Annotated in this window: 41 protein-coding genes and 4 pseudogenes; 21 read left to right on the top strand and 24 right to left on the bottom strand. The window is 71.4% G+C overall.

Going from position 1 to position 57,671, the window contains the following annotated elements; genetic code table 11:
* Positions 1-23 precede the first annotated feature (23 nt).
* Both ACIQZO_RS32205 and ACIQZO_RS32200 read left to right on the top strand, forming a co-directional pair.
* Positions 24-959 (top strand): ABC transporter ATP-binding protein, encoded by a 936-nt coding sequence (locus tag ACIQZO_RS32205; RefSeq protein WP_403633174.1) that lies wholly within the window; start codon positions 24-26, stop codon positions 957-959.
* A gap of 118 nt (positions 960-1,077) precedes the next feature.
* Positions 1,078-1,767 (top strand): HAD family hydrolase, encoded by a 690-nt coding sequence (locus tag ACIQZO_RS32200; RefSeq protein WP_403633014.1) that lies wholly within the window; start codon positions 1,078-1,080, stop codon positions 1,765-1,767.
* Positions 1,768-1,833: 66 nt separating this feature from the next.
* On the opposite strand, the gene ACIQZO_RS32195 is transcribed toward ACIQZO_RS32200, so the two are convergent.
* The gene (locus ACIQZO_RS32195) at positions 1,834-3,906 is read right to left on the bottom strand and encodes a prolyl oligopeptidase family serine peptidase (RefSeq protein ID WP_403633011.1); all 2,073 of its coding nucleotides are present in this window, start codon (positions 3,904-3,906) and stop codon (positions 1,834-1,836) included.
* A gap of 182 nt (positions 3,907-4,088) precedes the next feature.
* On the opposite strand from ACIQZO_RS32195, the gene ACIQZO_RS32190 reads away from it, so the two are divergent.
* Positions 4,089-5,543 carry an MFS transporter gene (locus ACIQZO_RS32190; RefSeq protein ID WP_403633171.1) on the top strand — a complete coding sequence of 485 codons (1,455 nt, stop codon included), beginning with the start codon at positions 4,089-4,091 and terminating at the stop codon, positions 5,541-5,543.
* 58 nt (positions 5,544-5,601) lie between these two features.
* On the opposite strand, the gene ACIQZO_RS32185 is transcribed toward ACIQZO_RS32190, so the two are convergent.
* Positions 5,602-6,105, bottom strand: coding sequence for an FBP domain-containing protein (locus tag ACIQZO_RS32185; RefSeq protein ID WP_403633008.1), 504 nt, complete (start codon positions 6,103-6,105; stop codon positions 5,602-5,604).
* A 14-nt stretch (positions 6,106-6,119) separates the two neighbouring features.
* Positions 6,120-7,604: a cytochrome P450 gene (locus ACIQZO_RS32180; RefSeq protein ID WP_403633005.1), complete on the bottom strand. Its 1,485-nt coding sequence runs from the start codon at positions 7,602-7,604 to the stop codon at positions 6,120-6,122.
* A 180-nt stretch (positions 7,605-7,784) separates the two neighbouring features.
* On the opposite strand from ACIQZO_RS32180, the pseudogene ACIQZO_RS32175 reads away from it, so the two are divergent.
* Positions 7,785-8,252: pseudogene (locus ACIQZO_RS32175) on the top strand (class II glutamine amidotransferase); the annotation flags it as partial.
* Between the two features lie 37 nt (positions 8,253-8,289).
* On the opposite strand, the gene ACIQZO_RS32170 reads toward ACIQZO_RS32175, so the two are convergent.
* Positions 8,290-9,819 carry a UDP-N-acetylglucosamine 1-carboxyvinyltransferase gene (locus ACIQZO_RS32170; RefSeq protein ID WP_030386102.1) on the bottom strand — a complete coding sequence of 510 codons (1,530 nt, stop codon included), beginning with the start codon at positions 9,817-9,819 and terminating at the stop codon, positions 8,290-8,292.
* 70 nt (positions 9,820-9,889) lie between these two features.
* Entirely contained in the window at positions 9,890-10,375 is a 486-nt protein-coding gene (locus ACIQZO_RS32165; RefSeq protein ID WP_403633002.1) for a MarR family winged helix-turn-helix transcriptional regulator, read from the bottom strand.
* A gap of 96 nt (positions 10,376-10,471) precedes the next feature.
* Between ACIQZO_RS32165 and ACIQZO_RS32160 the strand changes: the two genes are divergently transcribed.
* On the top strand, positions 10,472-11,350 hold the full coding sequence (locus tag ACIQZO_RS32160; RefSeq protein WP_403632999.1) for a haloalkane dehalogenase: 879 nt from the start codon (positions 10,472-10,474) through the stop codon (positions 11,348-11,350).
* 20 nt (positions 11,351-11,370) lie between these two features.
* Here the strand turns inward: ACIQZO_RS32160 and ACIQZO_RS32155 are convergent, their stop codons facing one another.
* Positions 11,371-13,302 carry an amidohydrolase gene (locus tag ACIQZO_RS32155; RefSeq protein ID WP_403632996.1) on the bottom strand — a complete coding sequence of 644 codons (1,932 nt, stop codon included), beginning with the start codon at positions 13,300-13,302 and terminating at the stop codon, positions 11,371-11,373.
* 92 nt (positions 13,303-13,394) lie between these two features.
* Between ACIQZO_RS32155 and ACIQZO_RS32150 the strand changes: the two genes are divergently transcribed.
* From ACIQZO_RS32150 to ACIQZO_RS32130, 5 genes are all read left to right on the top strand, one after another.
* On the top strand, positions 13,395-14,528 hold the full coding sequence (locus ACIQZO_RS32150; protein WP_403632994.1) for a LacI family DNA-binding transcriptional regulator: 1,134 nt from the start codon (positions 13,395-13,397) through the stop codon (positions 14,526-14,528).
* A 155-nt stretch (positions 14,529-14,683) separates the two neighbouring features.
* On the top strand, positions 14,684-17,398 hold the full coding sequence (gene acnA / locus ACIQZO_RS32145) for an aconitate hydratase AcnA (RefSeq protein WP_403632991.1): 2,715 nt from the start codon (positions 14,684-14,686) through the stop codon (positions 17,396-17,398).
* A gap of 305 nt (positions 17,399-17,703) precedes the next feature.
* The gene (ngcE, locus tag ACIQZO_RS32140; RefSeq protein ID WP_403632989.1) at positions 17,704-19,134 is read left to right on the top strand and encodes an N-acetylglucosamine/diacetylchitobiose ABC transporter substrate-binding protein; all 1,431 of its coding nucleotides are present in this window, start codon (positions 17,704-17,706) and stop codon (positions 19,132-19,134) included.
* A 49-nt stretch (positions 19,135-19,183) separates the two neighbouring features.
* Positions 19,184-20,128, top strand: coding sequence for a carbohydrate ABC transporter permease (locus tag ACIQZO_RS32135; protein WP_403632987.1), 945 nt, complete (start codon positions 19,184-19,186; stop codon positions 20,126-20,128).
* A gap of 13 nt (positions 20,129-20,141) precedes the next feature.
* Positions 20,142-21,068, top strand: coding sequence for a carbohydrate ABC transporter permease (locus ACIQZO_RS32130; RefSeq protein ID WP_403632985.1), 927 nt, complete (start codon positions 20,142-20,144; stop codon positions 21,066-21,068).
* A gap of 18 nt (positions 21,069-21,086) precedes the next feature.
* Here the strand turns inward: ACIQZO_RS32130 and ACIQZO_RS32125 are convergent, their stop codons facing one another.
* Together ACIQZO_RS32125 and mgtA are read right to left on the bottom strand one after the other, a co-directional pair.
* Positions 21,087-21,515, bottom strand: coding sequence for a hypothetical protein (locus ACIQZO_RS32125; RefSeq protein WP_403632982.1), 429 nt, complete (start codon positions 21,513-21,515; stop codon positions 21,087-21,089).
* Between the two features lie 36 nt (positions 21,516-21,551).
* Complete coding sequence (gene mgtA / locus ACIQZO_RS32120; protein WP_403632980.1) at positions 21,552-24,272, bottom strand: magnesium-translocating P-type ATPase; 2,721 nt, start codon at positions 24,270-24,272, stop codon at positions 21,552-21,554.
* A 594-nt stretch (positions 24,273-24,866) separates the two neighbouring features.
* On the opposite strand from mgtA, the gene ACIQZO_RS32115 reads away from it, so the two are divergent.
* The 6 genes from ACIQZO_RS32115 (at position 24,867) to ACIQZO_RS32090 (ending at position 33,415) form a co-directional block, all read left to right on the top strand.
* Entirely contained in the window at positions 24,867-26,081 is a 1,215-nt protein-coding gene (locus ACIQZO_RS32115) for an ROK family transcriptional regulator (protein WP_189967455.1), read from the top strand.
* A 117-nt stretch (positions 26,082-26,198) separates the two neighbouring features.
* Positions 26,199-27,311 carry a substrate-binding domain-containing protein gene (locus ACIQZO_RS32110; RefSeq protein WP_403632977.1) on the top strand — a complete coding sequence of 371 codons (1,113 nt, stop codon included), beginning with the start codon at positions 26,199-26,201 and terminating at the stop codon, positions 27,309-27,311.
* 162 nt (positions 27,312-27,473) lie between these two features.
* Positions 27,474-28,262, top strand: a complete 789-nt coding sequence (locus tag ACIQZO_RS32105) for an ATP-binding cassette domain-containing protein (RefSeq protein WP_403632975.1) — start codon at positions 27,474-27,476, stop codon at positions 28,260-28,262.
* Between the two features lie 26 nt (positions 28,263-28,288).
* Positions 28,289-29,578, top strand: coding sequence for a sugar ABC transporter permease (locus ACIQZO_RS32100; protein WP_403633168.1), 1,290 nt, complete (start codon positions 28,289-28,291; stop codon positions 29,576-29,578).
* A gap of 263 nt (positions 29,579-29,841) precedes the next feature.
* Positions 29,842-31,791 (top strand): 1-deoxy-D-xylulose-5-phosphate synthase, encoded by a 1,950-nt coding sequence (dxs, locus tag ACIQZO_RS32095; RefSeq protein WP_403632972.1) that lies wholly within the window; start codon positions 29,842-29,844, stop codon positions 31,789-31,791.
* 124 nt (positions 31,792-31,915) lie between these two features.
* A complete protein-coding gene (locus tag ACIQZO_RS32090) occupies positions 31,916-33,415 on the top strand; it encodes an amino acid permease (RefSeq protein WP_403632969.1) in 1,500 nt (499 codons plus the stop codon).
* Positions 33,416-33,502: 87 nt separating this feature from the next.
* On the opposite strand, the gene ACIQZO_RS32085 is transcribed toward ACIQZO_RS32090, so the two are convergent.
* The 7 genes and pseudogenes from ACIQZO_RS32085 to ACIQZO_RS32055 all read right to left on the bottom strand — a co-directional run bounded on the left by ACIQZO_RS32085 (position 33,503) and on the right by ACIQZO_RS32055 (position 42,092).
* Positions 33,503-34,540, bottom strand: a complete 1,038-nt coding sequence (locus ACIQZO_RS32085) for an LCP family protein (RefSeq protein ID WP_403632966.1) — start codon at positions 34,538-34,540, stop codon at positions 33,503-33,505.
* Between the two features lie 91 nt (positions 34,541-34,631).
* A complete protein-coding gene (locus ACIQZO_RS32080; protein ID WP_403632963.1) occupies positions 34,632-36,770 on the bottom strand; it encodes a 3-hydroxyacyl-CoA dehydrogenase NAD-binding domain-containing protein in 2,139 nt (712 codons plus the stop codon).
* Positions 36,767-37,993 (bottom strand): thiolase family protein, encoded by a 1,227-nt coding sequence (locus tag ACIQZO_RS32075; protein WP_403632960.1) that lies wholly within the window; start codon positions 37,991-37,993, stop codon positions 36,767-36,769. The genes ACIQZO_RS32080 and ACIQZO_RS32075 overlap by 4 nt, the downstream gene beginning before the upstream one ends.
* A gap of 199 nt (positions 37,994-38,192) precedes the next feature.
* A pseudogene (locus tag ACIQZO_RS32070) lies at positions 38,193-38,900 on the bottom strand (ferritin-like domain-containing protein); the annotation flags it as partial.
* 138 nt (positions 38,901-39,038) lie between these two features.
* A complete protein-coding gene (locus tag ACIQZO_RS32065; RefSeq protein WP_403632957.1) occupies positions 39,039-40,322 on the bottom strand; it encodes an HRDC domain-containing protein in 1,284 nt (427 codons plus the stop codon).
* 161 nt (positions 40,323-40,483) lie between these two features.
* A complete protein-coding gene (locus tag ACIQZO_RS32060) occupies positions 40,484-41,146 on the bottom strand; it encodes a response regulator transcription factor (RefSeq protein ID WP_365616641.1) in 663 nt (220 codons plus the stop codon).
* A 289-nt stretch (positions 41,147-41,435) separates the two neighbouring features.
* On the bottom strand, positions 41,436-42,092 hold the full coding sequence (locus tag ACIQZO_RS32055; protein ID WP_403632954.1) for a DUF3000 domain-containing protein: 657 nt from the start codon (positions 42,090-42,092) through the stop codon (positions 41,436-41,438).
* 91 nt (positions 42,093-42,183) lie between these two features.
* On the opposite strand from ACIQZO_RS32055, the gene hemE reads away from it, so the two are divergent.
* Complete coding sequence (gene hemE, locus ACIQZO_RS32050; protein WP_403632951.1) at positions 42,184-43,248, top strand: uroporphyrinogen decarboxylase; 1,065 nt, start codon at positions 42,184-42,186, stop codon at positions 43,246-43,248.
* A gap of 87 nt (positions 43,249-43,335) precedes the next feature.
* Positions 43,336-43,701, top strand: a pseudogene (locus ACIQZO_RS32045) (lipase); the annotation flags it as partial.
* A gap of 98 nt (positions 43,702-43,799) precedes the next feature.
* Here ACIQZO_RS32045 and ACIQZO_RS32040 read toward each other — a convergent pair.
* Positions 43,800-45,179, bottom strand: coding sequence for an FAD-dependent oxidoreductase (locus ACIQZO_RS32040; protein ID WP_403632949.1), 1,380 nt, complete (start codon positions 45,177-45,179; stop codon positions 43,800-43,802).
* Between the two features lie 59 nt (positions 45,180-45,238).
* Complete coding sequence (locus tag ACIQZO_RS32035) at positions 45,239-46,234, bottom strand: DUF4349 domain-containing protein (protein WP_403632946.1); 996 nt, start codon at positions 46,232-46,234, stop codon at positions 45,239-45,241.
* A gap of 154 nt (positions 46,235-46,388) precedes the next feature.
* On the opposite strand from ACIQZO_RS32035, the gene hemG reads away from it, so the two are divergent.
* Together hemG and hemQ are read left to right on the top strand one after the other, a co-directional pair.
* The gene (hemG, locus tag ACIQZO_RS32030; RefSeq protein ID WP_403633165.1) at positions 46,389-47,873 is read left to right on the top strand and encodes a protoporphyrinogen oxidase; all 1,485 of its coding nucleotides are present in this window, start codon (positions 46,389-46,391) and stop codon (positions 47,871-47,873) included.
* Positions 47,874-47,877: 4 nt separating this feature from the next.
* A complete protein-coding gene (hemQ, locus tag ACIQZO_RS32025; RefSeq protein ID WP_403632944.1) occupies positions 47,878-48,600 on the top strand; it encodes a hydrogen peroxide-dependent heme synthase in 723 nt (240 codons plus the stop codon).
* Positions 48,601-48,729: 129 nt separating this feature from the next.
* On the opposite strand, the pseudogene ACIQZO_RS32020 reads toward hemQ, so the two are convergent.
* The 4 genes and pseudogenes from ACIQZO_RS32020 to ACIQZO_RS32005 form a co-directional block, all read right to left on the bottom strand.
* Positions 48,730-49,773 (bottom strand): annotated as a pseudogene (locus ACIQZO_RS32020) (alpha/beta hydrolase); the annotation flags it as partial.
* A 52-nt stretch (positions 49,774-49,825) separates the two neighbouring features.
* Positions 49,826-50,869 (bottom strand): TIGR04222 domain-containing membrane protein, encoded by a 1,044-nt coding sequence (locus tag ACIQZO_RS32015; protein ID WP_403632941.1) that lies wholly within the window; start codon positions 50,867-50,869, stop codon positions 49,826-49,828.
* Entirely contained in the window at positions 50,866-52,182 is a 1,317-nt protein-coding gene (locus tag ACIQZO_RS32010; RefSeq protein ID WP_403632939.1) for a DUF692 domain-containing protein, read from the bottom strand. Before ACIQZO_RS32010 ends, ACIQZO_RS32015 begins: the two co-directional genes overlap by 4 nt.
* Before the next feature lie 118 nt (positions 52,183-52,300).
* The gene (locus tag ACIQZO_RS32005; protein ID WP_403632936.1) at positions 52,301-53,053 is read right to left on the bottom strand and encodes an aminoacyl-tRNA hydrolase; all 753 of its coding nucleotides are present in this window, start codon (positions 53,051-53,053) and stop codon (positions 52,301-52,303) included.
* Positions 53,054-53,124: 71 nt separating this feature from the next.
* On the opposite strand from ACIQZO_RS32005, the gene ACIQZO_RS32000 reads away from it, so the two are divergent.
* Positions 53,125-53,799 (top strand): AIM24 family protein, encoded by a 675-nt coding sequence (locus ACIQZO_RS32000; protein WP_403632933.1) that lies wholly within the window; start codon positions 53,125-53,127, stop codon positions 53,797-53,799.
* A 99-nt stretch (positions 53,800-53,898) separates the two neighbouring features.
* On the opposite strand, the gene ACIQZO_RS31995 is transcribed toward ACIQZO_RS32000, so the two are convergent.
* Genes ACIQZO_RS31995 through ACIQZO_RS31985 form a run of 3 tightly spaced genes read right to left on the bottom strand, consistent with a single transcriptional unit; the run spans position 53,899 to position 57,493 of the window.
* On the bottom strand, positions 53,899-54,885 hold the full coding sequence (locus ACIQZO_RS31995) for a TolB family protein (RefSeq protein ID WP_403632930.1): 987 nt from the start codon (positions 54,883-54,885) through the stop codon (positions 53,899-53,901).
* Positions 54,882-56,144, bottom strand: coding sequence for an MFS transporter (locus tag ACIQZO_RS31990; protein ID WP_403632927.1), 1,263 nt, complete (start codon positions 56,142-56,144; stop codon positions 54,882-54,884). The genes ACIQZO_RS31995 and ACIQZO_RS31990 overlap by 4 nt, the downstream gene beginning before the upstream one ends.
* Positions 56,144-57,493: a discoidin domain-containing protein gene (locus ACIQZO_RS31985; RefSeq protein ID WP_403632924.1), complete on the bottom strand. Its 1,350-nt coding sequence runs from the start codon at positions 57,491-57,493 to the stop codon at positions 56,144-56,146. Before ACIQZO_RS31985 ends, ACIQZO_RS31990 begins: the two co-directional genes overlap by 1 nt.
* Positions 57,494-57,671 lie beyond the last annotated feature (178 nt).

Genomic DNA, 57,671 nt, shown 5'->3' with positions numbered 1-57,671 from the left:
TGCTGTCCGTACAGGACCTCACCATGACCTTCCCCGGCCGACGATCCGTGACCGGGCGCCGGGGGGCGCCCGTGCGCGCCGTCGACGGGGTCTCCTTCGACCTGGCGGCCGGTCAGACCCTCGGCCTCGTCGGGGAGTCGGGCTGCGGGAAGTCCACCACCGGCCGGATGCTGGTACGGCTGCTGGAACCCACCTCGGGCCGGGTCGCCTTCCAGGGCAAGGACATCAGCCGGCTCTCCCCGTCCGCCATGCGCCCCATGCGCAAGCACATCCAGATGGTCTTCCAGGACCCGCACTCCTCCCTCAACCCGCGCCAGACCGTGGCCCGGATCATCTCCGACCCGCTGCTGGTGCAGGGCTGGAGCGCGGGGGACGCCCGCCGCCGGGCCGCCGAGCTGATGGAGCTCGTCGGCCTGATCCCCGAGCACATCGACCGCTACCCGCACGAGTTCTCCGGCGGCCAGGCCCAGCGCATCGGCATCGCCCGCTCGCTGTCCACGAGCCCCCGGCTGATCGTCGCCGACGAGCCGGTCTCGGCGCTGGACGTCTCCGTACAGGCCCAGATCGTCAACCTGATGGAACGGCTGCGGGCGGAGCTCGGCCTCGCCTACGTGTTCATCGCGCACGACCTGTCGGTGGTCAAGCGGGTCAGCGACCGGGTCGCCGTCATGTACCTCGGCAGGATCGTCGAGATCGGGGACAAGAAGTCCCTCTACGAGAACCCGCAGCACCCGTACACCAGGGCGCTGCTGTCCGCCGTACCGCTGCCCGACCCGGTGGCCGAACGGCGGCGGGAGCGGATCGTGCTGCTCGGCGACCCGCCGAGCCCGGCCGCTCCACCCCCGGGCTGCGCCTTCCACCCGCGCTGCCCCAAGGCCCAGCAGCTCTGCCGCACGGACCGCCCCGTGCTGCGCCCTGCCGCCTCCCGCGAGGTGGCCTGCCACTTCCCGGGGGACTGACGGGACCCACGGGAGGAAGAGGAGGGACCCGGAGCGACACGATCGACCCGGGTCCTTCCGCGTCCGCCGTCCGCCGTCCGCCGTCCGCGGGGCGACGGACCGATGGCATGATCACACCGTGACCGACACACCGGCCCGGCCGGGCTCCGCGCGATACGTCCTCTTCGATGTGGACGGGACGTTGATCGACGCGCTGGCCAACCAGCGTCGCGTCTGGGAGACGTGGGCGACGCGGTACGGACTCGACCCCGTGGCGGTCTACGAGGTGGCGCTGCGGACGCGCCCCCTGGAGACGTTCGCGGCGGTGGCCCCGGAACGGGACCCGCAGGTGTGCCTGGCGGCCTTGCACGCGCTGGAGGACGAGGATGTCCGGACCGGCGACTACACCGCATTCGCCGGTGCGCCGGAGCTCCTGCGCGGCCTGTCCCCGGGGTGCTGGGCACTGGTGACCTCGAACTACGAGCACCGGGTGCGCGCCCGGTTCGCCCGGACCGGACTCCCCCTTCCCGGTCTGGTCGTGGACGCCGCCGCCGTCGACGAGGGCAAGCCCTCGCCCGTTCCCTACCTGCTGGCGGCGGAACGTCTGGGCGCCGCCCCACGGGACTGCCTGGTCATCGAGGACGCGCCGTCCGGCGTCGCGTCCGGGCTGCGGGCCGGCATGACGGTGTGGGGGGTCAACACCGCGTCCCCGGTGGACGGGGTGCACCGCCATTTCGCGAGCCTGCGCGAGGCGGCGTCCGACATCCTCGCCTTCGCGCACGGTGCGCCCGGGGGCGAGACAGCGCGGGCCCGGCACTTCGGTCACTGACCCGCCCGCCCGTGCCGGGCGGCCGGCGCCCACGCAGGGCGCTGCGCCGGCCGCCTCCGTGGTCCGTCAGGCCAGTTCCTTGCGGAAGAACTCCAGTTCCAGCGTCATCAGCTTCTCCCGGGTGCCGCCCGGGGTCATGTGGGTGACGCCGGGCAGTGCCAGGAGCTGGTGCGGGCGGCCCGCGTCCGTCAGCGCTTGCGAGAGGCGCAGGGTGTGCGACGGGTGGACGTTGTCGTCGGCCAGGCCCGTGATCAGCAGCAGGGGGCGGGAGAGCTTCGGGGCGTCGGGGATGAGGGAGTCCCGCTCGTAGACCTCCGGGTGGTCCTGCGGAAGGCCCAGGTACCGCTCGGTGTACGCCGTGTCGTAGTGCCGGAAGTCGGTCGGCGCGGCCCCGGCCGCCGCCGCGTGGAAGACGTCCGGGCGGCGCAGTACGGCCATCGCCGCGAGATAGCCGCCGTACGACCAGCCGCGCACCCCGACCCGGCCGGGGTCGAGGTCGGTGTGGCGGGCGGCGAGCGCGTGCAGCGCCGCGACCTGGTCCTCGAGGGTGACCTCGGAGAAGCCGCGGTACATGGCGTGGGTGAAGGCCGGGGAGACGTGGGAGGTTCCGCGGTTGTCCACGGTCACCACCGCGAAGCCCTGGTCGGCCCACCACTGGCGGGCCTGCCAGCGGCGCGGCTCGGCGACGACGTCCTGCGCGCAGGGGCCGCCGTAGCTGTCCATCAGGATGGGCAGCCGACGGCCGGGGACGTGGTCGCGGGGGAGTACCAGGGCGGTGGGGATGCCGTGCTCGGTGACCCGCTCCAGGAGCGGGACCACGTGGTGGGGCAGCGGCTCCGACAGGTCGGCGGGGGTGAACTCCCGCCCGTCGGGCGTGTGTACGGTGCGCCGTACGCCGTCGGCGTCGGCGCGGGTCAGCAGCAGGGTCCCGGCCGACGCGGACACGCTGTGCACGCCGGGTCCGTCGGCGAGCGGGGTCAGCTTCCCGGTGGCCGGGTCCAGCAGCAGCACCTGCTGCTCGGACGGGTCGCGCAGACCCGCCTCGATCAGCAGCCGGCCCTCGTGGACCCCGGCCACGGCGCGGACCTGGATTCCGTCCCCGGTCAGCGGCTCGCCGTCCAGGGCGAGGGCGCGCGCGGCGCCGCCCGCGGTGTCGGTGGCGGTCAGCATCCGCCCGTCGGCGAGGCGGGCCGGGGTGCCGGGGACCAGCGGGTCCACCCACTGGGGGTGGGTGGTGCGGGACAGCTCCCGGGTGCGGCCGGTGGCCGGGTCGGCGGAGAGCAGCAGGACGTTCTGCTGGAGCCGGTCCTGGACGGTGAGCAGGATCTCGGTCCCGGACTCCCAGCCCGCGTCGGAGACGTACGGATAGGCCCCGGCGTCCCAGTCGACCCGAATCCGCGCCCCGCCCTCGCCGAGCACCCACAGCTGGACGTCGGCGTTGGGCCCGCCCGCCTCGGGGTAGGCGAAGTCCTCGGCCGGCCGTTCGGGGTGCGCCGGGTCGGCGAACCAGCGCCGCTGGAGGGCGGATTCGTCGACGCGGGCGGCCAGCAGGGTGGCTCCGTCCGGGGACCACCAGTGACCCCGGGTACGGCCGAGCTCCTCGGCGGCGGCGAACTCGGCGAGGCCCCACCGGGCCCCGTCGTCGGGGCTGACCCGGCCGCCGGGGGCTACGTACAGCACGTCGTCGGTGACGTACGCGGTGCGCGAGCCGTCGGCGTTCGGCCTCGGGTCCAGCGCGGGTCCGGCGGCCGGGATCTCCTCGGCCGCACCGGCCTTGCCCGCACCGGCCTTGCCCGCGCCGACCTCGAAGAGGCGCCCGTACAGCGCGAAGACGGCGTGCAGGCCATCGCCGGAGAGGGCGTAGGAGCCGATCCCGGCGGCGACGAGCCGGGTCCGCTCGCGCAGCCGGCGCTCGGCCACCGGGAGCGGGCCCGGCTCGGGGCACAGCTCGCGGGGATCGGCGAGCCGGGTCTCGGCGCCGGTGGTGGTGTCGAGCACCCAGAGGCTGTCGAGGGCGTCGGTGGGGCCGGTCGACCGGAGGAACCAGAGCAGGCGGCCTTCGTCCCCGAAGGAGAAGGCGCGCGGGGCGCCGTAGCTGAAGCGGGCCGTGCTCGCGGAGAGCCTGAGGAAGTCATCCATGATCGTAGTGTGACATGTGAAATGTCACCACTACTAGGCTGTTCGAGTGGTGGCCCCGGAGGTGCGGGCTTAGCGTCGAAAGGGTGCACCCGAACCCATCGCCGAGCAGCAACGGGGTCGACGGCAAGGCCCAGGAACGCGGCAACGGACTCGCTCTGTTCGTCATCGCGTCCTGTCAGCTCATGGTGGTTCTCGACATCACGATCGTGAACATCGCGCTGCCGCACATCCAGGCGGCGCTCAACTTCTCGACCGAGAGCCTTTCCTGGGTCGTCAACGCCTACACCCTCGCCTTCGGCGGACTCCTGCTCCTCGGCGGCCGCACCGGTGACATCCTCGGCCGCAAACGCGTCTTCATCTTCGGCGTCCTGCTGTTCGGGATGGCCTCCCTCCTGGGCGGACTGTCCCAGAACGAGGGTCAGTTGATGGCCGCACGCGCCCTCCAGGGCGTCGGCGGCGCCATCGCCTCGCCGACCTCCCTCGCGCTGATCACCACCACCTTCCGCGAAGGCCCCGCCCGCAACCGGGCGTTCGGCGTGTTCGCCGGAGTCTCGGCCGCCGGCGGCGCCATCGGACTCCTCGCGGGCGGCATCCTCGTCGAATGGCTCGACTGGCGCTGGGTGCTCTTCGTCAACGTCCCCATCGCCATCGTGATCGCGCTGCTGGCCTGGAAGGTCCTGCACGAGTCCCAACGCCACCCCGGACACTTCGACTTCGCGGGCGCGCTGCTGTCCACCGTGGGCATGGTCTCGCTCGTCTACGGCTTCATCCGGGCCTCCCAGGAGGGCTGGCGCGACCCGGTGACCCTCGGCTCCTTCGGCGCCGCCGTGGTCCTGCTGACCCTGTTCATCCTCAATGAGCGCCGCTCGCCCCAGCCGATCACCCCGCTGCACATGTTCGCCGACCGCAACCGGGCCGGGACCTACGGGATCATGCTCATGCTCGCCTGCGCGATCTTCGGCATGTTCTTCTTCCTCACCCTCTTCGTGCAGATCGTGCTGGGTTTCAGCCCGATCCAGGCCGGCCTCGCCTTCCTGCCGGTCAGTGCCGTGATCGCCGTGGGCGCCGCGATCACCGCGAAACTGCTGCCGAAGTTCGGCCCCAAGCCCTTCATGGTCACGGGCGCGCTGTCCTCGGCGGCCGGACTCGCCTGGCTGACTCAGATCGACGTCGACTCGACGTACCTCGGCAGCATCCTGGGCCCGATGCTGCTCTTCGCCCTCGGCATGGGCCTGCAGTTCGTCTCGCTGACGCTGATGGCCCTGTCCAACGTCACCGACCGGGAGTCGGGTGCCGCGTCCGGTCTGCTGAACACGATGCAGCAGGTGGGCGGCTCGCTCGGCCTGTCGATCCTGGTGACCGTCTACGGCACGGCGAGCCGCAACGAGGCCAAGGAGCAGGTGCCCGCCTTCCTCAGCACCGCGAGCCCCGTGCAGAAGGCGTTCTTCCAGCGCACCGGGCAGCTCCCGAAGCCGTGGGGCGACCAGGTCCTCACCTCGGGCATCAGCTCGGCCTTCGTCGTGGCCTCCCTGTTCACCCTGGTCGGCGCGCTGATCGCGCTGTTCGTCATCCAGGTCCGGCCCTCGGACCTCGCACGCCTCCAGGGCAACCACAAGCCGGCGGCCGACCGTACGTAGCGGCGGCCGCGGGCCTTGCGTGGGGCGCGGCCGTCGGCCGTATGCGGGCCGTGGTCGGTCAGGCCGTGGTGACGCGGGCCACGAAGGCGTCCAGGTTGTCGGACATGCGGGCGAGCCGCTCGTCCAGCGTCAGGGACTCCTCGTAGCGCCCGGCACGCAGCTTCGGCTGCCGCTTGCCGCGTACGTACAGCGGGCAGGCGAGGTCCGCGCAGATGTAGGTGCCGACCGTATTGCCCTCACGGCCGCGCGCACCCGCCAGCGGGGCGGCGAGCAGGGTGACCCCGGAGGAGGCGTGCCCCGTCAGGCAGATCTGGCACAGGCTGGACTTCACCGCGCTGGTGCGGCCGACGGACGGTACGCGCAGCGAGATCCCCAGCGGGCCGTCCTCCCGGGGCAGCACGAGGTGCGCGCGCAGGGGCGCTCCCGGGTCCACCCACCCCAGGAAGTCCAGGTCCTCCCAGGGCAGTTCGGTGAAGTCGAGTGGCAGGCGCAGCCGCGCCGCCTCGCCCTTGGTGCAGTTCACGAAGGATGAGCGGATCTGTTTCTCGGTGAGTGGTTCCACGGGCATCGACCCTATTACCTGCTCTGACCTGCCCGCATCCCCATATCCGGGCAGCGCGGGCCCGGAGGTGCGGTGGCCTGGCCCGCCAGGCGCCGGATCCGGCAGCGCGCCGGGCCGTTCGTGCGCAGGGTGATCCCGGCGCCGACCGGGATCTCGGTGTCCACGGCCTCGAACGTGTAGGCGCGCAGGATCATCGCCAGCGCGATCACCGACTCCAGCATCGAGAAGTGCTGCCCGATGCAGGCGCGCGGACCCCCGCCGAACGGGAACCACGCGTAGCGCGGCCGCCCCGCCTCCGCCTCGGGCGTGAAGCGCTCGGGGTCGAAGCGGTCCGGGTCCGGCCAGTACGCGGGGTGGCGGTGGGTCACCCACGGCGCCACGATCACGTCCGCGCCCGCGGGGACGGTGTACTCCCCGATCCGGGTGGCGGCGACGGCCTTGCGGCCGATGACCGGAGCGGCCGGGTAGAGCCGCATGGCCTCCTTGAGTACCTGGGTGAGGTACGGGAGCCGGTCCAGGTCGGCGGCTCCGGGCGTACGGTCGCCCAGCACGCGGGAGATCTCCTCGCGGGCCCGGTCCTGCTCGTCGGGGTGGCGGGACAGCAGGTGCAGGGCGAAGCAGAGAGATGTGGCCGTCGTCTCGTGCCCGGCGAGCAGGAAGATCAGCACCTGGTCGCGCAACTCGGTGGCGTCGAACTCCCCGTCGTCCGAGCTCCTGGCGGCGGCGAGCAGCGACAGCAGGTCCTGACCCGCCGCCGCCGCCGCGGCCGCGGGCGCTGACCCGGTGCCCGTCCCCGGGGTCCGCCGCCGCTGCGCGATGATCGTGTCGCAGACCCCGTACAGCTCGTCCATCGCGGCGGCCGCCCGCCGGTTGCCGGGCGTGGGCCAGTTGCGCGGGACGTTGGCGGGGGAGTAGCCGCGGCGCAGCACGTAGTCGGTGATCACCGGAAAGCACTCGGCCACGACATCGGCGGTGGCCTCGACATCGGTGCCGAAGAGGATGCGGGCGACGGCCCGCAGGGCGAGGTGCGTCATTTCGTCGGAGACGTCGACGACGCCGCCCGGGGCCTCGTCCCAGGCGGTGATGACCGATCGGGTCTCGGCGGCGATCGCCTCGGCGTAGCCGTCCACGCGGCGCCGGGTGAACAGCGGCTGCACGAGCCGCCGCTGACGCAGGTAGTCCTCGTCCTGACTGGTCAGCAGCCCGTTGCCGAAGGACTCCCGGACCTCCTGGTAGAAGTGGTTGTCCTTGCGGAAGCGGGCGGCGTCGGTGGCGAGCACCTGCTGGGCGCCGGCGGGGGAGAAGACGCAGTACAACTCGGCGCGCATCCCGGGCGGACCGGCCGTGATCCGTACCAGGTCGCCGTGCCGGTGCTGCGCCCGCAGATAGGTGCCGAGGGAGTCGGACTTCAGGTCGAACAGCGACCCGAGCAACGGCGCACCGGCCAGCCCGGGCACTTCCGTCCCGGTATCCGCGCCGGAGTTCGTTCCCAAGCCCATGGCCGCCCCTTCGTCCTACGGAATCCCGATTCTGCCGCGCCCGCGCCGCATCTGGCGAGGGCAAGCGCCCCATCGGGCCGAACAGTGGCCTGATCGCGGTCCGGCCTGGCGTGGCGATCACCAGAGGGTGACCCCACAACGGACAGGGCTACCGTGCGTTGCACCCCGAGGTGATGACTCATGTGTCGATGGCTCGCGTATTCGGGAACTCCCCTCCTGCTCGAAACCATCCTCTACAAACCCGCCCACTCACTGATCGACCAGAGCCTGCACTCCAGGATGGGCGTGGAGACGACGAACGGCGACGGCTTCGGCGTCGGCTGGTACACCGAGGAGCCGACGGGAAGCCCGGCGATGCTCCGCGAGATCGGCCCCGCCTGGAACAACCGCAACCTGCGCGAGATCGCCGACCACGTCCGCTCCCCGCTGTTCTTCGCCCACATCCGGGCCTCGACGGGCACGGCGGTGCAGCAGACGAACTGTCACCCCTTCCGGCACGGCCGCTGGATGTTCATGCACAACGGGTCCATCGCCGAGTTCCACCGCATGCGGCGGGATCTCACCCTGCTGATCGACCCCGCGCTGTACCCGAACGTGGAGGGGACCACCGACTCCGAGGTGATGTTCCACCTGGCGCTCACCTACGGCCCTGGCGGGTCAGCCGGATTTCCCCTCGGCCCGTTGCCTAGATGTCGCGGAAGATCTCGATCTGGGCGCCCACCGAGTTGAGGCGTTCGGCCAGTTCCTCGTAGCCGCGGTTGATCACGTAGACGTTGCGCAGGACCGAGGTGCCCTCCGCCGCCATCATCGCCAGGAGGACGACCACCGCCGGGCGCAGGGCCGGCGGGCACATCATCTCCGCCGCGCGCCAGCGGGTGGGGCCCTCCACCAGGACACGGTGGGGGTCCAGGAGTTGGAGGCGGCCGCCGAGGCGGTTCAGGTCCGTCAGGTAGATGGCCCGGTTGTCGTACACCCAGTCGTGGATCAGGGTCTGGCCCTGGGCCACGGCGGCGATGGCCGCGAAGAAGGGGACGTTGTCGATGTTCAGTCCGGGGAACGGCATCGGGTGGATCTTGTCGATCGGGGCTTCGAGCTTCGACGGGCGGACCGTGAGGTCGACCAGGCGGGTCCGGCCGTTGTCCGCGTTGTACTCCGCCGAGCGGTCGTGGTCCAGGCCCATCTCCTCCAGGACCGCGAGCTCGATCTCCATGAACTCGATCGGCACCCGGCGGATGGTGAGCTCCGACTCCGTGACCACCGCGGCCGCGAGCAGGCTCATCGCCTCGACCGGGTCCTCGGAGGGGGAGTAGTCCACGTCCACGTCGATGCTCGGGACGCCGTGCACGGTGAGCGTGGTGGTGCCGACGCCCTCGACCCGTACGCCCAGGGCCTCCAGGAAGAAGCACAGGTCCTGGACCATGTAGTTGGAGGAGGCGTTGCGGATGACGGTGACGCCGTCGTGCCGGGCGGCGGCCAGCAGGGCGTTCTCCGTGACGGTGTCCCCGCGCTCGGTCAGCACGATCGGGCGGTCCGGGGAGATGCCGGGGACGACCTTCGCGTGGTAGATGCCCTCGGTCGCGGTGATGTCCAGGCCGAAGCGGCGCAGGGCGATCATGTGCGGCTCGATGGTGCGGGTGCCGAGGTCGCAGCCGCCCGCGTAGGGCAGTCGGAAGGTCTCCATCCGGTGCAGCAGCGGGCCCAGGAACATGATGATGCTCCGGGTCCGGCGGGCCGCGTCCGCGTCCATGGCCTCCATGTCGAGGCGGGCCGGCGGGATCAGCTCCAGGTCCACGCCGTCGTTGATCCAGCGGGTGCGGACGCCGATGGAGTTGAGGACCTCCAGGAGGCGGTAGACCTCCTCGATGCGGGCCACCCGCCTCAGCACCGTACGGCCCTTGTTGAGCAGGGAGGCGCACAGCAGGGCGACGCACGCGTTCTTGCTCGTCTTGACGTCGATGGCGCCGGACAGGCGGCGGCCGCCGACCACGCGCAGGTGCATCGGGCCGGCGTAGCCCAGGGAGACGATCTCGCTGTCGAGTGCCTCACCGATGCGGGCGATCATCTCAAGGCTGATGTTCTGGTTGCCGCGCTCGATCCGGTTCACGGCGCTCTGGCTGGTGCCCAGGGCGTCCGCGAGTTGACTCTGCGTCCAGCCCCGGTGTTGCCGGGCGTCACGGATGAGCTTGCCGATGCGTACGAGGTAGTCGTCTGCCATGGGGGCACGCTATCTCAGATATGAGATGACCTTCGCGTTGGGTGTGGTAAATGGGTGTATTGCCCGGGTCTTACCGGCCGTCAGGTCCCATGACAGGGTCTCCGTACGTGTGATGCTCGACGATCCGGCCCAGTAGGCGGGTGAGCTGCTCCCTTTCCTGGGCGGTCAGCGGCGCCAGGAGTTCCGCCTGGGCCGCATCGAGGATTTGTTCCAGTTTGCGAAGTCGCCGCCGGCCGTGCGCCGTGAGGGTGACGACATTGCGCCTGCGGTCCCCGGGGTCGGGGGTCCGCTCGACGAGTTCGCGTTCCGCGAGTTCGTTGATGACGGCGACCAGGTCGCTGCGATGGATGCCGGTACGGGTGCTGAGCGCGGCCTGGCTCGCCGGGCCGGAGTCCTCGAGGGCGACCAGGGCCGCGTAGTGCCATGTGCGGGCGTCCGCCTCGCTCAGTGCCTCGGTCACGAGCCGCTGCGCGCGCGTGGAGGCCTGTCCGAGCAGTCGGCTGGGCAGCTCGCGCAGCCGTGCGGGGACGGGGGTCCCGTTCTCTTCCGTGGTCATGGGGTGATCGTACCCATTGTGTTAGTGGCACTAACGATATAACTTCGTTCGTGTCACCAACGTTAGCCACCCGAACGATTAAGGAAGGGGCTTCCCGTGCCCACGATCGACGTACTCGACTCGACGATGTACTACGAGGACCTCGGCGACGGCGCCGCCCACGGCGTTCCGTTCGTCTTCCTGCACGGCAACCCGACCTCCTCCCACCTCTGGCGCGGCGTCCTGCCCCGCATCGCCGGCGGGGTCCGCGTCCTCGCCCCGGACCTCATCGGCATGGGCCGCTCCGGAAAGCCGGGCGGGGAGTACCGCTTCGCCGACCACGCCCGCTACCTGGACGCCTGGTTCGACGCCCTCGGGCTCGACGAGGTGGTCCTGGTCGGCCAGGACTGGGGCGGCGCGCTCGCCTTCGACCGGGCCGCCCGCCGTCCCGGGCGGGTCCGCGGCATCGCCTTCATGGAGACGATCGTGCGACCGCTGAGCTGGGCGCAGTACCCGCCCGCCGTGCGTGCCCGGTTCGAGGCGATACGTACCCCGGGCGTGGGGGAGGAGATGGTCCTGGAGCAGAACATCTTCATCGAGGACAGCATCGGGCAGACCGTGCTCAACCCCATGAGCGAGGCCGACCGCGCCGTCTACGCCGCCCCCTACCCGACCCGCGAGAGCCGGCTGCCCATGCTGCGGTGGGCCCGCTCGCTGCCGGTCGACGGCGATCCGGCCGACGTGCTCGCCGCCGTGCAGATGTACGACGCCTGGCTGTCGGACAGCCCGCGGGTGCCCAAGCTCCTGCTCACCTTCGACGGCTCGCCCGCCCTGATGATCGGCCCCGACACGGTCGCCTGGTGCGAGGAGAACGTCTCCGCGCTGGAGACCCAGTACTGCGGCCCGGCCGCCCACCTCTGCCCCGAGGACCGGCCCGAGGAGATCGCCGCCGCCGTCAACGCCTGGGCCGCCCGCCACGCTCTCGCGGCGGGCTGACCCCGGCAGCGGCGGCCCGGTCAGTGCTTGCAGGCGTGGTGGCGCCCACCTGCGTGCACCGCCGCGTACGAGGCCGGCCGCGGGCCCGCGGCGGCCGCGCCGGCCACCCGCGCCGAGGCCGCCCTCCCCGACGCGGAGTCCGCGTCGTGCACCACACGGCCGCCGACCAGGGTCATCCGTACCCCCGTTCCGCTGATGTCGGCTACCGGGCAGCGCCGCACATCGCGGTCGAGCACGACCAGGTCCGCCGCCCTGCCCGGCTCCACCGTCCCCGTCAGCCCGTCCTGGCGCAGCTGCCACGCCGTCCCCGAGGTGTGCATCCGCAGCACCGTGTCCCGGCTCAGCCCCTCCAGTTCGCGGTACAGGGGGCCCGCCCCGAAGGCCCCCTGGCGGTCGATCGCCGTCCGCAGCTGGTTCCACACCTGAAGGGCGTCCACCGGCCAGTCGGACCCGCCCGCGAGCCGCGCCCCCGCCTTCTCCAGACTCCGCGCCGGGTACATCCACCGGTGCCGTTCGGGTCCGATGTACGGAAGCAGCGCCTCCATCGTCCAGGTGTCCTCGGCCGCCCACTGGAGCTGCATGCACGCCGCGACCCCCAACTGCGCGAAGCGCCGCAGGTCCGCCGGGTCCACGAGTTGCAGGTGCGCCACGGCGTTGCGGGTGTCCCGCCGGCCCGTCACCCGGCCGGCGTACGCGTACCCGTCCAGGGCGGTGCGCACCGCGCGGTCGCCGAGTCCGTGCGCGTGCATCTGCCAGCCCGCCTGGTTGAAGGCGGCGGTGAGCCGGCCGTAGTCCGCCGCCGAGGTGTAGAGCTCACCCCGGTTGCCGGTCGGCGCGCCCTTCCCGTCGAGGTACGGCTTCAGCAGCGCGGCGGTCTGCGCCGGGTACTCGATGACCCCGTCCAGGAAGACCTTGATCATCCCGAACCGGAGCCCCCGCACCCCCTCGAACTCCCTCCGCAGCCCCCGCGCGTAGGCCAGCGAGCCCGCCGGGTCCTTGGTCTGCTCCGCCTCCAGGCGGATGGCCGGCACGATCCGCTGCGGCAGCTTCCCCGCCGCCGAGAGGGCCTGGTACAGCTCCAGCTCGTGCCGCCCCACCAGCGCGTCCATCATCGTGGTGACCCCGGAGGCGGCCGCCAGCTCCAGCACCTTCGCGCACGCCGCGACCAGGTCGGCCCGGCCGGGCTCCGGTATGTGCCGCCGTACCAGGCCCTGGGCGTCGTCCTTGAGGACGCCCGTCGGCCGCCCGTCCGCGCCCTTCACCACCTTGCCGCCGACCGGGTCGGGCGTGGCCGGCGTGATCCCGGCGATGTCCAGGGCCCGCTGATTGGCCCACAGGTTGTGCCCGTCGCCGCCGACGAGGGCGATCGGCCGCCGGGTCGGGAGCGCGTCCAGCATCGAGTGGTGGGGGTTGGTGCCCACGGGCAGCAGCCCGACCGGGTTCCAGTCCTCGACCACCAGCCAGCGGTCGGGCTCCGCACCCGCGCCGCCCGTTTCGGCGAGGAAGCCGGTCAGGATCTCCAGGAGCTCGGCCGGGGTGGTCTCCGCGCCCTCCAGGGAGGGGGACAGCGAGCGTTCGCCCGCGCCGAGCGGGTGGACGTGGCCGTCGTGGATGCCGCTCATGACCGTGTTGCCGCGGGCGTCGACGACCTCGGTGTCCCGGCCCACGTGCCGGCGCACCGCCGCGTTCGTTCCGGTGGCCAGGATCCGGCCGTCGCGGCCGACCGCGACGGCCTCGACGGGCGCCCGGCCGCCGGTCCCGGTGAACACGGAGGCGTTGCGGATCACCAGGGCCGCCGAACCGCGCCCGGTGGAGGAGGCGGACGCGGGCACCGGGGCGGCTGCGGCCGGGGCGGCTCCCAGCAGGCCGGCCGCGCCGGTCACCCCGGCGACGCCGGCGGCCGCGAGGAGTCCCCGGCGGGAGAGGTGGCGGGAAGGTTGAGGAGACGTCATGCCCACTCCGATCGTTGGTGTGGCCAGGACACTGTTTGATTAACCGCTTAACCAGAAGCCGCCCCCACCGACGAAATCCGTACGATGGCCGCGTGTCAGAGCCCCCGCCCGTGCCCACAGCCACCCCGGTTCCCCCGCCCGCGGCCGCCCCGGTCCCCGCGTCCGGGCCGACGCTCGCCGACATCGCGCGCGCCGCCGAGGTCTCCACCGCGACCGTCTCGCACGCGCTCAACGGCACCGGCCGCCTCGGCGGGTCCACCCGGCGACGGGTCCGCGAGGTGGCGGGCGCGCTCGGCTACGGAGCGCGCCGCGGCCCGCGCACCCGCACCCTCGGCGTGGCCGTGACCACGTACGCGGGGGACGCCTGGGACTTCGTCGGGATCGCCTACTTCTCCCGCCTGCTCACCGCGGCGACCTCGGCCGCGCACGCGCACGGCTACGCCCTGACCACCCTGCCCGCCGACCGGGGCGCCGAGCCGCTGTGGCACACCCTCGCCGTCGACGGGATGCTGCTGCTCGACAGCCCGGCCGACGACCCGGTGCTGCGGGCCCTGCGGGCGCGGGGGCTGCCGGTGGTCTTCGACGGGCGCCCGCCCGACCCCTGGCCGGGGGACGTGTGGGTGGACAACGACCACACCGCCACCACCCGGGAGGTGCTCGACCACCTCGCGGCGTCCGGGGCGCGGCGGATCGCCCTGCACGCCGGTTACGGCCGGGAGTTCTACACCGGGGCCGTCACCTCGGCCTACGAGCAGTGGTGCACGGAACGCGGCCTGGCCCCCCTCCTGGTCCCCTTCGACCCCGAGGACGCGACGGGGCGGGCCTTCGACTCCGCCTTCGCGGGCCCGGACCGGGCGGACGCCGTGTACTGCGTGTACGACCCGGGGGGCCGGCAGGTGCTGGCCGCCGCCGCGCGCCACGGCCTCCGTATCCCCGGCACGTCCGCCGGGAAGGGCGTGGCCGGCATATCCGGCCCCATCGGTCCAGAGATCGTTATATCGGGACAGGGCGGGCTGCTGCTGGTCTGCGCCAGCGAGGATCCGGCGTACGCCGGATGCGAACCCGCCGTGACCACCGTCACCCTGAATCCGGAGCGGATCGCCGCTTCCGCGGTGTCTGTCCTGGTCAACCTGATCGAATCCGGGCATGCGGAATCGCCTGGTCAGCTGACGGTCCCGGCGGGGCTACGGGTGCGCGCCTCGTCCCTCCCCCCGGACATGTACTAGAGTTATCTCGACATCGAGATATCTGCCGAAGGCGTACCGCAGCCGCCCCCGCTGGTAAGGGTTACCTAACTTAGCCCTACCTTAGCGGATTGGCCAAGGGGCGTGGCGGCAGGATTGCGGTAATACGCGCGAATTCATGCATGAAGGAGACTGTCGTGTCGGCGAACAGCTTCGACGCCCGCAGCACGCTGCAGGTGGGCGACGAGTCGTACGAGATCTTCAAGCTGGACAAGGTCGAGGGCTCCGCCCGCCTTCCCTACAGCCTGAAGGTCCTGCTGGAGAACCTGCTTCGCACCGAGGACGGCGCGAACATCACCGCCGACCACATTCGGTCGCTCGGTAACTGGGACTCGCAGGCCCAGCCCAGCGAGGAGATCCAGTTCACGCCGGCCCGCGTGATCATGCAGGACTTCACCGGCGTCCCCTGCGTCGTGGACCTCGCCACGATGCGCGAGGCCGTCAAGGCCCTCGGCGGCGACCCGGCGAAGATCAACCCGCTCTCGCCCGCCGAGATGGTCATCGACCACTCGGTCATCGCCGACAAGTTCGGCACGAAGGACGCCTTCGCGCAGAACGTCGAGCTGGAGTACGGCCGCAACAAGGAGCGCTACCAGTTCCTGCGCTGGGGCCAGACCGCCTTCGACGACTTCAAGGTCGTCCCCCCGGGCACCGGCATCGTCCACCAGGTCAACATCGAGCACCTGGCCCGCACGGTCATGGTCCGGGGTGGTCAGGCGTACCCCGACACCCTCGTCGGCACCGACTCGCACACCACCATGGTCAACGGCCTCGGCGTGCTCGGCTGGGGCGTCGGCGGCATCGAGGCCGAGGCCGCGATGCTCGGCCAGCCGGTCTCCATGCTCATCCCGCGCGTCGTCGGCTTCAAGCTGACCGGCGAGCTGCCGGCCGGCACCACCGCCACCGACCTCGTGCTGACCATCACCGAGATGCTGCGCAAGCACGGTGTCGTCGGCAAGTTCGTCGAGTTCTACGGTCAGGGCGTCGCCGCCACCTCCCTCGCGAACCGCGCCACCATCGGCAACATGTCGCCGGAGTTCGGCTCCACCGCCGCGGTCTTCCCGATCGACGACGAGACCCTGAAGTACCTGCGCCTGACCGGCCGCGACGCCCAGCAGGTCGCCCTCGTCGAGGCGTACGCCAAGGCCCAGGGCCTGTGGCTGGACCCGGCCGCCGAGCCGGACTTCTCCGAGAAGCTGGAGCTCGACCTCTCCACGGTCGTCCCCTCCATCGCCGGCCCGAAGCGCCCGCAGGACCGCATCGTCCTCGCCAATGCCGCCGAGCAGTTCGCCGTCGACGTACGCAACTACGTCAGCGACGACGAGGAGGCCGGCAAGGAGTCCTTCCCGGCGTCCGACGCCCCGGCGTCCTCCAACGGTGTGCCCACCAAGCCCACCCCGGTGACCCTGGCCGACGGCACCTCCTTCGAGATCGACCACGGCGCCGTCACCGTCGCCGCGATCACCTCGTGCACCAACACCTCGAACCCCTACGTCATGGTCGCGGCCGCCCTCGTGGCGAAGAAGGCCGTGGAGAAGGGCCTCGCCCGCAAGCCGTGGGTCAAGACCACCCTGGCCCCGGGCTCGAAGGTCGTCACCGACTACTTCGACAAGGCCGGCCTGACCCCGTACCTCGACAAGATGGGCTTCAACCTCGTCGGGTACGGCTGCACCACCTGCATCGGCAACTCGGGTCCGCTGGAGGAGGAGATCTCCAAGGCGATCAACGACGCCGACCTGGCGGTCACCTCGGTCCTCTCGGGCAACCGCAACTTCGAGGGCCGCATCAACCCCGACGTCAAGATGAACTACCTGGCCTCCCCGCCGCTGGTCGTCGCGTACGCCATCGCGGGCTCCATGAAGGTGGACATCACCAAGGACGCCATCGGGATCGACACCGAGGGCAACCCGGTCTTCCTGAAGGACATCTGGCCCTCCGAGGCCGAGGTCAACGACGTCGTGGCGAACGCCATCGGCGAGGACATGTTCAACAAGTCCTACCAGGACGTCTTCGCGGGCGACGCCCAGTGGCAGGCGCTGTCGATCCCGACCGGCAACACCTTCGAGTGGGACCCGCAGTCCACCTACGTGCGCAAGCCCCCTTACTTCGAGGGCATGACCATGGAGACCACCCCGGTCTCCGACATCGCCGGCGCCCGCGTGCTGGCGAAGCTGGGCGACTCGGTCACCACCGACCACATTTCCCCGGCCGGTGCGATCAAGGCCGACACCCCGGCCGGCAAGTACCTCACCGAGCACGGCGTCGAGCGCCGCGACTTCAACTCGTACGGTTCCCGCCGCGGCAACCACGAGGTCATGATCCGCGGTACCTTCGCCAACATCCGCCTGCGCAACCAGATCGCGGCCGGCACCGAAGGCGGTTTCACCCGCGACTTCACCGTCGACGGCGCGCCGGTCGCCTTCATCTACGACGCCTCGCAGAACTACCAGGCCGCCGGCATCCCGCTGGTCATCCTGGCGGGCAAGGAGTACGGTTCCGGCTCGTCCCGCGACTGGGCGGCCAAGGGCACCGCGCTGCTCGGCGTCAAGGCCGTCATCGCCGAGTCCTACGAGCGCATCCACCGCTCCAACCTGATCGGCATGGGCGTCCTGCCGCTGCAGTTCCCGGAGGGTGCCACCGCGGCCTCCCTGGGCCTGACCGGCGAGGAGACCTTCGCCTTCACCGGTGTGGAGGAACTGAACAACGGCACCACCCCGCGCACGGTCAAGGTCACCACCGACACCGGTGTGGAGTTCGACGCGGTCGTCCGCATCGACACGCCGGGCGAGGCGGACTACTACCGCAACGGCGGCATCATGCAGTACGTCCTGCGCAACCTCATCCGGGGTTAAGGGCGCGCCAAGCGGAGCCAGCCTCTGCTGAATCGGCACCATAGGGCCGTATCCCCGTCACGGGGGTACGGCCCTTCCGCATTTTCGTCACGCGGTGCCAGATGACGGACAGGTCTCAACTCGGAAAAGCTGGCGGTCATCCTTGTGCACGATCTTGCTCAGGCGAGCGGAAGTGGACTATACCTGTGCGCGTCCAGGTCGCTCCGTCGGAACGGCCCCGGACCCGGGGAACTGCGGCGTCGTCCGCACGCACGGCAACTGCCGTGATTTCCCGCGTCCTTCACACTCCTGACGAAGGCGAGGACATGAGCATGGCATCCACCGGTGAGGGCCTCGGCCGCCGTGATCTGATCAAGCGCTCTGCGGCACTCGGCCTGATCACCGTGCCGACGATGGGTTTCCTGTCCGCCTGCGCGTCCGGCGGCGGCGAGTCCACCAACGGACCGTCCAAGGCCGCGACGAGCGCGCAGAACCCCTTCGGCGTCTCGAAGGGCAGCAAACTGGACGTCGTCGTCTTCAAGGGCGGGTTCGGTGACGACTACGCGAAGGCCTGGGAGGCCGCCTTCGACAAGAAGTGGGGCACCACCAGCTCCCACCTGGGCACCCAGGAGATCACCGGGAAGCTCCAGACGCGCTTCAACGGCGGAAACCCGCCGGATGTCGTCGACAACTCCGGCGCCCAGAAGATCAAGCTGGACGTGCTCTTCAAGAGCAACCAGCTCGCCGACCTCACCCCGGTGCTCGACGCGCCGTCGCTCGACGACCCGAGCAAGAAGGTCCGCGACCTGCTGATCGAGGGCACCATCGAACAGGGCACCCAGGGCGGCAAGTTCGTCTCGCTGAACTACGTCTACACCGTCTGGGGCTTCTGGTACTCCGGCAAGCTCTTCAAGGAGAAGGGCTGGACGGCGCCCAAGACCTGGGACGAGTTCCTCGCCGTCTGCGCGAAGGCCAAGGAAGCCGGCATCGGCGGCCTCGCGCATCAGGGCAAGTTCCCGTACTACATCAATGTCGTCATCATGGACCTGATCGCCAAGAAGGGCGGTCTGGACGCCATGAAGGCGATCGACAACCTGGATCCCAACGCCTTCGAGGGCAGTGCGGCGGCCCTCGCCGCCGTCGAGGCGGTCTACGAGGTGGTCGAGAAGGACCTACTGCTCCCGGGCACCAACGGCCTGACCCACACCGAGTCCCAGACCGCCTGGAATCAGTACAAGGCGGCCTTCATCCCCTCCGGCTCCTGGCTGGAGAACGAGCAGCTCAAGCAGACGCCCGAAGACTTCGACATGCAGTTCCTGCCGGTCCCGCTGCTGGCCGACAGCAGGCTGCCCTTCGAGGCCATCCGGGCCGGCGCCGGCGAGCCCTTCATCGTTCCGGAGAAGGCGGCCAACAAGGCCGGCGGCCTGGAGTTCATCCGTTCGATGCTGTCCCGCGAATGGTCGACCATGTTCGCCCAGCAGGCGAACTCGCTCACCGTGGTCAAGGACGGCGTGGACCCGGGAGTGAAGCTGCGGCCCGGCACCCAGTCGGCGGTGACGGCCCTCAAGACGGCGGGGACCAACACCTTCAACTACCTTTACCCCGACTGGTACAGCGAGATGGACACGGCGATCCAGGACGCGTCCAATGAGCTGATGGCCAAGCGGATTCAGCCGAAGGAGTGGATCAAGCGGGCCCAGGCTGCGGTAAACAAGGCGGCGCAGGACCCGAACGCCAAGAACAACCGCCGCAGCTGACCACGCGCACCACCGGCACCGGTCACCGGGCACTCCAGGGACGGACACCATGAGCCAAGTAGCCCAGGGCAGGGGACGGGGCGGCTTCATCGCCGGCTTCCTCCTCGCACCCCTCGCGCTGTACCTGACCTTCGTCATCTGGCCGTACGTACAGACGTTCGGCTATTCCTTCACCAACTGGACCGGCCAGTCGCCGACCTTCGATTTCGTCGGGGTGGACAACTACACGGCCCTGATGAAGGACGAGGTCTTCCGCGGCGCCCTGTGGAACAACCTGCTGCTCCTGGTGTTCGTCCCGACGATCACCATCCTGCTCGCCCTCTTCTTCGCCTTCATGGTGAACGCGGGCGGGCGGGGCGGGGCCGGCGGGGTGCAGGGCGTACGGGGCTCGGGCTTCTACAAGATCGTCTACTTCTTCCCGCAGGTCCTCTCCCTCGCCATCCTCGCGGTGCTCTTCGGCGCCGTGTACCGCACCGACGAGGGCGGCCTCCTCAACGGTGTGCTCATCCGCCTCGGCCTGGTCGACCGGCTGCACCCGGTCGAATGGCTGAACGAGCCACGACTCGTGCTCTGGTGCCTGCTCCTCGTGGTCGTCTGGCACGGCGTCGGCTTCTACCTCGTGCTGTTCTCGGCGGCCATGCAGTCCGTCCCCAAGGACATCTACGAGGCCGCCCTGCTCGACGGGGCCGGGCGCGCCCAGACCTTCTTCAAGGTCACCCTGCCCCTGCTGTGGGACTCTGTGCAGACCTCCGCGGTCTACCTGGGCATCGCCGCGATGGACATGTTCGTCCTGGTGTCGACCATGACCTCGGGCCAGTTCGGTGGCGGCCCCGACCACCACAGCGAGGTCATGGCGACGGTGCTGATGAGGAACTTCCTCTACTTCGGCAAGAGCGGCTACGCCTGTGCCATGGGCGTGGTCATGCTCGTCCTCACCATGATCCTTTCCGTCATCACGCTGCGCGCCACCCGCCGCGAGCGCATCGAGTTCTGAGCGGGAGACCCTCATGACCACAGTGATCAAGGCTCCGGGCGAAGCGGCCGCGGAGCGGTCCGGGGGAGCCGGACCGAGCGGGGAACGGGGCGCGAAGAGCTCCGAGGGCATGGTCCTCAACGTCTTCTCCCACGGCTTCCTCGCCGTCTGGGCCATACTGATCGTCCTGCCCCTGATCTGGCTGGCGCTCGGCTCCTTCAAGACCGACGCGCAGATCGGCGGATCGGCCCTCAGCCGGCCCTCGAACTGGAACCTCGACGCGTTCGGCCGGGCCTGGGACAAGGGCATCGGCGACTACTTCGCCAACACCCTCATCGTGATGGTGTTCTCGGTGCCGCTGACGATGCTGCTCGGCTCCATGGCCGCGTACGTACTGGCCCGCTACCCCTTCCCGGGGAACCGGTTCGTCTACTACTTCTTCGTCAGCGGGGCGATGTTCCCCGTCTTCCTGGCGCTCGTCCCGCTCTTCTTCATGGTCAAGCGGTTCGACATGCTGAACACGTACCAGGGCCTGATCCTGGTGTACGTCGCCTACTCGATGCCGTTCACCGTCTTCTTCATGCACTCCTTCTTCCGGACGCTGCCGACGGCGGTGCACGAGGCGGCGGTGATCGACGGGGCCTCGGACACCCGGATCTTCTTCCAGGTGATGGTGCCCATGGCCAAGCCAGGCCTGATCAGCGTCGGGATATTCAACATCCTGGGCCAGTGGAACCAGTACATCCTGCCCTCGGTGCTCATGCAGCCACAGACGGGATCGGACCCCGAGCGCTACCTGCTCACCCAGGGGCTGATCCAGCTCCAGCAGCAACAGGGATACGAGACCGACCTGCCCGTCCTCTTCGCCGGTGTCACCATCGCCATGATCCCGATGCTGGTGGTCTACCTGTCCTTCCAGCGCCAGATCCAGGCGGGGCTCACCTCGGCGACGCTGAAGTAGCGGCTGCGGTCTCCGGCGTCAGGGGCCGCCGGAGGCCTTCCGCAGCTTGTAGAGCGTCCCGGAACCCGGGTCGCCGACCTCCTGCTGGATCCGGGGCTGCCCAGCGGTGCCGCCGACGCTCCACGCGGGCCAGGTGCACCCCGGGACGTCCACGCGGATCTTCTGCGTCCAGACGTTGCGGCCGGGCTCGTAGACCCAGGTCCCGGAGCCCGGACAGCTCGGCGACGGGCCGCCGGGGTCGCTGTGGTGGCGCCCGCCGACGCCGGCGGCGGTGACCCGGCCGTCCGGGGCGAAGACCAGGGTTCCGCCCGTGTGGTCGACCCAGCTGCCGGGCATGGTCCGCGGACCGATCGCCGGCGGCTCGTACGCGGGCAGCAGGCCGGCGGTGAGTCCGAGGACGCCGAGCAGGCCGGTGCCCGCCACCGCCGCCGTGCCCCACAGCGCCACCCGCCGCAGCAGTCCCTCGCGCCTTCGCCGGGGTTCCTACAGCCAGGTGTTGAACCGGCGGATGTACCAGGTCTTCACCAGCTGGGTGAGCGTGCAGTAAGCGAGCAGTACGCCGATCAGCCACAGGAAGTAGCTCGCCGGCAGGGCCACGAAGCCCAGCGAGGGAGCCAGCGGTGAGAAGGGCAGCCAGAGCCCGGTCAGCACCGCGAGCACGGTCATCACCATCACCGGCCAGGAGGCGCGGGACTGGATGAAGGGGATCTTCCGGGTGCGGATCATGTGCACGATCAGGGTCTGCGAGAGCAGGCCCTCGATGAACCAGCCGGACTGGAAGAGGGACTGGCTCGCCTCGCTGTTCGCCGCGAACACATGCCACATGATCAGGAACATCGAGATGTCGAAGAGGGAGCTGACCGGTCCGATGGTGACCATGAAGCGGCCGATGCCCTTGGCGTCCCAGTTGCGGGGCCGGCGCAGGTACTCCTCGTCCATCCGGTCCCACGGGGTCGCCAGCTGCGCGATGTCGTAGACCAGGTTCTGGACCAGCAGCATGATGGCGAGCATCGGCTGGAAGGGGATGAAGGCGCTCGCCACCAGGACCGAGAAGACGTTGCCGAAGTTCGACGACGCGGTCATCTTGATGTATTTGATCGTGTTGCCGAAGGTGGTCCGGCCCTGGATCACGCCCTGCTCCAGGACGGTCAGGTCCTTCTCCAGCAGGATGATGTCGGCCGACTCCTTGGCGATGTCCACGGCCGTGTCCACCGAGATGCCGACATCGGCGTCCCGCAGCGCGGCCGCGTCGTTGATGCCGTCGCCGAGGAACCCGACGGTGTGCCCGTCGGCCTGCAGGGCCCGTACGATCCGGGCCTTCTGGACCGGGTTGACCTTGGCGAAGACCGTCGTACGGGCGGCCAGCGCGCGCAGCGCCGCGTCGTCCAGGCCGTCGGTCTCGGGGCCGAGCACCACCGGTCCGACGTCGATGCCGACGTCGGCGCAGACCCGGGCGGCGACCAGGTCGTTGTCGCCGGTGACGACCTTCACCGTGATGCCCTTGTCGGCCAGGCCCGTCAGGGCCCGGGCGGCTTCGGCCTTCGGCGGGTCGAGGAAGGCGAGGAAGCCGACCAGCGTCAGCCCGTCCTCGTCCGCGACGCTGTAGGCCTCCCGCGGAGTGTCCATCGTGCGGGTGGCGACGGCGAGGACCCGCAGGCCCTGCCGGTTGTTGTCCTCGGCGATCCGGGTGACGTGCCACCGCAGCTGATCGGTCAGCCCGACCCTCTCACCGCGGTCCCTCATGTGGGTGCAGAGGTCCAGGACCTCCTCCACGGCACCCTTGGTGATCATGATGTGTTCGCGGTGGCCGAAGTCGCCGACCACGCAGTTGCGGTCCAGGACCACGGACATCCGGCGCCTGGCGAAGTCGAAGGGGATCTCGTCGACCATCGAGAACCGTGCGTCGACGACAACCTCCTCGGCCTCGTCCACGCGGTCGATGACGGCCTGGTCCATCAGGTTCTTCAGGCCGGTCTGGAAGTGCGAGTTGAGGTAGCCGTACTCCAGCACCTCGCCGTCCTCGTCGCCGTGCACGTCGAGGTGGCGGTCCAGGACGATCCGGTCCTCGGTGAGGGTGCCGGTCTTGTCCGTGCAGAGCACGTCCATGGCGCCCAGGTTCTGGATGGCACCCAGCCGCTTGACGACCACCTTGCGCCTGGACATGGCCACCGCGCCGCGCGCCAGGTTGGCGGAGACGACCAACGGCAGCATCTCGGGGGTCAGCCCGACGGCCACGGCGATACCGAAGAGGAAGGCCTCGTCCCAGTCGCCCTTGGTGAAGCCGTTGATCATGAAGACGACCGGGACCATCACGAGCATGAAGCGGATCAGCAGGAAGCTGACCTTGCGCACGCCGGTGTCGAAGCTGGTCTGCGGCCGCTCGCCGACCAGCGAGCCGGCCATCGAGCCGAAGTAGGTGTCGGCGCCGGTGGCGACGACCACGCCGGTGGCGGTGCCGGAGGTGACCGAGGTCCCCATCAGGACCAGGTTGCCGGCCTCCACCGGGTCGGTGGTGTCAGGCCGGCCGAGGTCCTGCAACCGGGTATCGGCCTTGGCCACCGGCAGGGACTCGCCGGACAGCGCGGCCTGGCCGACATTGAGGTCCTTGGCGGTGATGAGCCGCAGGTCCGCGGGGATCAGGTCGCCGGCCGCCAGCTTGACCACGTCGCCCGGGACCACCTGGTCCATGGGCACCTCGAACGTGGTGGGCGCGGAGCCGCTGCCGGCCCGGCGCTGCACCGCGCAGGTGGTGGTGACCAGCTTCTTCAGCGCGTCGGCGGCGCGGCCCGAGCGGTACTCCTGCCAGAAGCGCAGCAACCCGCTGATCCCCACCATCACGGAGAGGATGACGACGCCGGGATCCGCCGGGTCCTGCCAGTACATGACGGCCGCGAGGAAGACCAGGACGGCGATGAAGGGGTTCCAGAAGGCCTTCGCCAGCTGGAGGTACCAGCGGGGGGCGCGCTCGTGGGCGACGATGTTGGCGCCGTGGCGCTCCAGGCGCAGTGCGGCCTCTGCGTGGGTGAGGCCGGCGGGCGAGGTGTCGACCTCCTGCAGGACCTGGACGCCCGAGCGGGCGCTGATCCCGGCGAGGCGCTCGCCGACGAGCCGGGTACGGGCCTCCAGCTCGGCGGCCCTGCGCTCGCGGCGGGAGCGGCCCGGCGGTGCGAGCTTGGCCGGGGTACGGGGGGTGAGCATGGTCATGACGAATACCTCCCTCCACGGTGTCCGGGCAGCGCGAAGCCGAGCGGTCACGTGGAGTGATCATGGGTCGGCGCACGGTGGCCCCGAGGGGCCGCGGGCACGCCGATGGGCATGGATGACGCACACCCGGCACGGTTGGCGGGGCATGCGGAAGGAAGGGAATCTGGAAGGTAGGAACGCGTAGCAACGCGAGCGCGCACAGGGCGGCGGTCCACCGCTGCCGTGCGTACGCAAAGAAAGGTCAGCCGGTCACGAGGTCAGCCGACGAGAGCGCTGCAAGGACTTCGATCGGGACTCATCCCGAACACCTCCTTGCGTAGCGCGGTCATTGCGAAACGCCCGATCCGGCCGGAAAGGCCACAGATGATCGGCGTCTCAGCGACCGTAGCACGATCCAGGGGGCCGCTTCTCTGCCCCTTTAGGTCAGTAGTGGCCGTTTCATGCCGCGTCAGCCTCTTGACGTCTGGATGCGCAAAGGCTCGACTTAAGGTTCACAAGTTGGAGAGATGCCGGGGTCTCGGAGCGTGCAGCCGTGACATGCCCCGGCCGGGGGGCGACGGCTTGCCGTCGCTAATGGGCAGGAGTGGATGAGTCGTGCAGACTCCCGGATCGCAGTCGTCGCTGCATCGCGCGAATCTCGAACGGGTCGTGCGGGCGGTGCGGCTCGCGGGATCGCTGACCCAGGCGGAGATCGCCCGCGCCACCGGACTGTCGGCGGCCACGGTCTCCAACATCGTCCGGGAGCTGAAGGACGGCGGGACCGTCGAGGTCACCGACACCTCGGCCGGCGGCCGCCGGGCGCGCAGCGTCTCGCTCAGCGGTGACGCGGGAATCGTCATCGGTGTCGACTTCGGCCACACCCACCTGCGGGTGGCGGTGGGGAACCTCGCCCACCAGGTGCTGGCCGAGGAGTCAGAGCCGCTGGACGTGGACGCCTCCTGGGCGGACGGCTTCGACCGGGCGGAAGCCCTGGTCGGCCGGCTGATCGCGGGCATCGGCGTGGGGCTGGAGAAGGTCATCGGCGTGGGGCTCGGCGTACCGGGCCCGATCGACGTGGAGTCCGGCACGCTGGGCTCGACCGCGATCCTGCCGGGCTGGGCGGGCATCAACCCCCGCCAGGAGCTCTCGCAGCGCCTCGGAGTACCCGTGTACGTGGACAACGACGCGAACCTCGGAGCCCTCGGTGAACTCGTTTGGGGGAGCGGGCGGGGAGTGAAAGACCTGGCCTACATCAAGGTGGCCAGCGGCGTGGGCGCGGGCCTTGTGATCAACGGCCAGATCTACCGCGGACCCGGCGGCACGGCGGGCGAGATCGGGCACATCACGCTGGACGAATCGGGCCCGGTCTGCCGCTGTGGCAACCGCGGCTGCCTGGAGACCTTCGCGGCCGCCCGGTACGTCCTGCCGCTGCTCCAGGGCACGCACGGGCCGGAATTGACGATGGAGCGCGTGGTCGAGCTGGCCCGCGAGGGGGACCCGGGCTGCCGCCGCGTGATCACGGACGTGGGCCGCCACATCGGCAGCGGCGTGGCCAGTCTGTGCAACCTCCTGAACCCGAGCCGGGTGGTGCTGGGCGGCTCGCTGGCGGAGGCTGGTGAACTCGTGCTCGCCCCCATCCGTGAATCGGTGGGGAGGTACGCGATTCCCAGCGCGGCCCGGCAGTTGTCGGTGCTGACGGGGAACCTGGGCGGGCGGGCCGAGGTGCTGGGCGCCCTGGCGCTCGTACTCAGCGAGATGGGCGATTCGACACTTTTGTCAGATCATGGAAGTGGAGTGCGAGCTCCCGCCGTCTTGTCTTCAGGTAGATAACGAATGGCACCGTTGTCATCTCGTTAAGAATTCACTCCTTGACGGCAAAACGCGGCCGGGGTTGACTCACATCCACCTCGGCCGCGGCGTAGCGGCCTCGTCAGGGAGGTTCAAGTAATGAACACGCGTATGCGCAGAGCCGCTGTAGCCGTTGCCGCCGGCGCCATGGCCGTTTCCCTTGCCGCTTGTGGCAGCGCCAAGGAGTCCGGCGACAAGACGAAGGAATCCGGCGCTGCGAAGGGCGACGCGATCAAGGTCGGTCTGCTCCTGCCGGAGAACCAGACCGCGCGTTACGAGAAGTTCGACAAGCCGCTCATCGAGAAGAAGGTCGCCGAGCTGACCGGTGGCAAGGGCGAGGTCGTCTACGCCAACGCCAAGCAGGACGCGACCACGCAGAACTCGCAGGTCGACACGATGATCACCAACAAGGTGGACGTCCTCATCGTCGACGCGGTGGACTCCAAGGCCATCGCCGGGTCGGTCAAGAAGGCGAAGGAGGCCGGCATCCCGGTCGTCGCCTACGACCGCCTGGCCGAGGGCCCGATCGACGCCTACACCTCCTTCGACAACGAAGAGGTCGGCAAGGTCCAGGGCAAGGCGCTGCTGGAGGCGCTGGGCGACAAGGCCAAGGACGGCCAGATCGTCATGATGAACGGTTCGGTCACCGACCCGAACGCCAAGCTCTTCAAGTCCGGTGCGCACTCCGTCCTCGACGGCAAGGTGAACGTCGGCAAGGAGTACGACACCGTCGAGTGGAAGCCGGAGAACGCCAACACCAACATGGCGGCCGCCCTCTCGGCGCTCGGCAAGGACAAGGTCGTCGGCGTCTACTCCGCCAACGACGGCATGGCCGGCGGCATCATCACCGCCCTCAAGGCGGCCGGCGTCTCCCCGCTCCCGCCGGTCACCGGTCAGGACGCCGAACTCGCCGGTGTGCAGCGCATCGTCGCGGGCGAGCAGTTCATGAGCGTCTACAAGCCGTACGCCCCCGAGGCCGAGGCCGCGGCGAAGATGGCCGTCGCCCTCGCCAAGGGCGAGAAGCTCGACGGAGTCAGCACCTCCACGGTCGACAGCCCGACCACCAAGGGTGTCGCGTCCGTCCTGATCCCGGTCGTCTCGCTCACCAAGGCCAACATCAAGGACACCGTCGTCAAGGACGGCGTCTACTCGGTCGACGAGATCTGCAGCGACAAGTACGCGGCGGCCTGCGCCGCCGCCGGCCTGAAGTAGCGGCCCCCGCCGTCTCCCCACGAGACGGCCCCCGTGCCTGACCGGCGCCCCGCCCATTCATCCCCGCCACAGGGCGGGGCGCCGGGCAGAAACGTTCCTCCCCCATACGCCCCGCTCCTGCTCTTTTTGCACGACATCCCCGCCGGTCAGGCGGCGAAGGAGATGGTTCATGTGTCCGCTGCGCCCGTGCTGGCGTTGCGAGGGGTCTCGAAGCGGTTCGGCGCCGTTCAGGCCCTGACCGACGTAGAACTCGAGATCCACTCCGGTGAAGTGGTCGCCCTCGTCGGCGACAACGGTGCCGGAAAGTCCACGCTGGTCAAGACCATCGCCGGCGTGCACCCCATCGATGAAGGTGTCATCGAGTGGGAAGGCCGCTCGGTCTCCATCGGCAAGCCCCACGATGCCCAGAACCTGGGCATCGCCACGGTCTACCAGGACCTGGCGCTGTGCGACAACATCGATGTCGTCGGCAACCTCTTCCTCGGCCGGGAGCTCAAGAGCTTCGGCATCCTCGACGAGGTGGAGATGGAGCGGCGCGCCCGCGAGCTCCTGACCACCCTGTCCATCCGGATCCCCAGTGTCCGGATCCCGATCGCCTCGCTCTCCGGCGGTCAGCGCCAGACCGTGGCGATCGCCCGTTCCATGCTGGGCGAGCCCAAGCTCGTCATCCTCGACGAGCCCACCGCCGCTCTCGGCGTCGAGCAGACCGCACAGGTTCTCGACCTGGTGGAGCGGCTGCGCGAGCGCGGCCACGCCGTCATCCTCATCAGCCACAACATGGCCGATGTGAAGGCCGTCGCCGACAAGGTGGCGGTTCTGCGGCTGGGCCGCAACAACGGTGTCTTCAACGTCGCCGACACCTCGCAGGAAGAGATCATCTCCGCCATCACCGGTGCCACGGACAACGCCGTGACCCGCCGGGCGGCCCGCACCTCGGAGGCCGGCAAGTGAGCACCCAGAACCCTGCCACCGGTCCACTGGACAAGGGCCCGGTCGACCAGCAGGAGCACATCGACCCGGTCAACCCCGCGGCCGCGCACGACGCGATCCCGGCCGTGGACCCCCGCCTGCTCGTCAGGGAAGAGGGCCTCGCCGGATACGTGGGCGAGTTCAAGCGGAAGATGAAGGCGGGCGACCTGGGTTCCCTCCCGGTCGTCATCGGCCTGATCGTGATCTGGTCCATCTTCCAGGGGCTGAACTCGAACTTCCTCTCCCCGGAGAACCTCACCAACATCGCGATCACGATGACCGGTACGGGCATGATCGCCATCGGCATCATCTTCGTGCTGCTGCTCGGCGAGATCGACCTCTCCGTCGGCTCGGTCAGCGGTGTGTCGGGTGCGATCGTCGCCGTCCTCGCCGTCACCCACGGCGTGAACGAATGGCTGGCGATCCTCGCGGCCATCGTGGGAGGCGCCCTGATCGGTGCCATCCACGGCTTCTTCTTCGCCAAGATCGGCGCCCCGGCCTTCGCCGTCACCCTGTCGGGCCTGCTCTTCTGGCTCGGCGCGATGCTGCAGATCCTCGGCAGCAACGGCACGATCAACATCGACTCCGACGGCGTGGTCGGCCGGCTGACCACGTACTTCTTCTCGGACGTGGCCGTCGCCTACGGCCTGGCCGCGCTCGCGGTGGCCGGATACTTCCTCGCGGCCTTGCTCGACGCGAGGCGCCGCGAGGCGGCCGGGATGCCCTCCCGGCCGCTCGTCGAGATCCTGCTGCGCACGGGTCTGCTCGCGCTGTGCACCTTCGGTCCCGCCGTGCTGTTCAACCAGTACAAGGGCCTGCCGCTCGCGGTGGTGCTCTTCCTGCTGGCCCTGGTCGTCACGGACTTCCTGCTGCGCCGCACGACCTTCGGGCGAAACGTCTTCGCACTGGGTGGCAGCGTCGAGGCCTCCCGCCGTGCGGGCATCAACGTCACCCGGATCCGGATCACGGTCTTCGCGATCTCCAGCACCTTCGCCGCCATCGGCGGCCTGTTCTGGGCCTCCAAGATCGCGGCGGCCAACCAGAGCGCCGGCGCCGGCGACCTGCTGATGAACGTGATCGCGGCGGCCGTCATCGGCGGCACCAGCCTCTTCGGCGGCCGGGGCCGGACCTGGAACGCCCTCCTCGGCGTCATGGTCATCGTCTCGATCCAGTACGGTCTGGCTCTGGAAGGCATCGCCACGCCGATCCAGTACATGATCACCGGTGCGGTGCTGCTGGCGACCGTGGTGATCGACTCGGTGACGCGCAAGACCCAGAAGACGGCCGGCCGCGCCTGATCGCGCGTCCGATCGCCCGCCGGAGCCCCACCCGGCGGTAAGACCGGTCACAGTGCCCGGCGCCACTTTTCGTGGCGCCGGGCATCGGTGCGTACATGTACGGGGTACTCATGTGCGGGTATACGCCCGTATGTGATGTGTGGCTGAGCGGTTGGGCGTACATGTATGACAAAGGTGTGACTCCCCCGGGACGGCCCGATGACCGCGCCCGGGATCGGAACATTAGACTCGACAGACCAGCAAGCAACTGCAAGGAGGCACGGGTGCTGCTGACCCGCATCAAGGGACCGCGCGATCTGGACCGGCTCAGCCAGGAGGAGCTCGACCAGCTCGCGGCCGAGATCAGGTCCTTCCTCGTCGACGCCGTCTCCAAGACCGGCGGGCACCTCGGCCCCAACCTCGGGGTGGTCGAACTGACGATCGCCCTGCACCGGGTCTTCGACTCGCCCAAGGACAAGGTCCTCTTCGACACCGGCCACCAGGCCTACGTCCACAAGCTGCTCACGGGCCGCCAGGACTTCGCCGGCCTGCGCACCAAGAACGGCCTGTCGGGCTACCCCTCGCGCGCCGAGTCCGACCACGACGTGATCGAGAACTCGCACGCCTCCACCGTGCTCGGCTGGGCCGACGGCCTGGCCAAGGCCAACGAGGTGCTGGGCCGCGAGGACCACCACGTCGCCGCCGTCATCGGCGACGGCGCGCTGACCGGTGGCATGGCCTGGGAGGCGCTGAACAACATCGCCGCCGCCAAGGACCGCCCGCTGGTGATCGTCGTCAACGACAACGAGCGCTCCTACGGCCCCACCATCGGCGGCCTCGCCAACCACCTGGCCACCCTGCGCACCACGGACGGCTACGAGCGCTTCCTGGCCCGCGGCAAGGAGATCCTGGAGCGCACCCCGGTCGTCGGGAAGCCGCTCTTCGAGACCCTGCACGGCGCCAAGAAGGGCCTCAAGGACTTCATCGCCCCCCAGGGCATGTTCGAGGACCTCGGGCTCAAGTACATCGGGCCCATCGACGGCCACGACATCGAGGCCCTGGAGTCCGCCCTGCAGCGCGCCAAGCGCTTCAGCGGCCCGGTCATCGTGCACTGCCTCACCCAGAAGGGCCGCGGCTACACCCCGGCCCTGGAGCACGAGGCGGACCGCTTCCACGCGGTCGGCGTGATCCACCCGGACACCGGCCTGCCGGTGAAGACCGCCGCTGCCAGCTGGACCTCCATCTTCGCCGACGAGATGGTCAAGCTCGGCCACGAGCGCGAGGACATCGTCGGCATCACCGCCGCCATGCTTCACCCGGTCGGCCTCAACAAGTTCGCCGAGGCCTTCCCGAACCGGATCTACGACGTGGGCATCGCCGAGCAGCACGGCGCCACCTCGGCGGCGGGCCTGGCCACCGGCGGGGTCCACCCGGTCTTCGCGGTGTACGCGACCTTCCTCAACCGCGCCTTCGACCAGGTCCTGATGGACGTGGCCCTGCACAAGTGCGGCGTCACCTTCGTCCTGGACCGGGCCGGTGTCACCGGCGACGACGGCGCCTCCCACAACGGCATGTGGGACATGTCCATCCTGCAGGTCGTGCCCGGCCTGCGGCTCGCCGCCCCGCGCGACGCCGAGCAGCTGCGCGCCCAGCTCCGCGAGGCCGTCGCGGTCAAGGACGCCCCGACCGTCGTGCGCTACTCCAAGGGCGTCGTCGGCCCGGCCGTACCGGCCGTCGGCCGGATCGGCGGCATGGACGTCCTGCGCGCCCCGGGCGCCGAGGTCACCCTCCCCCTCGGCCCTTCGGGCCTGGGAGGTGCCCCCACGGACGTACTCCTCGTCTCGGTCGGCGCGCTCGCCCCGATGTGCCTGGAGGTCGCCGATCTGCTGGACAAGCAGGGCATCTCCACGACCGTGGTCGACCCCCGCTGGGTCAAGCCCGTGGACGAGGCCCTGGCCCCGCTCGCGGACCGGCACCGCGTGGTCGTCACCGTCGAGGACAACGGCCGTACCGGTGGCGTGGGCGCCGCCGTCTCGCAGGCCCTGCGGGACGCGGGTGTCGACGTACCGCTGCGCGACTTCGGTATTCCGCAGCGCTTCCTCGACCATGCCCTCCGCAAGGAGATCATGGCCGAGATCGGCCTGACCGCGCCGGACATCGCCCGGCAGGTCACCGGCCTCGTCGCCAAGCTGGACGGCCGCTACGACACCGAGCCGGCCGCCGCCGTCGACTAGTCCGCAATCCGCCGCTCGCGCCGTTCGTAGATCGACGCGCGGTTGCACGTCACGGGTCGGGAGATCACTCTTGAGGAGTGGGCCTCCCGGCCCGTTCGTGCGTCGTCACCTCTCGGAGGCGTCGGTGAGCAAGGATCTGAACAGCCCATTCCGTACCAAGACGGTGGAGCAGTCCATCCGCGACACGGAGGAGCCGGAACACGCGCTCCGGAAGTCGCTTTCCGCCTGGGACCTCACGGTCTTCGGCGTGGGCGTCATCATCGGCACCGGCATCTTCGTCCTCACGGGCATCGCCGCCAGGAACAACGCCGGTCCCGCCACCGCCCTGGCCTTCGTGGCCGCGGGCATCGTCTGCGCCCTCGCGGCGCTCTGCTACGCCGAGTTCGCGTCCACCGTCCCGGTGGCCGGGTCGGCGTACACGTTCTCGTACGCCTCGATCGGTGAGCTGCCCGCCTGGATCATCGGCTGGGACCTGGTGCTGGAATTCGCACTCGGCACGGCCGTCGTCGCGGTCGGCTGGTCCGGGTACGTGCGCCACCTGATGAGCACCAACCTCGGCTGGGACCTGCCCAAGGCGCTGTCCGGGCCGGACGCGGGCGGACACTTCGACCTGCTGGCGTTCCTGCTGGTCCTGGCGCTGACCGCGATCCTGGTCGTGGGGACGAAGCTCTCGGCCCGGATCACCGCGGTCGTCGTCGCCATCAAGGTCACGGTCGTCCTGCTGGTCATCATCGCGGGCCTGTTCTTCATCAAGGCCGACAACTACTCGCCGTTCATCCCGCCGGCCCAGCCACAGGCCGAGGGCGTCAGCGGCTGGCATGCGCCGCTGGTCCAGCTGCTCTTCGGCTACGAGCCCACGAACTTCGGCGTCATGGGCATCTTCACGGCGGCCTCGCTCATCTTCTTCGCCTTCATCGGCTTCGACGTGGTCGCGACGGCGGCCGAGGAGACCAAGAACCCCCAGCGGGACATGCCGCGCGGCATCCTCGGCTCGCTGCTGGTCTGCACGGTGCTCTACGTCGCAGTGACCCTGGTGGTCACGGGCATGCAGAAGTACTCGGAGATGTCCCCGACCGCGCCGCTCGCCGAAGCCTTCAAATCGGTGAACCAGCCGTTCTTCTCGGGTGCCATCAGCCTGGGCGCGGCCGTCGGCCTGATCACGGTGTGCATGATTTTGCTGCTCGGCCAGACCCGCGTGTTCTTCGCGATGAGCCGCGACGGACTGCTGCCGCGCGTCTTCTCCGTCACCCACCCGAAGTACCGCACCCCGTACCGGGCGACCATGCTGCTCGGCGGGATCATCGCCGTCGTGGCGGGCTTCACCAGCCTGGCAACCCTCGCGGAACTGGTGAACATCGGCACGCTGTTCGCCTTCGTGGTGGTCGCGCTGGGCGTGATCGTCCTGCGCAAGACCCGCCCCGACCTGCACCGGTCCTTCCGCACCCCGTGGGTGCCTTTCGTCCCGATCGTGTCGATCGCGGCCTCGTTCTGGCTGATGCTCAACCTGCCGGCCGAGACCTGGCTGCGCTTCGGCATCTGGATGGCCATCGGCATCATCGTGTACTTCGCCTACGGGTACCGCAACAGCCGCCTGCACCAGGTCGGCCAGGACGCGAAGTTCTGAGCGCCGACCGCACACGACGCAGCGGGCCCGTACGGGAGAGATCCCCGTACGGGCCCGCTGCGTCGTGCGTGCGGCGCGGCCGCGGGCTCAGCCCTTGGCGGGGGAGTCCTTCGCCGAGGCCGGCACCTTCTGGTCGTTGCGCAGGGCCTCCCACAGCTGGGTCGCCTGCGGCTCGGCCACGACCACGCGGTTCGGGTCCACCTTGTCGTAGGCGACCGGGAGCATGAGCGTCTCCATCGTGTCCGGGTCGACGCCCTTCATGCTCTGCGCGAAGTCGGACAGCGAGGTGAGCGAGGCGAGGTCGGAGTCGGTGGTCAGCGACTTGGTCCCGGCGTCCGCGAGCTTGTACAGCCGCGCCGGGTTGCCGAGGGCGTCCTGCTTCTTGATCTCGGACAGCATCGCCATCATGAACTGCTGCTGCAGGCCGATGCGCCCGAGGTCGCTGCCGTCGCCGTAGCCGTAGCGGGTACGGACGAACTTGAGCGAGTCGGTGCCGTTCAGCCGGTGCGTGCCCGCGTCCAGCTTCAGGCCGCCCTTGGCGCCGCTCATCGGCTTGTCCAGGGTGACGGTGACCCCGCCCAGCGCGTCGACCAGGCCCTTGAAGCCGGCGAAGTCCACCTCGACGAAGTGGTCCACGCGGACACCGGACAGCTGCTCCACCGTGTTGACCACGCAGGCCGGGCCGGCGAGCGAGTAGACGGAGTTGAACATGACCCGCTTGGCGGACGGCACGGTCTTGCCGTTCTTGTCCTTGCACTCGGGCCGGGTGATCAGGGTGTCGCGGGGGATGCTCACCGCGGTCGCCTTGGCCCGGCCCTCGGGTATGTGCACCAGCATCGCGGTGTCCGAGCGGGCGCCACTGACATCACCGTGGTCGAGATCGGCATTGGCGCCGGCGCGCGAGTCGGAGCCGAGCACCAGGATGTTCTGCGCGTTCGCGACGACCTTCGCGGGCCGGTTGTCACCGATCGCCTGGTCCAGGTCGACGCTGTCGATGTTGGAGTTGAGGTGGCTGTAGGTCCACCAGCCGGCCCCGGCCGTGCCCAGGATCAGCACGGCGACCAGCAGCAGAGTGATCCGCAGAATGCGGCGGCGGGGCCTGGGCCGCGCGTGCTTTTCCGTCATGGGGGTGAATCTTAGACAGGTATTCGAACGGCTGTGGCCCGCCCCCCGGAGGGGGCGGGCCGAGCCGCTGTACGGCTGTCCGCGACCGGTACTAGACCGGCACGCTCGCCAGGCCGGGGGCGAGGAACTTCTTGCCGTTGACGCGCTCCGAGACGCCTTCACGGTCCAGGTACGGCGTCACGCCGCCCAGGTGGAAGGGCCAGCCGGCGCCCGTGATGAGGCAGAGGTCGATGTCCTGGGCCTCGGCCACGACACCCTCCTCCAGCATCAGGCCGATCTCCTGCGCCACCGCGTCCAGGACGCGGTCGCGGACCTGCTCCTCGGTCAGGACGACGTCGCCCTGCACGAGGAGGGCGGCGACCTCGGGGTCCAGCTCCGGCTTGAAGTCGTTCTCGGCGGAGTAGACGTAGAAGCCGCGCTTGCCGGCCTTGACCACCGCGGCCAGGTTCGGGGAGACGGTGAACCGCTCCGGGAAGGCGCGGTTGAGGGTCTCGGAGACGTGCAGACCGATCGCCGGGCCCACGAGCTCCAGCAGCACCAGCGGGGACATCGGCAGGCCGAGCGGCTCGATGGCCTTCTCCGCCGTGACGACCGGGGTGCCCTCGTCGATGACGTTCTGGATCTCGCCCATGAAGCGGGTGAGGATGCGGTTCACGACGAACGCCGGGGCGTCCTTGGTGAGGACCGCGGTCTTCTTCAGCTTGCGCGCGACACCGAAGGCCGTGGCCAGCGAGGCGTCGTCGGTCTGCTCACCGCGGACGATCTCCAGCAGCGGGAGGATCGCGACCGGGTTGAAGAAGTGGAAGCCGACCACGCGCTCCGGGTGCTGGAGCTTCGAGGCCATTTCCGACACCGACAGAGAGGAGGTGTTGGTGGCGAGGATCGCGTGCGCCGGGGCGACCGCCTCGACCTCCGCGAACACCTTCTGCTTGACGGACATCTCCTCGAACACGGCCTCGATGATGAAGTCCGCGTCCGCGAAGCCCTCGGCCTTGTCCAGGACACCGCTCACCAGGCCGGTCAGGCGGTTGGCCTTGTCCTGGTTGATGCGGCCCTTGCCGAGCAGCTTCTGGATCTCGGCGTGGACGTAGCCCACACCCTTGTCCACGCGCTCCTGGTCGATGTCGGTGAGGACCACCGGCACCTCCAGGCGGCGCAGGAAGAGCAGCGCCAGCTGCGAGGCCATCAGACCCGCGCCGACGACGCCGACCTTGGTGACCGGACGGGCCAGGGACTTGTCCGGGGCACCGGCCGGGCGCTTGGCGCGCTTCTGGACCAGGTTGAAGGCGTAGATGCCCGAGCGCAGCTCGTCGCCCATGATGAGGTCGGCCAGGGCCGTGTCCTCGGCGTCGAAGCCGGCCTGCAGGTCGCCCGACTTGGCCGCGGCGATGATGTCCAGCGCGCGGTAGGCGGCCGGAGCGGCGCCGTGCACCTTGGAGTCCGCGATGAAGCGGCCCTTGGCGACGGCCGCGTCCCAGGCCTCGCCGCGGTCGATCTCGTCACGGACGACCTCGGTGGTGCCGTTCAGGACGTTCGCGGTCCACAGGAGCGACTGCTCCAGGAAGTCCGCACCCTCGAACAGCGCGTCCGCGATGCCCAGGTCGAAGACCTGCTTGCCGCGCAGCTGCTTGTTCTGGTTGAGCGAGTTCTCGATGATCACCGAGATCGCGCGCTCGGCGCCGATCAGGTTCGGCAGGATGGCGCAGCCGCCCCAGCCGGGAACCAGGCCGAGGAAGACCTCGGGCAGTGAGAAGGCCGGGATGGCCTTCGAGACGGTGCGGTAGGTGCAGTGCAGACCGACCTCGACGCCGCCGCCCATGGCCGCGCCGTTGTAGTACGCGAAGGTCGGGACCGCCAGCGCCGAGAGGCGCTTGAAGACGTCGTGGCCGCCCTTGCCGATGGCGAGCGCCTCGTCGTGCTTCTTCAGCAGCTCGACGCCCTTGAGGTCGGCGCCGACCGCGAAGATGAACGGCTTGCCGGTGATGCCAGCGCCGATGATGGAGCCCGCGAGGGCCTCCTGCTCGACCTGGTCGATCGCCGCGTTCAGGTTGGCGAGCGACTGCGGGCCGAAGGTGGTCGGCTTGGTGTGGTCGAAGCCGTTGTCCAGCGTGATGAGCGCGAAGCGCCCGGCGCCGAACGGCAGGTCCAGGTGGCGGACGTGCGCGGACGTGACGACCTCGTCCGGGAACAGCTCGGCAGCGCCCTTCAGGAGCTCAGCGGTGGTGCTCACTTGGAGTCTCCCTCGGCGTTGAAGTTCGGGTTCTCCCAGATGACCGTGGCGCCCATGCCGAAGCCGACGCACATGGTGGTCAGGCCGTAGCGGACGTGCGGCTGCTCCTCGAACTGACGGGCCAGCTGCGTCATCAGGCGCACGCCGGAGGAGGCCAGCGGGTGACCGAAGGCGATGGCGCCGCCGTACTGGTTCACGCGGGCGTCGTCGTCGGCGATGCCGTAGTGCTCCAGGAACGCGAGGACCTGGACCGCGAAGGCCTCGTTGACCTCGAAGAGGCCGATGTCCTCGATCGTGAGGCCGGCCTGGGCCAGGGCCTTCTCGGTGGCCGGGATCGGGCCGTAGCCCATGACCTCGGGCTCGACACCCGCGAAGGAGTACGCGACCAGGCGCATCTTGACCGGGAGGTTGTTCTCCCGGGCGAAGTCCTCGGACGCGATGATCGCGGCGGTGGCACCGTCGTTGAGACCGGCGGCGTTGCCCGCGGTCACGTTGCCGTGCACACGGAACGGGGTCTTCAGGCCGGCCAGGTTCTCCAGCGTGGTGCCCGGGCGCATCGGCTCGTCGGTGGTGACCAGGCCCCAGCCCGTCTCACCGGCCGCCTCGTTGGTGTTGCGCACCGAGATCGGGACCAGGTCCTGCTGGATCTTGCCGTCGGCGTACGCCTTGGCGGCCTTCTCCTGCGAGCGCACGGCGTACTCGTCGGCGCGGAGCTTGGTGATCGTCGGGTACCGGTCGTGCAGGTTCTCGGCGGTCATGCCCATGAACAGGGCGGACTCGTCGACCAGCTTCTCGGAGACGAAGCGCGGGTTCGGGTCCACGCCCTCGCCCATGGGGTGACGGCCCATGTGCTCGACACCGCCGGCGAGGGCGACGTCGTACGCACCGAAGGCCACGCCGCCCGCGACGGCGGTCACGGCGGTCAGCGCGCCGGCGCACATGCGGTCGATCGAGTAGCCCGGGACGGACTGCGGGAGGCCCGCGAGAATGCCGGCCGTGCGGCCCAGCGTGAGGCCCTGGTCGCCGATCTGCGTGGTCGCGGCGATGGCGACCTCGTCGATCTTCTTGGGGTCCAGGTCCGGGTTGCGGCGCAGCAGCTCCCGGATCGCCTTCACGACGAGGTCGTCGGCGCGGGTCCCGTTGTAGATGCCCTTCGGGCCCGCCTTGCCGAACGGGGTGCGGACGCCGTCGACGAAGACGACGTCCCTGACGGTACGAGGCACGTTGGCTCTCCTCCAGGTGCGGGTGTGCACTGCTGCGCGCGGGGGCGTCTCGGCGTAAGTCGCTGAGCGCCCGCTCACCCGACCATGCTACTTGCGGGTAACCAATGTGCACACCCCCTCCCGGAGGAGCGGCGAAGGTCACACTCCCGCGGGAGCTCCGCGCCGGGCCGCGCGCCTCACACGCCGGCGGGGCCGGCTTCGGCGGGGGCGGTGCGCATCGCCCCGCCAGGGGGCCGGAGGAGCGGATCACGTCCGCGGTGAACCTGCGACGCGGGACGCCCAAGTGGCGCAGCGCCGGGCCGTGATCCGCGGCGACGACCACGGCCGCCCCCGCGAGCAGGACCCGCCAGGCCGCCGTGGCGCCCCGGCGGACGGGCGCCGGGAGGGGCGCCACTCCCTCGCGCAGCCGCAGGCAGTGGAAGGGCGCGTGCCGTTCCTCGTCCGACAGGATCCGCCCCGCCACCTCCGCGACCAGCGGATCGGGGGCGCCGTCGCGCACCGCCCGGTAGTACCGCAGGGCCACCACCTCCGCGACCATCAGCACCAGCAGCTCGACCCGCAGCCCGAGGAGCCTGCGCAGCCGTACGAAGGCCGTGTCGCTCCAGTGCCCGGACAGGGTGCCGGCGCCCCCGGCCGCCAGCAGCAGCGCCAGCGTCCGCGCGTGGTTCTGTTCCTCCGCGACGAAGAGTCGTACCGCCTCGGCGTACACCGGATCCCCGGCCCGGTCCGCCTTTGCGATCAGCTCGGCGCCGTCCCCGTCCTCACCGACCTGGAACCGCTGCAGGCTGCGGACGAGCGCCGGATCCAGTGCCGCGCCCCGGCTCCAGGAGGGATCGCCCACGGCGGCGCGACGCTCCCGCTCGGCCTCGAAGTCCCGTACCCACGCCTCGTATCCCGGATTGATCATGTTCAAAAATCTAGTGAGGTTTGAGCGTGTTCAAAAGATGTCCGGGCGGGCTGTACCGAAACCGGGACAGTCCCTCCCGCGGACGCGTGAGAGCCCCCGGCCGTGATCGGTCGGGGGCTCTCGTCGCCAGGGGGCACGTCAGTCGGTGGCGGCCAGGGCCGTGACCAGCGCCGGGGTCACCAGTTCGACCTGCCAGGGCCGGGCGCCGTAGCCCGCCAGGGCCTGCGACACCACGTCCGCGGTCAGCCGCTGCGGCGGCTCCCAGCAGACCCGGCGGACCGTGTCCGGGGTGATCAGGTTCTCCTGCGGCAGGTTGAGCTCCTCGGCCAGTGCCGAGACGGCGGTACGGGCCGCCGACAGCCGGGCCGCGGCCGCCGGGTCCTTGTCCACCCAGGAGCGCGGCGGCGGCGGACCGGCCGGGGTGGCCCCGGGCTGCGGCAGCTCGCTCTCGGGCAGGGCCTTCGCCCGGTCCACGGCGGCCATCCACTGGTCCAGCTGGCGCCGGCCCATCCGCTGCCCGTAGCCGGGCAGGGCGGACAGGGCGTGGGCGTTGGCCGGCAGGGCGAGGGCAGCCTCGACGATCGCGGCGTCGCCCAGCACCTTGCCCGGCGACACGTCGCGCCGCTGCGCGATCCGGTCCCGGGACTCCCACAGTTCGCGTACGACCGCCATCTGCCGACGCCTGCGCACCTTGTGCATGCCGGACGTACGGCGCCACGGGTCCTTGCGCGGCGGGGCGGGCGGGGCGGAGGCGATGGCGTCGAATTCCTGGTGGGCCCATTCGAGCTTGCCCTGCCGGTCCAGCTCCTTCTCCAGCGCGTCCCGCAGGTCCACGAGCAGCTCCACGTCCAGGGCGGCGTAGCGCAGCCAGGGCTCGGGGAGCGGACGGGTCGACCAGTCGACGGCGGAGTGGCCCTTCTCCAGTGCGAAGCCGAGCACGCTCTCGACCATCGCGCCGAGTCCGACCCGGGGGAAGCCGGCGAGGCGGCCGGCCAGCTCGGTGTCGAACAGGGAGGTGGGCGCCATGCCTATTTCGCGCAGGCACGGCAGGTCCTGGGTGGCGGCGTGCAGGATCCATTCGGTGCCGGAGAGGGCTTCGCCCAGTGCGGAGAGGTCGGGGCAGCCCACCGGGTCGATCAGTGCGGACCCCGCACCCTCGCGGCGCAGCTGCACCAGGTAGGCGCGCTGGCCGTAGCGGTATCCGGAGGCCCGTTCGGCGTCGACGGCGACGGGGCCGGTGCCCGCGGCGAAGGCCGCGACCACTTCGGCGAGGGCGTCCGCGTCGGCGACCACCGGGGGAATCCCCTCGCGGGGCTCCAACAGGGGAGTCGGCAGCCCACCGGGCGGAACAACGACGTCGTCCGAGGGGCCGCCCCCGGTGGTGGTGCGCAGGTCTGCTGCGGGATCTTGGGCGTCGGTCACCGGTCAAGGGTATCTGTGTATACGACGCGCCCGTCGCCGGAACGTTCCGTCGACGGGCGCGGGCGGTATGCGGGGCGTTTCCCCGGGGTCCTGCGGGGGTTTCCCGGGAGGTTCCCCCGCGGTCTTTCGGAGGGCGGATATCCGGGGGCCGCGGCTCCCGGTCAGTGGATGATCCCGGTACGCAGTGCCACGGCGACCATTCCGGCGCGGTCACCGGTGCCCAGCTTGCGGGCGATCCGGGCGAGGTGGGACTTGACGGTCAGGGCGGACAGGCCCATCGAGACGCCGATGGCCTTGTTGGACTGGCCCTCCGCGACGAGGCGCAGGACCTCGACCTCGCGGCCGGAGAGCTCGCGGTAGCCGCCCGGGTGGCTCGGGGCACCCGGGGGGCGGCGGTGCATACGGGCGGCGGCAGCGCCGATGGGGGCGGCGCCGGGCCGGGTGGGGAGCCCGATGTTGGTCCGCGTACCGGTGACGACGTAGCCCTTGACTCCGCCCGCGAGGGCGTTGCGCACGGCACCGATGTCGTCGGCGGCGGACAGGGCCAGGCCGTTGGGCCAGCCGGCGGCCCGGGTCTCGGAGAGCAGGGTGAGACCGGAACCGTCGGGCAGGTGTACGTCGGCCACGCAGATGTCGCGCGGGCTGCTGACGCGGGGGCGGGCCTCCGCGATGGACGACGCCTCGATCACGTCACGTACTCCGAGGGCCCACAGATGGCGGGTCACGGTGGAGCGGACGCGCGGGTCGGCCACGACGACCATGGCCGTCGGCTTGTTCGGGCGGTAGGCGACCAGGCTTGCGGGCTGCTCGAGAAGAACGGACACCTAGGCCTCCTGGGGGAGTGGCGGGACGGCCGGCTCGGGGAAGGAAGCCGGTGCGAACCGTGCGGATGGTCACCCACTCCTTCGGCACGTCACCCGCCCGGCTTTAGGGAATGATCACGATTTGGTGAGTAACAATTCGGGCAATTCGGACGCACGATCGATCATCGGTTGATCAGAAGCCCGCAAGGGACGCCGCCTTTCGACAATCCGCCCAGGTCTTCGATCAGTCGTTCTGTGTCGGGCGCCGCTCCGGGCGGCCGTACGGCCCCGCGGCCCCGCGGCCCCGCGGCTACGGGTGGTGCGGACCGCGGCGCTGTGGCAGGGAGACCACACCCGTCGCGGTGTCCGTCGGACCCGCCGGCGGCAGCCCCGCGATCTGGCACAGCAGTTCGCACCATGCCAACAGGTGCGCCGAGGTGTCCGGCACCCCGCCCGCGCCCTCGCGCGGCGTCCACGAGGCCCTGATCTCGATCTGCGTGGCCGGACGCCGCTCGGAGAGCCCGCCGAAGTAGTGCGAGCCCGCCATCGTGACGGTGCCGCTCGCCTCCCCGTACGCCAGCCCGCGCGCCTCCAGTGCCCCGGTCAGCCAGGACCAGCAGACCTCGGGCAGCAGCGGGTCCGCGGCCATCTCCGGCTCCAGCTCGGCCCGTACGAGCGTCACCAGCCGGAAGGTGCCCTGCCAGGCCTCGTGTCCGGCCGGATTGTGGAGCAGGATGAGCCGGCCGTCCGCCAGGTCGTCCTCGCCGTCCACCACCACGGCCTCCAGCGCATAGGCGTGCGGCGCCAGCCTCTGAGGCGGTTTCGTGGAGTCGATCTCGATCCCCGGACGCAGCCGCGCCTTCTGCAAGCCGTCGACCGCCCGCCGGAACGGGAGCGGGACGGAGCTCTCCTTCGCGCTGTCCATACCCTCGGCGCCATCTGAAAATCGTCCCTGAGCCGCAGCCATGCGGGGAAGACTAGGCGGAACGAGCGCCCGTGCGGCGCAGGGACACCCGCGCCGGGTCGGACACTTCTTCATACGTGCGAAGATTTGGGTCGTGAGCGCCAACACCCGCCCCACGGGCCAGCCGAGTCAGACGTACGATTCCGCCTTCCTGAAGGCGTGCCGGCGGGAGCCGGTGCCGCACACCCCGGTGTGGTTCATGCGGCAGGCGGGGCGCTCGCTCCCGGAGTACCGCAAGCTGCGCGAGGGCACGCAGATGCTCGAGTCCTGCATGCGGCCCGACCTGGTCACCGAGATCACGCTGCAGCCGGTGCGCCGCCACAAGGTGGACGCGGCGATCTTCTTCTCCGACATCGTGGTCCCGCTGAAGGCCATCGGCGTCGACCTCGACATCAAGCCGGGCATCGGCCCGGTCGTCGCCCAGCCGATCCGCCGCCGCGAGGACCTCGCACAGCTGCGCGACCTCACCCCGCAGGACGTCTCGTACGTCACCGAGGCGATCGGCATGCTCACGGGTGAACTGGGCTCCACTCCGTTGATCGGATTCGCGGGCGCGCCTTTCACCCTCGCGAGCTACCTGGTCGAGGGCGGTCCCTCCAAGAACCACGAGCACACCAAGGCCCTCATGTACGGGGACCCGCAGCTGTGGGCCGACCTCCTGGACCGCCTCGCCGAGATCACCTCCGCCTTCCTGAAGGTCCAGATCGAGGCCGGCGCCTCCGCCGTCCAGCTCTTCGACTCCTGGGTCGGCGCCCTCGCCCCGGCGGACTACCGCCGCTCGGTGATGCCCGCGTCCGCGAAGGTCCTGGAGTCCGTCGCCTCCTACGGAGTCCCGCGCATCCACTTCGGCGTCGGCACGGGCGAGCTCCTCGGCCTGATGGGCGAGGCCGGCGCCGACGTCATGGGCGTCGACTACCGGGTTCCGCTGGACGAGGCCGTGCGCCGGGTCGGCCCCGGCAAGGCGCTCCAGGGCAACCTGGACCCGGCCGTGCTCTTCTCCACCCCGGAGGCCGTCGAGGCCAAGACGGACGAGGTCCTCGCGGCCGCCGCCGGCCTGGAGGGCCACATCTTCAACCTGGGTCACGGCGTCCTCCCGACGACCGACCCGGACGCGCTGACCCGCCTGGTGGAGCACGTTCACACCCGCACCGCGCGCTGAGCCCGCCGCCCTGCTCCGGGAAGCCGGAACAGGGCGCCGCCCGGTAATGATGTGGCGCACGAGGGGCCCGGTCGGCAGGGTGTGTGCATGAGCCACGAATCCGACCGGATCGCCACGCCCATCACCCCGGACCTCCTGCGCGGGGCCCTGGACCTGGAGCGCACCGAGCACGGGCTGCTGCCGCACCGGCTGCCCGCCCGGGCCCGGGCCCAGTTCACCGACGGAGACCTGGCCACGGTCGAGACGCAGCCCTCCGGCGTACGGCTGGTGTTCCGCACCCGGGCCACCGTCATCGAGCTGGACGCGCTCCGCACGAAGATGGCCTACGACGGCGCCCCGCCGCGCCCCGACGGCCTGTACGACCTGCTGATCGACGGCCTGCCGGCCGGGCAGGCGGGTGTCGGCGGCGGCAACGTCCTCCAGGTGGACATGGCCACCGGCGCCGTGCGGCACGGACTCCACCCGGACGCGGCCGCGCACCGCCGGATGGGCGAACGGTTCGCGGCCCTCGCCTTCGCCGCAGAGGGCCCCTTCGCGCGGCCGACCGGGTCCTAGACCGCCGAGCGGACCGCCGAGACCGCCTTGCGGGCCGCCACCAGGATCGGGTCCCAGACGGGCGAGAACGGCGGGGCGTAGCCCAGGTCCAGGGACACCATCGCGTCCACCGTCATCCCCGCCGTGAGGGCAACCGCCGCGATGTCCACCCGCTTTGCGGCCCCCGCGCCACCGACGATCTGGACCCCGAGGAGGCGGCCCGTGCGGCGTTCCGCCAGCATCTTCACCGTCATCTCCGCCGCACCCGGGTAGTAGCCCGCCGTGTTGGTGGAGGTGATGGTGGCCGTCACGAACCGCAGACCCGCCTCCAGCGCGTCCCGCTCGCGCAGCCCCGTACGGGCGATCTCCAGGTCGCAGACCTTGCTGACCGCCGTGCCGACCACCCCGGGGAAGGTCGCGTAGCCGCCGCCCACGCCCGAGCCGATGACCTGGCCGTGCTTGTTGGCGTGGGTGCCCAGCGGGATGTGCCGGGTGCGGCCCGCGACCAGGTCCAGGACCTCCACGCAGTCGCCGCCCGACCAGATGTTCTCCTGCCCCCGGACCCGCATCGAGAGGTCGGTGAGGATGCCGCCCGAGGGGCCGAGCGGCAGGCCCGCGGCGCGGGCGAGCGCGGTGCGCGGCTCCACACCGATGCCGAGCACGACCACGTCCGCCTCGTACTCCTCACCCGCCGAGGTGGCCACCGCACGGGCCCGGCCCTCCTCGTCGGTGAGGATCTTCGTCACCTCGGCGCGGGAGACCGTACGGATCCCCATGCGGTTCATCGCACTGTGCACCAGGCCGCCCATGTCCGGGTCCAGCGTGGCCATCGGCTGCTCGCCCCGGTGCAGGACGGTGACCTCGTAGCCCCGCTCCACCAGCGCCTCGGCCATCTCCACGCCGATGTAGCCGGCGCCGACCACGACCGCCCGGCGGCCCTCGGTGCGCCGCAGGGTGTCCATCAGGCGCCGGCCGTCGTCCAGGGTCTGGATGCCGTGGACCCCGTGCGCGCCGATCCCGGGGAGCCGGGGGCGGACCGGGCGGGCGCCCGTCGCCAGGACGAGCTTGTCGTAGCCCGTCCAGAACTCGGACCCGGTCTCCAGGTCGCGGGCGCGGACCCGGGACCCGGGCAGGTCGAGCTCCACGACCTCGGTGCGGGTGCGCAGATCGATGTCCCGGGCGCGGTGCTCCTCGGGGGTGCGGGCGATCAGGTCGTCGCGTTCGGCGACCTGCCCGCCGACCCAGTACGGGATCCCGCACGCGGAGTACGAGGTGAAGTGCCCTCGCTCGAAGGCGACGATCTCCAGTTCCGCCGGACCCTTGAGCCTGCGGGCCTGTGACGCGGCGGACATCCCCGCCGCGTCACCGCCGACCACCACCAGTCGTTCCGTCGCCATCGTCCGTACCGCCCCTTCACCACCGTTGGATGGTGAACACGCTACGGCCGAACGCGCGTTCAGTCCTGCACGTCGGCCTCGGTGTCCGGAGCCGTCCGGGCCGCCGGCACCGTCACCCGCTTCGGGACCGGCCCGGACTTCGGCGCCGCCGGACGCCACCGCCGGTACTGCCGGACCAGCAGCGCCACCACCGCGGCCGTCAGCGCGAACGGCAGTACCGCGCCCACCGCCACCGTCAGATAGCGCACGACCTTGGCGAAGACGTCCCAACCGCCGCCCAGCGCCCCCAGGAAGGTGGGCTCCTTCTTCTTCTCCTTCTTCTCCGCCTCCGGCTTCGGGGCGGGCTCCGAGACCTCCAGCGTGATGGTGCCCAGCGAGGTCTGGTCCTTCAGCGCCGTCTGCTGCGCCAGCAGCGACTCCAGGTCGGACTGGCGGCGGGACAGCTCGCTCTCCAGCATCACCACCTCGCTCAGCGCCGAAGCCTTGCCCATCATCTCCCGCACCCGCGCCACGCTGGCCTGCTGCGAGGCGACGCGGCTGCCGATGTCCGCGACCTTCTCGGTGACGTCCTGCGCCTCGACCTTGCGGTGCAGGAGCTTCCCGCTGCCCTCCATGGCACCGAGCACCGCGTCGTAGCGCTCACCCGGCACCCGCAGGGTCAGCGTCGAGGTCATCCGGCCGTCCTCGCCGCGCTTGGTGGTCTCGTTGCCGACGTAGCCGCCCGCTCCGTCGGCGGCCGTGCGGGCCGCCGCCAGTGTCTTCTGGACGTCCTCCGTCTCGATGCCGAGCGTCGCCGTGCGGATGACGTTCGGGCGGACCGCGGCCGGCGGCCGGTTGTTCTTGTCGGCGGTGGAGCCCGCGGCGCCCGCGGACCCGGCCGGCGCCGGGGCCGCCGCGGCGCCCTCCGGGGCCTTGCCGTCGGCGGCGGGCGCCACCGCGGCCTTGTCGTTCGCGGACCCCTGGCCGCTCGCGCCGCAGCCGGTGAGCGCGAGCGCCCCGGCGAGCGAGAGGGCGGCCAGGGCTGCCGCGGAACGGTGTCTGTCGAAGCTGCGCATCGCTGTAAACCCCCGAGGATCGGCTGCTGTTGCCGGTTCGACGTCCAGAGTCCCGTCGCGGGTTTCGAATCCACGGTCCCGGGCCGATCCCGATGCGGTCACGGTCCGGCCTCGGAGATCGATCTGAGACGATGTGTCCATGCACGAAGCGGACATGCGTACGGATCGGCCGGGAGCCTCCCCCGGGCCCAACGGCTCCCGGGGCCACGTCGTCGTCATCGGCGGCGGCATCGCGGGCCTCGCGGCGGCCCACCGGCTGCTCGGCGAAGGCGTCCGCGTCACCCTGCTGGAGGCGGGACCGCGCCTCGGGGGCAAGCTGTACTCCGGTGAGCTCGCCGGGGCCCGCGTCGACCTCGGCGCCGAATCCGTGCTCGCCCGCCGCCCCGAAGCCGTGGCTCTGGCCCGGGCCGTGGGCCTCGGCGAGGCCGTGCAGGCGCCCGCCACCGCCACCGCCCACCTGTGGACCCGCGGCGCCCTGCGGCCGATGCCGCGCGGCCATGTCATGGGCGTCCCCGGCGACCTGGGACCGCTCGCCGCCTCCGGGGTGCTCTCCGCCGAGGGACTGGCCCGCATCGAGGCCGAGCGGACGCTGGCGCCCACCGAGATCGGCGAGGACGTCGCCGTCGGCGAGTACGTCGCGGCCCGCCTCGGCCGCGAGGTCGTCGACCGGCTGGTGGAACCGCTCCTCGGCGGGGTCTACGCGGGCGACGCCTACCGGATCTCCATGCGGGCCGCCGTGCCCCAGCTCTTCGAGGCCGCCCGCACGCACACCCTGCTCGGAGACGGCGTACGCGCACTGCAGCGCCGGGCCCAGGCGGCGCCCCAGCAGGCCGGCCCGGTCTTCGCCGGCATCGACGGCGGCATCGGACGGCTCCCGCTCGCCGTCGCCGAGGCCTGCCGGGCGGCCGGGGCGCGGCTCGTCACCGACGCCCCCGTCCGCGAGGTCCTCCGTACGGCCGAGGGCTGGCGGGTGGTGGCCGGAGCGGAGGTCGTCGAGGCCGACGCCGTGATCCTGGCCACCCCGGCCGGGGCCGCCGCGCGCCTGCTGGACGGGCCCGCGCCGGCCGCGGCCGCCGAGCTGCGCGGCGTCGAGTACGCCTCGATGGCCCTCATCACGATGGCCTTCCGCCGCTCCGACCTGCCGGCCGCCGTCTCCGGCGGCGGCGCCAGCGGATTCCTCGTACCGTCCGTCGACGGCCGGACCATCAAGGCCTCCACCTTCTCCAGCAACAAGTGGGCCTGGGCCGGGGCCGATCCCGAGCTCTTCCTGCTGCGCACCTCGGTGGGCCGTTACGCCGACGAGAGCGACCTGCTGCGCGAGGACGGCGAACTCGTCGACGTCTCCCTCGCCGACCTCGGCGAGGCCGTGGGCCTGGCGGCCCGGCCGGTCGCCTCCACCGTCACCCGCTGGGACGGCGGACTGCCCCAGTACCCGGTCGGCCACCTGGACCGCGTCGCCCGGATCCGCGGCGCCGTCGCGGCCCTGCCGGGCCTCGCGGTGTGCGGCGCGGTCTACGACGGCGTGGGCATTGCGGCCTGTATCGCCAGCGCCGGCAAGGCCGCGGACGCGGTGATCGCCGGGCTCGGTGCGCGTACGGCACCCCTGGCACCGACCACTGATCAGCGCACGGGACAATAGGCACATGACTGCACCAGAGAAGATTCCCAACGCGGGGAAGAAGGCGAAGGACCTCAACGAGGTCATCCGCTACACCCTGTGGTCCGTCTTCAAGCTGAAAGACGTTCTGCCCCGTCTTGAGGCAGACCGCAGTGGTTACGCCGACGAGGTCCAGGAGCTCTTCGACCAGCTGGGCGCCAAGGACATCACCGTCCGCGGCACCTACGACGTCTCCGGCCTGCGCGCCGACGCCGACGTCATGATCTGGTGGCACGCCGAGACGTCGGACGAGCTGCAGACTGCCTACAACCTGTTCCGCCGCACCCAGCTGGGCCGCGCCCTGGAGCCGGTGTGGTCGAACATGGCCCTGCACCGCCCGGCCGAGTTCAACAAGTCGCACATCCCGGCCTTCCTGGCCGACGAGGTGGCGCGCGACTACATCAGCGTGTACCCCTTCGTGCGCAGTTACGACTGGTACCTGCTGCCCGACGAGGACCGCCGCCGTATGCTCGCCGACCACGGCAAGATGGCACGCGGCTACCCCGACGTGCGCGCCAACACCGTCGCCTCCTTCTCGCTGGGCGACTACGAATGGATGCTGGCCTTCGAGGCGGACGAGCTGTACCGCATCGTCGACCTGATGCGTCACCTGCGTGCCTCCGAGGCCCGTATGCACGTCCGTGAAGAGGTGCCCTTCTACACCGGGCGCCGCAAGTCCGTCGCCGATCTGGTCGCCGGGCTCGCCTGATACCTCCCCTGGGGGGAAGGACCGGAGGACGACCACACCGTCAGGTGAGTTCCTCCGGTGGATCGGGAGGCTGGTCCGAAAGACGGCCCCTGCCCCCGAAACGACGCAGCCGGAGATCCCGCCCGGAAGTCAGACGACTGGCGGCAGCAGCGCCCTGCGGGCGCTCGCTGCCCGGTCGTCCAGCGACACCGGTGCGGGCTCCGGATGCGGCGCGCACGTGACGCGCCACCCCGGGGTGGCGCCCGTCAGCAGGTACCGCTCCACGTGACGGTCCACGCAGTCATTGCGTCCGCCGACCACTCCGTGGGAGCCCGCTCCCGTCTCCGTCACCAGCGAAGCCCCGGCACCGAGCCGCCGCTGGAGTTCCAGCGCGCCCGGGTACGGGGTCGCCCCGTCCCGCTCCGCCGCGACCACCAGGGTCGGCGGCAGCGGCTCCGGCTGGGCCCCGACCGGCACCGGCCGCTGCCGCTCGCGCACCGGCCAGGAGGCGCACGGCAGGTTCAGGAAGGCGTTGGCCCAGGTCTCGAAGGGGGCCCCGCGGGCCAGCTCGGTGTGGTCGCGGTCCCAGGTCTCCCAGTCCGCCGGCCACGGGGCGTCATTGCACAGCACCGCCGTGTACACCGCCGTCGCGTTCTCGGCCTCGGCCGCCGCGCCCGGGCCGTGGGCGGGGGCGGCCTGGGCGGTCAGCCGCGCCGGATCGCCCCGCAGGTAGGCCGCGAGGGCCGCCGCCCGGTCCGGCCACACGTCGTCGTAGTACGCGGCCTGGAGGAAGGCGGCCCGGAGTTCGCCGGCGCCGACGACCCCGCCCGCCGGCCTGCGGGCCAGATCCTTGCGGACCCGTGCGTAACTCGCCTGCACGGCCGCGGGGGTGGCGCCGAGGCCGTAGGTGGCGTGGTGCCGGGCCGCCCAGGCGCGGAAGTCGTACCAGCGGCGCTCGAAGCCGGCCGACTGGTCGAGGTTGTTGCGGTACCAGATGCGGCGGGGGTCGGGATCGACCGCCGAGTCGAGGACCATCCGGCGGACGCGGCCCGGGTGCAGGGTGGCGTAGACGGCCCCGAGGTAAGTGCCGTACGAGGCGCCCATGAAGCTCAGTCGCCGCTCGCCGAGCGCGGCCCGCAGGACGTCCAGATCGCGGGCGTTGTTGAGCGTCGGGATCACCGGCGGGTGTCGGCGCCGACGATCCCGTTGCCGCGGATTCCGCCCCCGGTTGCCGTACCCCGGCCGGTCAGGAACTGCTGCCGCAGCTGGAGCTGGACGAGCTGCCGCAGCTCGACGAGCTGCTGCAACTGGAGCCGCTGCTGCTCGAACAGCTGGAGCCGCCGCCGGAGGAGGAACCGCAGCCCGACCCTCCGCCGCAGCCCGACCCCCCACCGCAGCTCGAACCGCCACCGCCACCGCCTCCGCCGCCGTCGCTCCCGGCGCACCAGACGATCGGCAGCACCTCGGCACCGGACCACTGCGCGGAGCTGTCCGTGCCGTGGTTGTGCGAGCCCGTGCGCGACTGGGCCGCGGCCAGCCGGGTACCGCGGGCGGCGGGCACCAACTGCTGGCGCAGGTACGGGTCCCGCAGCCCGCGCAGCCCGAACAGGGCGGTCTGCACGTGCGGCGTCCGGTCGTTCAGGTGGGCGGAGCGGATCGCACGCAGCGCCCGCGCCCCCGCCCGGGTGATCCGGCCCTTCGCCCGGGCCGCGCACACCAGGCCCACGACGATGCCGCCCAGCAGGGCGAACAGCACCTTCACGATGAAGGGCACCCCGGAGCCGGATTCGAGGGCGAGCCCGACGAAGGTCAGCACCATCGACACCGGGAACAGCAGCGCGCACACCAGGGCCTGGACGAATCCCCAGCGCCGCCAGCGGCGCAGACCGGACCCGGGCGGGGCGATCAGCCCGCGGGCGGCCAGGGCGTCCCCGATCTCCTGGACGGCCGGGTCGCACATGGCGGCGTAGCGCACCTGGTAGAGCCATCCCGAGGGCGCCCCCAGGTGCGCCTGGAGGACGGCCCGCTCGGCGGGGTCGGCGGCCCGCGCCCCGGGGCGCACCTGGACGAGGCCCGGACCACCGGCCACGAGGCGGCCGTCCATGAGCATCGCGACGAGCGCGGTGTCCACCACGGCGCCGGGGCCGCCCACCACGAAGGCGGCCTCGGACAGGTCGTGCAGGGCGGGCGCGGGTCCGGCGGGCCCGGAGCGGGACCTGCGGAGCCCGCCGATCAGCAGGACGGAGGAGGCGAGGACGGCGATCCAGATCGCCAGGGCGAGGAGGTTCATGCCGCTCTCCCCGAGAGTGCCCGGGCCCAGCGCACGATCCGGCGCGGCGGCCTGGCGCCGGTGCGGTCCCGCCACCAGGCGGTGAGCCGGCGCCGGGCGGCCGGATCGGCCGGCAGGTCCCGGATCAGCAGGTCCTCGGCGAAGTCCAGCGCGTCCCGGCGGTATCCGGCGGTCATCGGGCGGCCCTTGGCGTAGGAGAGGAAGGCCTCGCGGTACGGGTCCGGGCCGCCCAGGATCGCGGGCAGCTCGGGAGCCAGCCGGGCCACCACATCGGCCCGCTTGGCGGCCAGCGCCCGGGTCTGGACGCGGATCCGCCGACGGTCGAAGCCCTCGGGCACAGGGGTCCCGGCCACCAGCGCCGACAGCAGCGCGGCCTGTCCGAGCGCCACCCGGGTGCGGGCCGACTCCTCGACCGGGCGCGGCCCGGCGGCCGCCGGGCCGGCCGGCCGGCCGGCGGCCGGCTTCACGGGGGCGGCCGGCTTCACGGGGGCGGCGGGCCGCGCCGTCACCACCGCGCGGATCGCGGCCAGTTCTCCCGCGAGCTCCGCCTCCGCCGGGAAGTCGTCGTCCCGCTCCAGCAGGACGCCCGGCGGGTCCACACGGGAGCGCAGCTCGGCCAGTAGGTCGAGCACCACCGGCGGGACCGGGTGCGCGTGGGTGTCGTGCCAGACACCGGCCCGCTCGATCCCGCCCGCCACGTGCACGTACGCCAGTGCCTCCAGCGGGATCGCGTCCAGCACGGCGGCCGGGCCCTCGCCCCGGTTGACCCGGTTGGTGTGCAGATTGGCCACGTCGATGAGCAGCCGGACACCGGTCCGCTCGACCAGCTCCGTGAGGAACTGCCCTTCCGTCAGCTCCTCGCCCGGCCACGAGAACAGCGCGGCGATGTTTTCCAGTGCCAGCGGCACGGGCAGGGCGTCCTGCGCGATCCGTACGTTCTCGCACAGCACGTCCAGCGCGTCGCGGGTACGGGGCACCGGCAACAGGTGCCCGGCCTCCAGTACCGGCGAGGAGGTCCGTACGAAGGCGATGTGCTCGGTGACGAGCGGCGCCCCCAGCGCCACCGCCCGCTCGCCGAGCGCCGCCAGCTTCGCCGGGTCGGGGCGGTCCGCCCCGCCGAGGCCGAGCGAGACCCCGTGCGGCACCACGCGGGTGCCCCGCTCGCGCAGCCGCAGCAAGGACTCGGGCAGGTGGCCGGGGCATACGTTCTCGGCCACCACCTCGACCCAGTCCAGGCCGGACAGCCGCTCGACGGCGTCCGCGATCTCCGGCCGCCAGCCGATGCCCACCCCCAGGTGTGCCATGGGTTTCATGTCCCCTCGCCCCCTCTCGTCGCACCGTGTGCCGGTGTCATGGCCCCGACGGAGTCGCGCCAACCGCAGGAGGGGACGTTCAGAGGAACATTTGAGGTTCCCGCCGACCGGGAACCCTTCAGAGCCGGGCCCGCAGCGCCGGATGGTCGGCGACGACCGTCGCGCTGCCCGGCGCGATCTCGGTGAACCCGGCGTCGCGCACCACCGGCAGCCCGCTCCCGCTCAGTTCCGCCCACCGCTCGCGCGGGGCCGTCCGTACCGCCAGCCGGAAACCGGACTCCTGCCAGGCGGCCCGCTCCGCCCCCGTCAGCTCCCACCACGCCAGCTGCGCCGCGTGCCCGGCCTGCGCCATGGCCTTGCCGGCCGACATGTCGAGACCCGGGTTGAGCCACAGCACGGGCAGGAACGGCTCCGCGACCGGGGCGACCGGCTCCGGGTCGTCCAGATCGGTGCCCGACACCTGGAGCTTGGCCAGTTCCTTCGGCCAGCCGTCGAGGGGCACCGGCGGGAAGACGCGCACCTGCGCCGCGTCCCCCTGGACCGTGACGCCCGGCAGGGTCTCCGCCTTGCGCCACTCCGCCCCGCGCGCCCGCCGGACCACCTTGCGGATCCGGGCGTCCTGCCAGTCGCGGACCGCCTCGGCCCACTCGCCCCCGCCCCGCGCCCGCTCGTCGGTGAGCAGGACCAGCACCGCGCGAGCCGCCGTCTGCAGGGCGTCGGTCCGGGCGGGCGGCTCGGCCTTCTCGATCCGCACCACCAGCGGCAGCACGAACTGCGGCGCCTCGTCGCGGCGTACGTGCTCCTGTCGGAAGGGGCTGTCCGTGCCGACCGCGGGAACCTCGGAGATATCGTCGGTGTGCTGGCTGCTCATCCCGCCAAGGATGCCAGCCTCCACCTTCAGGATGACGCCCCGGGTGGTCGGCCCGGGTGAGGATCGCAGCCATGAAGAGTGATCTTTTCGCGTCCGAGAACCTGGCCCAGGCGGCCGTCGCCCCTGGCATGAGCCTGCAGAACGCCAAGTCGGTGAAGTACAACGTCAACGGTGAAATGCTGGCCCGTCAGGGCTCGATGGTCGCCTTTCGCGGCAACCTCCAGTTCGAGCGCAAGGGGCAGGGCATAGGCGGCATGCTCAAGCGCGCCGTGACGGGCGAGGGCCTCGCGCTGATGTCCGTACGCGGACAGGGCGAGGCCTGGTTCGCCCACCAGGCCGGCAACTGCTTCATCATCGACTTCGAGCCGGGTGACGCCCTCACCATCAACGGCCGCAACGTGCTCTGCTTCGACCCGACGCTGTCCTACGAGATAAAGATGGTCAAGGGCGCCGGTATGACCGGCGGCGGCCTCTTCAACAGCCTCTTCGCCGGCACCGGCAAGCTCGCCGTCGTCTGCGACGGCCACCCGATCATCATCCCGGTCTCCGCACAGGCCCCGGTCTACGTGGACACGGACGCGGTGGTCGGCTGGAGCGCGCAGCTGGAGACCGGCCTGCACCGCTCCCAGTCGGTCGGCTCGATGATCCGCGGCGGATCCGGCGAGGCCGTCCAGCTGAAGCTGAGCGGCGAGGGCTTCGTCATCGTCCGCCCGAGCGAGGTCACCGAGTCGGCGGCCGCGCACTGAACCTGACCGGTGTGGGCCGCCGCTACGGACGGCGGCGCCGGCCCTGGCCGCCGGGGCGGGCACGGCGGCCGTCCTCGTCGCCGCGCGCGGGTCCTGGGCTTAGCGCACGCTCGCGGGGGAGGAGCCGCCCGCGAGGAGGAGGCGGGGCGGGCCCGTGCCGTCCGCCGGAACCGACCAGATGTCGCTCGCGCGGCCGTCCTGTCCGGGCAGGGCGTAGGCGAGGGTCGAGTCGTCGAGCCAGGCGGCCTGGTCGTCGACGCTGTGCGGTTCGGCCAGTGGCCGCTCGCGCATCGTCGCCAGGTCCAGTACGTACAGCCGCCACGGAGCCCGGGGGTCGTCGGAGACCTTCTTCTTGAAGGCGAGGCGTGCGCCGTCCGGGGACAGCGAGGGACACTCGGCGTTCTCCCGCAGCGCCTTCGCCGACCAGGCGCGCAGGTCGCCCTCGACCAGGTGGGTGGCGCCCCGGGTGGAGACGGTGGCGTAGAAGCGGTTGTCGTCGGCCGCGAAGGTCACACCCCAGTAGTTGACGTCGGAGTCGTGGTGGCGGACCCCGTTCAGGGTCAGCGGGATCTGCTCGATCGACTTGATCAGGTAGCCGGTGCGCAGGTCCAGGATCCCCGTCCGGGTGGAGAACGCGGCGGTGTTGTAGGAGTCGCCGGTCGTGAAGGTGGTCCAGGACAGGATCCGGCCCGAGGCGGAGACGCGGGCCCGGTTCGGGATGCCGGGAACGGTCACCCTGCGGACCTCCCGCAGCCCCCGGTCGAGCACGAGGGCCTCGGTACGGGCCGGGACCCCGGGGAGCTTGCGCAGGCACAGCGCGTGGTCCCCGGCGGTGTGGAAGCGGTCGCAGGACGGGCCGCCGGTCACGCGGGGCAGACCCGCGCCGGGTTGGCGCGCGACCCGCCCGCCCGCCGTGTCGCGGAAGTAGAGGCCCGGCTCATCGAGGCGGAAGGAGGCGTCGGCCCGCTGACCGGGCGGCCGTTCGCGGTGCCGCGCGTGCAGTACGTACCCCAGCGAGCCGCCCGCCAGCAGCAGGACCGCGGCGACGGTGAGGACGAGGCGGAGCCGACGGGACAGGGCGTTCACGGGGCCTCCGGTGCGGTCGGGGAAGCGGCGGGCGGGTCGGCGGGCAGGATGCGCGAGGCGGCCGCGAGCGCCGCGCCCAGTACGAGGGCGGCGGCCCAGAGGGCGGGCCGCGGGCCCCAGAGGGTCCAGGCCGCCCCGAATCCGGCGGCCCCCAGCAGCCGGGCCAGCGCCTGGCCGGTCTGCAGCACGGCGAGGCCGCCCGCCCGGCCCGCGGCGGGCACCGCGGGCGCCGCGAGCGCCATCAGGACCCCGTCGGTGGCGGCGTAGAAGCCGCCCAGCAGGGCGAGCACCCCCACGACGGTCGGTGGGGAGACGGGGGCGAGCAGCAGGACGTACGCGCCGAGCAGGGCGCAGTGCCCGACGAGGAAGGCCCTCCGGCGCCCGATGCGGTCGGCGATCCGGCCCGCGGGGACGGCGAGCAGCAGGTAGACGGCGGCGGCCCCGAGGGGAAGCAGCGTGAACAGCGCGGGCGGCAGGTCGAGTCCGCGCAGGAGCAGCAGGTAGAGGAAGGCGTCGCCGATGGTGGCGGCGCCGAGCACAGCCGAGGCGTACAGCACGCGGCGGAAGGCCGGATCGCGCAGGACCGGCGGCCGCGGTGCGGCGGCCCGGGGCGCGGGGCGCGCGGCGGGCCGCCGCACCGCGGCCGGGACGTACACCACGAGCAGGAGCACGCCGAGCAGGCCGGTGCAGAAGCTGACGGCGAACACCGCGTCGTAGGCGTCGGCGGTCGCCCACAGCACGGCGAACGCGGCGAGCGGCCCGAGGAGGGCGCCCGTGGTGTCCATCGTGCGGTGCACGCCGAAGGACCGGCCGAGCGTCTCCGGGGGCCCGCTGAGCGAGATCAGGGCGTCGCGCGGGGCCGTACGGATGCCCTTGCCCAGCCGGTCGGCTGCGAGCGCGGCGGCGATCCCACCCGTGGCGCCCCCGGCGAGGAGCAGACCGAGCCGGGAGAGAGCGGAGAGCAGGTAGCCGGCGCCGGCGACCGCCTTGTGGTGGCCCCGGCGGTCGGCGAGCCGGCCGCCGAGCAGCCGTACGAGTGCGGTGGCGCCGTTGAACATGCCGTCCAGGAAGCCGAACTGGAGGGGGGTCAGGCCGAGGCCCAGGACGAGGTAGAGCGGCAGCACCGCCGTGACCATCTCGGAGGAGACGTCGGTGACGAGGCTGACCGTGCCGAGCGCGAGGACGGTGGCGGGGACGCGCCGCCGGGCCCCTGGGGTGCGGGGCGGCGCGTCCGGGCGGCCGTTGGCGGCCAGGTACATCAGTGGCAGCTGTACTTCGGGCTCGTGTCCTTGACCTGGCCGTCCGTGGCGACGTAGGTCCACCCGTAGCCGGAGTCGGTGAAGTCCAGCTTCACCACGCCGTACGGTCCGCTGATGCGCTTCTGGCTGTTGGGCTGGACCTCCTCGATCGGGTAGGGCTCGGCGCCGCCCATCCCGCCGACGATCTCCACGATCCCGTTGGCCGTCGCCCGGCCCTCGGGGTCCTGCGGGGCGAACCGCTCGTAGTGGTGGTCGTGCCCGTTGAGGACCAGGTCGGCTCCGGCGGCATAGAGGATCTTCCAGACCGGCTTGGAGACCGGGTCGTTGCCGTGCCCGCCGGAGGAGTACAGCGGGTGGTGCCAGTAGGCCGCGACGCACTGCCTGGTGTTGGCGGCGAGGTCGGCCTTCAGCCAGTTGAGCTGGGCTGCCTGGTCGAAGGAATTGGAGTCGAGGGCGACGAAGTGCCAGTTGCCCTCGTCGAAGCTGTAGTAGCTCTTGCCCTGGGGGTAGGCGATGTTCCCGAAGTACGACTTGTACCCGGCGAGCGGGCCGGCCGGGTCGTACGTCTCGTGGTTGCCGGGGACCGGCCGGGTCCGGGACTTGAAGGCGCCCCAGCTCTTGTCGTAGTAGGCGCGGTAGTCGGACAGCCGGGCGTCGTCGTACTGGTTGTCGCCCATCGTCAGATAGAACTTCGGGTCGATCCGCTGGGCGAGCGCGGCCGTCTTCGGGTGCGCGCAGCCGCTGTCGGACGCCGTGCACTGCGCGGCGATGTCCCCCGCGGCGACGACCGTGAAGGAGCCGCCGGGCGGCGGCCCGCCGTCGACGGCGCCGTACACCTCGGCCTCGAAGAGCGAGTAGCCGTAGGAGGTTCCGCGCGCGGTGCCCTGGATGCGCAGGTACCGGCCCTTGCCGGACAGGCCGGTCCAGTCGTCGACGCCGCCGTTGCCGACGGTCTCGGTGGCGAGGGCGGTCCAGGCGGCGCCGTCCGCGGACACCTCGACGCGGTACGCCCGGGCGTAGGCCGCCTCCCAGGTGAGGCGCACCCGCGAGACGGTGGCGAGGGAGCCGAGGTCGACGCGGATCCACTGCGGATCCTTGCCCTCGGCGCTCGCCCAGCGGGTGGCCGGGTCGCCGTCGAAGGCGTTCTTCGCGGGGAGCGAGGAGCTCTCGGTAGAGGATGCGGTGGCCGGCTTGCCGCGCGATATGAGGGGATCGGCGGCGGCCCCGGCCCGGTCGGGCCAGGCCAGGAGCGTCGCGGCGAAGAGCGCGAGTGCGGCGACGCCGGTGAGGAGGAGGGTGCGGAGTCTGCCGCGTAACAGCCGGGGACGAGCGGAGGTGTTCAGGCGCATACCTGGAACTCCCTTCCTTGGAGGGCGGCGAGAGCTGGACACTGGCGCGTGGCGCCGCCCCCCCCCCCCGGGGGGGGGGGGGGGCCCCCGGCGGGGGGGGGGGGGGGGGGGGGGGCGCGCCCCCCCCCGGGGGGGGGGGCCGCCCCGGGGGCCCCCCCCCCCCCCCAAAAAAGGAGGA

The organism is Streptomyces sp. NPDC097617 (assembly GCF_044761485.1).
Taxonomy (GTDB): Bacteria; Actinomycetota; Actinomycetes; order Streptomycetales; family Streptomycetaceae; genus Streptomyces.
The sequence above is the reverse complement of the archived record's forward strand: the minus strand, read 5'-3'. Positions and strand labels throughout refer to the sequence as shown.

Excerpts from the sequence above, each read along its gene's own strand:
- ACIQZO_RS32205 (WP_403633174.1), top strand. The coding sequence starts at position 24 with ATGACCTTCCCCGGCCGACGATCCGTGACCGGGCGCCGGGGGGCGCCC.
- ACIQZO_RS32195 (WP_403633011.1), bottom strand. The coding sequence starts at position 3,906 with ATGGATGACTTCCTCAGGCTCTCCGCGAGCACGGCCCGCTTCAGCTAC.
- ACIQZO_RS32190 (WP_403633171.1), top strand. The coding sequence starts at position 4,089 with ATGGTGGTTCTCGACATCACGATCGTGAACATCGCGCTGCCGCACATC.
- ACIQZO_RS32180 (WP_403633005.1), bottom strand. The coding sequence starts at position 7,604 with ATGGGCTTGGGAACGAACTCCGGCGCGGATACCGGGACGGAAGTGCCC.
- ACIQZO_RS32170 (WP_030386102.1), bottom strand. The coding sequence starts at position 9,819 with ATGGCAGACGACTACCTCGTACGCATCGGCAAGCTCATCCGTGACGCC.
- ACIQZO_RS32165 (WP_403633002.1), bottom strand. The coding sequence starts at position 10,375 with ATGACCACGGAAGAGAACGGGACCCCCGTCCCCGCACGGCTGCGCGAG.
- ACIQZO_RS32155 (WP_403632996.1), bottom strand. The coding sequence starts at position 13,302 with ATGACGTCTCCTCAACCTTCCCGCCACCTCTCCCGCCGGGGACTCCTC.
- ngcE (WP_403632989.1), top strand. The coding sequence starts at position 17,704 with ATGAGCATGGCATCCACCGGTGAGGGCCTCGGCCGCCGTGATCTGATC.
- ACIQZO_RS32135 (WP_403632987.1), top strand. The coding sequence starts at position 19,184 with ATGAGCCAAGTAGCCCAGGGCAGGGGACGGGGCGGCTTCATCGCCGGC.
- ACIQZO_RS32130 (WP_403632985.1), top strand. The coding sequence starts at position 20,142 with ATGACCACAGTGATCAAGGCTCCGGGCGAAGCGGCCGCGGAGCGGTCC.
- mgtA (WP_403632980.1), bottom strand. The coding sequence starts at position 24,272 with ATGACCATGCTCACCCCCCGTACCCCGGCCAAGCTCGCACCGCCGGGC.
- ACIQZO_RS32110 (WP_403632977.1), top strand. The coding sequence starts at position 26,199 with ATGAACACGCGTATGCGCAGAGCCGCTGTAGCCGTTGCCGCCGGCGCC.
- ACIQZO_RS32105 (WP_403632975.1), top strand. The coding sequence starts at position 27,474 with ATGGTTCATGTGTCCGCTGCGCCCGTGCTGGCGTTGCGAGGGGTCTCG.
- ACIQZO_RS32085 (WP_403632966.1), bottom strand. The coding sequence starts at position 34,540 with ATGACGGAAAAGCACGCGCGGCCCAGGCCCCGCCGCCGCATTCTGCGG.
- ACIQZO_RS32055 (WP_403632954.1), bottom strand. The coding sequence starts at position 42,092 with ATGGCTGCGGCTCAGGGACGATTTTCAGATGGCGCCGAGGGTATGGAC.
- ACIQZO_RS32040 (WP_403632949.1), bottom strand. The coding sequence starts at position 45,179 with ATGGCGACGGAACGACTGGTGGTGGTCGGCGGTGACGCGGCGGGGATG.
- ACIQZO_RS32035 (WP_403632946.1), bottom strand. The coding sequence starts at position 46,234 with ATGCGCAGCTTCGACAGACACCGTTCCGCGGCAGCCCTGGCCGCCCTC.
- hemG (WP_403633165.1), top strand. The coding sequence starts at position 46,389 with ATGCGTACGGATCGGCCGGGAGCCTCCCCCGGGCCCAACGGCTCCCGG.
- hemQ (WP_403632944.1), top strand. The coding sequence starts at position 47,878 with ATGACTGCACCAGAGAAGATTCCCAACGCGGGGAAGAAGGCGAAGGAC.
- ACIQZO_RS32015 (WP_403632941.1), bottom strand. The coding sequence starts at position 50,869 with ATGAACCTCCTCGCCCTGGCGATCTGGATCGCCGTCCTCGCCTCCTCC.
- ACIQZO_RS32010 (WP_403632939.1), bottom strand. The coding sequence starts at position 52,182 with ATGAAACCCATGGCACACCTGGGGGTGGGCATCGGCTGGCGGCCGGAG.
- ACIQZO_RS32005 (WP_403632936.1), bottom strand. The coding sequence starts at position 53,053 with ATGAGCAGCCAGCACACCGACGATATCTCCGAGGTTCCCGCGGTCGGC.
- ACIQZO_RS32000 (WP_403632933.1), top strand. The coding sequence starts at position 53,125 with ATGAAGAGTGATCTTTTCGCGTCCGAGAACCTGGCCCAGGCGGCCGTC.
- ACIQZO_RS31990 (WP_403632927.1), bottom strand. The coding sequence starts at position 56,144 with ATGTACCTGGCCGCCAACGGCCGCCCGGACGCGCCGCCCCGCACCCCA.
- ACIQZO_RS31985 (WP_403632924.1), bottom strand. The coding sequence starts at position 57,493 with ATGCGCCTGAACACCTCCGCTCGTCCCCGGCTGTTACGCGGCAGACTC.